Below are 56032 nucleotides of genomic sequence, written 5' to 3'. Positions count from 1 at the left end.
GAGGCCAACTCGATGCCCGGGCTCATGCAGGGCAGCGTCTTCCCGGTGATGCTCGAACGCGGCGGCTACCGGCTGACCGATCTCATCCGGTACGGCATCAGCGCGGTCACCGCCCAGCGCAACAAGGTGCTGCCGTACGACATCGAGCCACACGCGATCCCGCAGGAGGCCTCGTAATGCTCATCTTCGTCTTCCCCACTGCCCGCCAGCTCGCCGCGATCCGGCGGCACTGCGCCGGCACCAGCTATGTGGTGCTGACCCACCCGGACGTCCCGCACGGCGACGACACGGGTGCCGACCTGCGCGACGTCACCACCACCGACGTCAGCGACCTGCTGCGCGACTTGGACGCCCGGATCCTGTGCCTGCACGAACTTGGCATCTACTTCGTGCACCGCGAGCTGCCGCTGGGCGAAATCGGTTTCCCGCACTCCTGCCTCACCGCGGTCACCAAGGTCGCCATGGCCGACCTGCTGCAGGCCGGAGGGATGGCTACCGCACCGAAGCGGGCATTCCGGCTCGGCGAAGCGGCCGGGCTCGACGTGCAGTTCCCGTTCGTGGTCAAGCCGGACTTCGGGTTCGCCAGCCAGCTCGTCAACCGGATCGAGAACGCCGAGCAGTGGGCGGCGTACCAGCAGGTCGCCGCGGACCCGTCGGCGTGGCCGCTGCGCAAGCGCTACGCCGATGACTTCTACGCCGACATCCCCGAGGTGCTCGACGGCTTCGTCATTGAGCCGGACCTGTCGCCGCTGGAATTCCTGTCCGTGCCGTACGTCTACGACGGTGACATCGCCGTGTCGTTCCCGACCCGCGGGCTGCGCAGCGTGGCCACCGCCAACACCTCGTTCGCGTGGCGCGGCTTCGGCACCCCGGCCGGGCTGGGCACCGATGGGCTGGCCGAACTCGACAAGCTGCTCACCGGCCTGAGCTCGTACCTGGGGGTGCGCCCCGGCGTGTACGAGGTCGAGGCGTTGTGGGGACCCGAGGACGGGCTGACGTTCCTGGAGTTCTCCCCGCGTCCCACCGGTGGGCTCGTACCCGACCTGGTCGAGCATGCGTACGGCGTGGACATCGACGACCTGGCCATCTCCGCGTTCGTCGGCACCCCGGTTGCCGTGACCCGCACCGAGGCGAAAGCGTTTGCCGGGCTGCGCCGCGGACCGGATGACGACGCCCCGGCCGGGCGGACCGTGGTGCGCCGCGAACGCACCAGCGCCGGCCGGGTCCTGGTCGACGAGATCATCGAAGTGGCCACCTGATGTGCGGCATCGCCGGAACAGCGGGCCCGGGCGCGGGTCCCGGGCCGCTGGAAGCCGCGCTGGGCAGGCTGTTTCATCGCGGCCCCGACGACGGGCAGATCAGCAGCGGCCCGGGGTACGCCATCGGCTACCGCCGGCTGGCGATCCGGGCGGTCGGCGCCGACTTCGACGCCGGGCGCCAGCCGTTCCGCTCCGGTGACGGCCGGGTCACGCTGTACGGCGTCGGCGAGGTCTACAACTTCGACGAGCTGGCCGTCGAGACCGCCGCGTCGGTGCATCCGTGCGGCGGCGACATCGCTTCGCTGCTGGCGGTCTACCTGCGCGACGGCATCGCCGGGCTGGCCCGGGTGCGCGGCGAGTTCGCCTGTGTCATCCGCGACGAGCGCACCGGGCAGACGATCCTGGCCCGCGACACGGCCGGCATCAAGCCGCTGTTCTGGACGGTGCACGAGGGCCGGCTGCACTTCGCCTCCGAGATCAAGGGGCTGGCCGCGCTCGGGGTGCCGCTGACCGCCGACCCGCACGGCATCGCCGCCTACCTGCGGTTCAACTACCCGGTGCCACCCCGCACCTGGTACGAGGGAGTCCGCAGCGTGGCCCCCGGGACAGCGCTGGTGTGGACCGGCGGCACCGCCGCGGAGGTGCCGTTCGCCACCCTGGACATGCTGGCCCTGGACGTCAGGTCCGAGGACGAGGACATCCCCGGGTTGCTGGCCGACGCGGTGACGAGCCGGTTGGTCAGCGACGTGCCGCTCGGGTTCCACCTCAGCGGCGGTGTCGACAGCAGCCTGGTGTGCGTGCTGGCCGGGGCGGCCGGGGCACCGGCGTACACGCTGGAGTACGACCCGGATCCGGCCGGCCCGCGCGGGGACGCGTGGTGGGCCGCGCAGGTCGCCGGGGAGAACCGGCTGCGCCAGCGGCTGCTGCGGCTCACCGAGCAGCAGGCCACCCACGAGATCGACGCGTTCATCGCCACCCTGGATGCGCCGATCATGTCACCGGGCGCGCTGACGCCGTACTTCGTGGCGCGGGCGGCCCGCGAGGACAAGGTGCCGCTGCTGCTGGCCGGGCAGGGCAGCGACGAGGTGTTCCTGGGCTACAAGCGGTACGCCGAAGCCGCGGACGCCGGGCTGGGCGAGCTCGCCGGTATTGCCGCGAATGGCGAGCTGGCCGATCTGCACACGGTCGCGCCGGGGTGGCGTACCGCGTTCGAAGACGTGGACCGCGACATCGGTGCCCTGGCCGGACCGGCCGCCGAGGTGTCGTCCTTGTCGGCGTTCCAGATGCTGTACCTGCGCAGCTTCCTGCAGGAGATCCTGCGCATCGAGGACCACGCGCACACGGCTTGGTCGGTGGAGAACCGGCCGCCGTTGCTGGACACCGCGGTGATCGCGGCCGGGCTGAGCCGGGGCGCCCGGATGGGTAAGGCCGCGCTCGGCAAGCAGGTGCTGCACAAGATGTTGTCCGACCGGGGCAGCGTGGCCGCGCAGCGCCCCGGCAAGCAGCAGATGGCCATCACGATGCAACGCGCCGGCGGCTGGGCGCGCGGGGTGCTCACCGGCTCGGATGCGGTGGACGCCCTCGGGTTCTGCAATGCCGATGCGGTACGAGCCCTGGCCACCGCCGAGCAGGTGACCCGCCGTCAGCAGCGGTTGTTGTGGGCCCTGGCCAACCTGGTGCGCTGGTCGGCGCTGTCGGGAGTGAAGCTGTCATGAGCACGAGCCTCTCGCCGGTCGCCGTCGAAGAACGCGTGTGGCGCCACCGCACGGTTGCCCTGATGGGCATCGACGGCGCCGGCAAAACCACCCAGACCCGGCTGCTCGCCGGGCACCTGCGCGCCGACGGGGTCGACGCGCTGCCGCTGACCAACGACGCGGGCGGGGCGATCCGCGGTGCGCTGGACGGTTACGCGCGCTCGCAGGGCCACCCCGATCACGCCTCCCTGCTCGGCGACAAGGCCGCGTACCTGGCGTGGGCGGTCACCAAGGCCACCAGCCTGCACGCGGCGGCCCACCTGCTGGAGGACCGGCCGGACGCGGTGCTGGTGGCCGACCGGTACACGTACTGCCATTACGCCACCGACCGTTTGCAGGGCACCGACGCGGAACCGTTGCTACGGGCGCTGCACGCGGGCATCCCGGAACCCGACGTTGCCATCTTCATCGACGTGGACCCGGCGCTGGCCGCCCGGCGCACCCGCGAGCGAGGGCACGGGGTGGAAACCGTCGACACGCTGACCCGGTACCGGCGGGCCTATGTGGAGCTTGACGAGTTCAGCCGGTTCACCGTGGTCGACGGCACCGCGCAGCCGGCCGAGGTGCACCGGCGCGTCGTGCAAGTGCTGGCCACCGAGTCAGGCCGGCCGCAACTGGCCCTCCCCTGTGGGTGCGCGTAGGTGATGGATCGACTCGACGTCACCTTCGGGGGCCGGGCCGCGTGGCTGTACCGGCCGGCCGAACCGGGCCTGCACGGCATCGTTGTCATGGCGCACGGGCTCGGGCTGACCCGGCACGCCGGTCTTGAGCGGTACGCGGCCCGCTTCTGCAACGACGGCGTGGCTGTGCTCCTGTTCGACTACCGCGGGTTCGGCGACAGCGACGGCCGGCCCCGCCGCGTGGTCGATGTCGGCGCTCAACTGGCCGATTGGCGCGCGGCGGTGGCGCACGCGCGGTCGCTGCCCTGGGTGGACGAGCGCCGCGTCGCGGTGTGGGGTTCGTCGTTCTCCGGCGGGGACGCGCTGCGCCTGGCTGCCGAGGACTCGACGCTAGCCGCAGCGGTGGCCCAGTGCCCGTTCACCGACGGGCTCGCCTCGGCGCTGGCTCTGGGTGCTGGCGGCTTCCTGCGGCTGGTTCCCGCGCTGACCGCCGATCTGCTGCGCGCGGTCACCCGCCGGGCACCCGAACTCGTGGCGGCCGCCGCCGACCCGGGCACCCCGGCGCTCATGGTGGCCGGCAATGCCCGCGCGGGCTACCTGTCGCTGACCGCGCCCGACGGCAGCGCGCCGGAGAACCTGCTGGCCGCGCGCTCGGGGCTGGCGGTGCTCGGCTACCGGCCGGGCGCGTCGGCCCGGCGCATCAAGATTCCGCTGCTGGTGCACGTGTGCCTCGACGATGCGGTAGCGCCCGCCCCGGCCACCCGCAAGCACGTGGCACGGGTTCCGGGCGCCGAGGTGATCGAGGTGCCCGCCGGCCACTTCGACATCTATCACGGCGCCCTGTACGAGAACACCGTTGAGCGCCAGGCCGCGTTCCTGCGCCGCATCCTGTGGAGAAGACCGTGAGCAACCATCTCGACGTCCTGATCGTCGGTGCCGGGCTGTCCGGCATCGGCGCGGCGCACCGGCTGCAGACGCACTGCCCGGATCGCAGCTACGCCATCCTCGAGGCCCGCGATGCCAGCGGCGGTACGTGGGACTTCTTCCGCTATCCGGGGCTGCGCTCGGACTCGGACATGTTCACGCTGGGCTACCCGCTGCGCCCGTGGCTGCAGCCGAACGCGATCGCTGACGGCGCGTCGATCCTGGCGTACATCCGCGAGACCGCCACCGAGAACGGCATCGACAAGAAGATCCACTACGGCCGGCGCGTGGTGTCGGCGGCGTGGTCGAGTGAGCAGGCGCGCTCGACGCTGACCACCGCCGAGGGTACCGAGTGGACCTGCAATTTCCTCTACCTCTGCACCGGCTACTACCGCTACTCCAGCGGGCATGAGGTCGCGTTCCCCGGCATGGGCGACTACGCCGGTCACCTGGTGCACCCGCAGAACTGGCCGGCCGAGCTGGACTACGAGGGCAAGCGCGTTGTCGTCATCGGCAGCGGCGCGACCGCGGTGACCCTGGTGCCCGCGCTGGCCCAGCAAGCCGCGCACGTGACGATGGTGCAGCGCTCCCCCACGTACATGATTCCCCTGGCCAGCAAGGAGCCGCTGACCGCCAAGCTGGGCAAGCGGATGTCGCCCGAACGCGCGTCCCGGCTGATCCGCAAGCGCAACGTGGCGATGAACTTCCTGACCTTCCAGGCGTCGCGGCGCTGGCCGGAGAAGGTCGGCCAGATGCTGCGGGACCGGGTGGCCGGCGAGCTACCCGAGCACGTGAAGGTGGATCCACACTTCACGCCGCGGTACAAGCCGGGCGATCAACGGGTGTGCGGGGTGGCCGACGGCGACTTGTTCGCGGCGCTGCGTGAGGGCCGCACGTCGATCGTCACCGGCGAGGTCGAAACGTTCACCGAGAAAGGGCTGCGGCTCACCGACGGCCAGGAGCTGGAAGCCGACGTGGTTGTCACGGCTACCGGGCTGGTGATGGTGACCTTCGGCGAGGTGGCACTGTCGGTCGACGGCAAGGCGGTCAACTCGCGGCACCTGCAGGTCTACAAGCACCTGATGTTCTCCGGGCTGCCCAACCTGGCCTGGTGCGTGGGCTACACCAACGCGTCGTGGACCATGCGTGCCGACCTGAGCCACCAGTACGTGTGCCGGCTGCTCAACCACATGGCCCGGCGGCGCTACGACGTTGCCACGCCGGTGCCGAAGGACGCGGCCGGAAGCGACGAGCCACTGCTCAACCTGTCGTCGGGTTACGTGCTGCGCGCCAGCGACATCCTGCCCCGGCAAGGCACCGAGGGCCGGTGGAAGGTCCGCAACAACTATCTGCGGGACTGGCCGCGGATGAAGCTGACCCGGATCAACGACGGCGCGCTGGTGTTCAAGCGGCGGGTGAAGGCGTGAGCGAGCTGGACGAGCTGCTGACGGCCGCCGCGCCGGCCCGCCTCGAACGGGCCGGGGAGGGCGACGGGGAGCACGGGCACAGCGTTGCGGTGGTGGTCGATGAGCTGGCGCCTGCTGTGTTCGTACGCGGAGCCATCGATTTTGCTCTGGGAATTGCGCCGGAGGATGGCCGGGCCTGGCTGCGCGCCTTCACCCGGACCATTTTCCTGGCTGGGCGCCCGGCCACCGTGGCGTTGCGGTTCCCCGCCGCGAGCACCGGCGAAGGCCTGTCGTGGCACGGCCCGGCCCCGGCCGGCCAGCTGCGCAACCTGTCCCGGCTGCTGCACGCCTTCGAGGGCGCCAAGCCCGCGGGCTTCGGCTCGGAACCCGTGGTGGTGCACGTGCCGGGCCCGCCGAGCGGGACGTCCACCGAGGCCGCGGTCGCCTGCGCCGGCCTCACCATCGCCGAATACCTCGTGCACACCCACCACCTGCTCGCCGAGGCGGTGCTGCGCGGGCTGATCGGGCCCGGCGACACGCTCACCCTGCACCACCGCGACGACCTCGACGGCCCGGACGTGCTCGCCGCGCTCGCGCCCGGACGCGCCGCCGGCGTGCAGACCCGCATCACCCACGACCCGCGCGAACCCGGCCGTCTCCGGCTGTTCGCCCTGCTCACCTCGGATCGCAAGGAGCCTGCGCCATGACCGACGACGTCATCCCCGCCCGCGGCCAGTACACCGAACAGGCGCGCGAGCAACGGCTGGACTGGCTGCGGACCCGCACCGGGGTCCCGCTCGCCTCGGCCGGGGTGACCACCATCGAGGCGCAGACGCTGACCGGCAACCTGGAGAACTTCGCCGGTTCCGTGGAGGTGCCGGTCGGGCTGGCCGGGCCGCTGCTGTTCAACGGCGAGGCCGTTACCGGTTCCGTGGTGGCACCGCTGGCGACCACCGAGGGTGCGCTGATCGCGTCGGCGGCTCGGGGCAGCCGGGCGCTGACCATGGCCGGTGGGGTGAGCACCCGGGTGTTGTCGCAGCGGATGAACCGCGCGCCGGTGTTCGAGTTCGCCGACCTGGCCTCTGCCGCGCTGTTCGGCCGGTGGATCGAGGAGCACCGCGCCGAGCTGTCCGCCCAGGTGCGCCTGGTGTCCCGCTACGCGCGGCTGGCCGACGTGGACCTGTACCAGATCGGCCGGCTCGTGCACGTGCGGTTCGCGTACGAGACCGAGGACGCGGCCGGGCAGAACATGACCACCGCGGCTACCTGGCAGATCTGCCGCTGGGTGAGCGAGACGCTAGCCACTGACGACCGGCTGCGCCCGCTGCACGTGATGCTCGAAGGCAACATGAGCAGCGACAAAAAGGTCAGCGCGGTGTCCATGCTGGCCGGACGCGGCATCCGGGTCACCGCCGAGTGCGTGATCCCCGGCGCGGTGGTCGCGTCGGTGCTCAAGACCAGCACCGCGGCGATCGTCAAGGCGCACAACCTGGCTCTGCTGGGCGGTCAGCAGGGCGGCATGCTGGGCTACGGCATCAACGCCGCGAACATCATTGCCGCGCTGTTCACCGCCACCGGCCAGGACATCGCCAGCGTGCACGAATCCGGTGTGTCCATCATGTCGCTGCGCGCCGAGGGCGAGGATCTGCTGGCCAGCATCCTGTTGCCCAACCTCGTGGCCGGCACGGTCGGCGGGGGCACCGCGCTGCCGCATCAGCGTGATTGGCTCAGCTCGCTGGGCTGCGCGGGGGCCGGTGGTGTGCGCCGGTTCGCCGAGATCGTCGCCGGTTTCGCGCTGGCGCTCGACGTGTCGACGGGGGCCGCGATGGCCAGCGGCCAGTTCGCCGACGCGCACCGCCGGCTGGGCCGCTCGAAGCACGTACCGTGGTTGCGCATCGACGACTTCGACCGCTCATTCCTGCAAAAGGCCTGGAAAACCCGGGACACCATCGCCGAGGTACGTCCACACCTGCGCCTGTCCGGCGACGGCATCACCAGCGAGTTGGGCGCCCTCGGCGAACGCCGCAAGTTCACCGGTCTGCTGCCGCTGAACGTGCGCTTCCAGGACTCGGAGCTCGACGTGATTGCCAAGGTGAAGGCGCGGGCCGAGGAGGTCATCGCCGGCATCGGTCAGGTGGCGAGCCTGTGCGGGCCCGAGGTCGGCCAGGCCTGGGAACGATGGGGGGCCGGCAGCGAGTTCAGCGGTACTCACAAGCGGGAACTGGCCGTCTACCGGCGTGACGAACCGGAGCTGACCGGGCTGCTACCCCGCTGCTACGGCGTTGTCGAGGAGGATGAACGGGAGGCGTACGTCGTCTTCATGGAACGCCTGCCCGCGACGGAGGTGACCTGGGACCGCGGGCACATCGACCGCGTCCTGCAGGCCATCACCCCGGTGCACGCCGCGTGGCTGGGCCGCGGCGAGGAGCTGACTTGGCTGCACCGCGATGCCGGGGAGAACCACCTGGTCAAGGCGCGCGAGTTGTGGGAGGCGCTGGCCCGCTACAACGCGGCCGAGCTGCCCGAGCTGATGGACGCGACACGGCTGGCCGGCGTGCTGCAGATCTCGGCGGACGCGGAGTTCTGGACGCAGGAACTGGCGGCGATGCCGCACACGTTGGTGCACAACGACTTCAACCCGCGCAACGTCAGCCTCACCGAGCACCGGGTGGTGGCCTACGACTGGGAGCTGGCCGACGTCAACGTGCCGCAGCGCGACGTGGCGGAGTTCCTGGCCTTCACGCTGACCCCGTCGGCCACCATCGCCGACGTCGACCACCACCTGGCGGTGCACGCCGCGGCCCTGGGTACCCGAGCGGATTGGCGCCGGGCCTACCAGTTGGCGTTGCACGAGTTGGTGCTGACCCGGCTGCAGCTGTACCTGGCCGCGCACACCCACCGCGAGTTCACGTTCCTGCCCGGCGTCGTGCACACCGCGTTCCACCTGCTCGGCCTGGAACAGAACCGGACGGTGGGCTGAGGTGCGCATCGCGCTGGTGGGCATCGACGGCACCGGCAAGACCACTGCCGCCCGGCACCTCGCGCAAGTGCCAGGGGTCCGGGTGGTGCACGCCATCCGCGCCCACGACGACCCGGCCAGCCCGCAGGCCACCCGCTCACGGCACCTGGCAGCCGCGTCGGCGATCGCGGACCAGCTCGGTCACGCCCCGCTCAAGGTGGCCCTGCTGTACCTGCAGTTGTGCCAGTACGCGCCGGCGGAACGGCAGGCTTTCGAGCAGGGCTGCACCACGCTGATCGGCGACCGGCACCCGCTGGTCGACCCGCTGGTGTACCTGCCGATGTTCGCGCGGGTCGCCGAGGACACCGGCACGTTCGGGCACGTACACGAGTTCTGGCTGCGGCAGAGCGCCGAAGGCTCGCTGACCGTGCGTTGCTGGCTGCGGGAATGCGCCGGGGACGAGGACATCGAGGCGCTCGGTCACCGGCTGCTCAAGCTGGCGGCGTTACCCGCTGACGAGTTGTTCGACGAACTGACAGGGCTTTTCGGCGTACGGCTACCCGACCGGATCGTGTACCTGACGTTGCCGGTCGAGGAGGCGTTGCGGCGCACCCGGGCCCGCTCGGGTCACACCGAGTTGCACGAAACCGCCCGGCGCCTCGGTGCCGTGCAGGCCGCGTACGAGAAGGTCCTCGCCTTGTTCGCCGGGCGCGTAGCGGTGCAGCGCATCGACTGTTTCGGGCTTACGCCGCAGGCGCTTTCTCGGTCAATCCTAGATTGAGCAGGGCGCCGGTCAGCACGACGGCGAACGCCACCAGGAACACCACCTGAACGGACCCGGCGAAGCCGTCTCGGAAGGGTTGCGCGGCGGCCCCGGGCAGGTTGTTCAGGAACGACGTATCGGTCAGGAAGCTGCCGTCGGTCAACTGCGCCGGCGGCTGCTGACCGGCGTGCGCGTAGGCGTCGGCCACCCGGTTCGGCAGCACCGCCAGCAGCACGCCGATCAGCGCGGCGGTGCCCAGTGTCCCGCCCAATGAGCGGCACAGAATGGCGATGCTGGTGGTGACGCCGATGTCGCGGTCGGCGACGGCGTTCTGCATGGCGGTGATCATCGGTTGCATGTTGCAGCCCAGCCCCACCCCGATCAGCACGCTGACAACGGTGATCCACCACAGCGAGGTGGCGGCGCCGGCCATGGCGAGCACCAGCATGCCGGCGGCCATCGCAAACGTGCCCGCGACCGGATAGAGGCGGTAACGGCCGGTGCGCGCGATCAAATGTCCCGACGTCAGCGACCCGGCCATAATGCCCGCCACGAACGGCAGCATCCGCAAACCGGCGGCGGTGGGCGACATCCCGCGCACGATCTGCATGTACAAAGGCACGATCAACATGCCGCTGAACATCGCCATGCCGGTTACGGCACAAGAAAAAGAACCGATGGCGACCGTACGATCCCGGAACAACCGCAGCGGCAGCAACGCCTCGTCGCGCATGGTTCGTTCGGCTATCACGAATCCGGCCAGGCCCGCCGCGGTGAGCGTGTAACACAGCCAGGCCACCGGTGAGCTCCAGCCCCACATGCGGCCCTGCTCGGCGACGGTGAGCAGCGGCAGCAGGGTCACCAGGAGCAGGATCGCGCCGGCCCAGTCGATGCGTTGCGGCACCACCCGGCGCGGCAGGTGCAGCACCCGGGCCACCACGGCCAGGGCAAGCCCGCCGAGCGGCAGGTTGAGGAAGAACAACCAGCGCCAGCCGGTCACCCCGAGGATCGAGTCGGCCCCGGCGAACAGCCCGCCGACGACCGGCCCGGCCACGCTCGAGGTGGCGAACACAATCATGAAGAAGGCCTGGTAGCGGGCGCGCTGGCGGGGCGGCACGAGGTCGCCGACGATGATCAGCGCGAGCGCCATGATGCCGCCCGCGCCGAGCCCCTGCACCGCGCGGCAGGCGGCCAGCTGCGGCATGGTTGTGGCCAGCCCGCAGAGCAGCGAACCGGCGACGAACAGGGCGATCGAGAACAGGAACAGCCGGCGGCGGCCGTAGATGTCGGAGAGCTTGCCGTACAGCGGGGTGGACAGCGTCGAGGTGACCAGGAACGCGGTGGTGGCCCAGGCTTGCAGGTCGAAGCCGTGCAGGTCGTCGACGATCGTGCGGGTCGCGGTGGCCATCGTCGACTGCTCGATCGCGGCCAGGAAAACCGCGAGCATCAACGCCAGAAAAATGGTCCGGAACCGGCGGTCGGGCACGAACTCCGGGCCGGAAGCGGAACCTGCTTCATTGACGCTCGTGGAAGTCACGCGATCAATATAGGTCGATCATCACCCCTCATCGCGCAGTCCCCACAGATGGAAGAACCTTTGGACCTGTTGATGGGGTGCAACCGGCCAAGGGCGTTCCGGTTTGTGGATGTGCAGCGACACCACGCCGTGCACGGCCAGCCACAGATCCTCGGCGCAGACCTCCAGCCGGGGATCCACCGCGTCGATCAGCGTGTCGACGTGGGCGAGCAGGTCATCGGCGGCGTCGGTGCGGATGAAGTCCTTGCCGAGCTGGTCGGCGCTCTCGAAACGTAGCTGGTAGAGCCCCGGGTTGGCCAGGCCCCAGTCGATGTAGGCGTCCGCGAACACCTGCAGCCGGCGCAGCGGTGTGCGCCGCGGGTCGTCCACCCCGGCCACCGCGGTGATGAACGACGAATCAATGGTGACCAGAATCGCCCGGTTCAGGCTGCTCTGTGACGGGAAGTAGCGGTAGACGGCAGTGGGTGTGACGCCGCAGTCGCGGGCCACCGATCGCAGTGAAGGCAGCGACAGCGACAGCCGTTCGGTCGCCCGCTTGATCGCAACGTCCACGAACTGGTCGTGGCGCCTGTGCACCTGCTCTGTCCCGTTCACGTCCGGTCCCGTTCGCTCCGTCTCGTCCAGCCGCTGGCGCCCCGGTGCGCTCGAACCACCATAACCGGAACCCTCAGGTCGAACCCTCCCCCAACCGATCGAAGGGATCATGCGTTTGGCCAAGGTGATCGCCGTAACGGCGACGTTCGCGCTGCTCCTGACCGGTCCGGCCGGAGCCCGGGCGGCGACCCCGGGCACGGTTACCCACACCTACGCGGCGTCGGCAGCGACCCTGGCCAACCCCGGCCGCGGCTTCTTCACCTTCACCGAGACGTACCTGGCCGACGACCCGGCGTACACGCCGCTGGACGCCGTGGCCCTGCGGGAAGCGCGCATCAAGCAGGCCCGCACGCTGGTGTACCGGATCTTCTACCTGCCGCGCTACCGCAGCATCGACACGATCTCGGCGGCCGACCTCAAGCTGATCCGCACCGACTTCACCGCCGCGCGCACCGCCGGCGTCAAGCTGGTCGTCCGGTTCGCGTACGCCGAGGACTCCGACGCCGACGCGCCGGCCGCGCGCATCGTGCGGCACCTGGCCCAGCTCGGCCCAATCCTCAAGGACAACGCCGACGTGCTGGCCGCGGTGCAGGCTGGCCTGGTCGGGCGCTGGGGCGAGTGGTACTACACGCAGAATTTCGCCCATGACACCGACTGGTCGCAGCGCGCCACGGTGGTACAGGCCCTGCTGGCGAACACAGCCGCAACCACGCCGGTCCAGGTGCGCACCCCGGCGATCAAGCGCCGGCTGGCCAACGGGGTGGCCCGCGTCGGCGTGCACAACGACTGCTTCCTGGCGAGCGCGGATGACTTCGGCACGTTCCAAGGTGACGACCGGGCTTGGCTGGCCCAGCAGAGCAGCAGCTTCCTGGTGGGCGGCGAGACCTGCGGGGTGTCGGAGTTCTCCGGCTGGGCGAATGCCGTCGAGCAGATGGCGGCTCAGCACTGGACGTACCTCAATCCCTGCTTCGACCTCGATGTGCTGAACTCCTGGGGCAGTGCCGGGCTGAGCACGACGGCTCGCAAGCTCGGCTACCGGCTGCGGCTGGTGAAGGCGGTGCTGCCGGCGCGCCCCGGCACCACGGCGACCGCGACGATCACGCTGACCAACGACGGCTGGGCGGCTCCCGTGCAGAACCGGCCGGTACGCCTGATCGTGCAAACCGGCGCCGCCCGCAAGACGGTCACCATCCCCACCGACCTGCGCACCTGGCAGCCCGGTAGAACGGTCACGCTGACCGCGCGCTTCACCACCCCGGCGGGAACCGATTCTCCGCAGTTCTTCCTGTCCCTGCCCGACCCGGCGACGCGGCTGGCGACCAACCCGGCGTATGCCGTCCAGCTCGCCAATACCGGCGTCTGGGATGCGGCGACGGGCTGGAACAGGCTCAGCTAGGCGGCCCGCTGCGGCAGCATTGCCGGTGCTGCGCTTCGGGTGGTGAGGTTCCGCCGGCGGGCCAGCCACGCGATCACCATCCCGTAGCCGGCGAGCAGCGGCACGTCGAGCGCCACCACTTGCCATGGCAGGTCGGCCGCGGTTTCGGTGATGGTGAGTTCGCCATACGCCGCGGCGATCACTGTGCTCAGCAGGTTGTTCGCCACGTGCAGGGCGATGGCTGCTTCGAGGCCGCCGGTGCGCACGGTCAGCCAGCCGGCCACGATGCCGAACACGGTCAGGTCGGCAAAACCCCACGGCGTACCCCAGCCATGCAGCGCCGCGAACATCAGAGCCTGAACCACGATCGGAATCCACGGGTTGCGCAGCCACGCGCCGAACGTTTGCAGCAGCCAGCCCCGGCACAGGTACTCCTCGGCCGCGGCCTGCACCGGAACCACCAGCAGCAGCACGGCCATCGAGACCGCGAACGGCCCCCACCCCGCCAACTGCTCGCCGGTCTCGCTGTTGTCGCCCGGCAGGAACAGCGACCCGGCCAGCAGCACTCCCACGGTTACGCCCGCGATCGGCAGGCAGCTCAGCAACCACTGCCAGCGCAGCCGCCCGGTCACTGACGACACCGTTCCGGCCGGCCGCCGCTCAACCCAGCGCGCCGCGAGCAGCACGATCGGCAGCGCCACCGCGATGGCCAGGAAGTCCTGCGCGAGGTCGGGCAGCGGGCCGAAACTCGGCAGCCCATCGGCGTTCTCCGGGCGGCCGGCAATGGTCGCGGCAGCCAGCACGGCCATCAGACCGGCGAACATCACCACGATCCAGGCGGCGAGCAGAAACGCCGTGCCGAGCAGGGGACGCCACCAGCGGTGCACAGGCGTCAAGGCAAGCCGATGGTACGAACTCAGCGGCGGCGCAATCATCGGCATGCCCCGATTCTGATCACCGCGGGCAAACAGATGCCTTCGGGCTGGTTCACCGGGAACGCCACCCACCGAGCTACAGGAAAAGGGCCCGCGCAGGTTCGCGCGGGCCCTTGCTCATCCTGCTAGCTGATCAGAGCTTGCCCCAGATCTGGTTCGACGTGCCGGCGCAGTCCCACAGCTGCAGCTTGGCACCGTTGCTGCCGTTCCAGTCCTTGATGTCCACGCACCGGCCCGACGAGACGTTCTGCAGGGTCCGTGCGGCGGTGAGGGTGAAGCGCTGGACCGCGTTGCCGTTGCAGTCGGCCAGCTGGATCGGCGTGCCGTTGGCCAGGGCGCCACCGGCCGGGTCCATGCACTTGCCCATGGCCCGCAGGGTGCCGTCGGACTGGAACGCCCACTTCTGCGCGTCAGTGCCGTTGCAGTCCCACTGCTGCAGCACCGAACCGGCGGTCGGCACACCGTTCGGGATGTCGATGCAGCGGCCGCTGAAGTTCGACTGCAGCATCGTCGCCCCGGAGGCCGGCGGCGGGGTGGTCGGCTGGTTCGGCGGGGTGGTCGGCTGGTTCGGCGGCGTGCCCGGGTCGCAGTCGTTCGCGCTCACGACGCTGTCGGTGTGCGTGGTGCCCGAGGAGCGGTAGTTGTTGATGACCGTGGTCGCCTGCGCCGGGGTCAGCACCTGCTTCTTGGCGTGGTACAGGTAGTCGATCGACTCGAGATAGGTGCTGGTGCCGCTGCTGTGCCCGGCGAGGTCGATGAACCACTGGTTGAAGTCGATCGACATGTTCTGCCGGGGGTAGACCTTGCCCGAGTGGTCGCCGACGAGCGCGCCGTCGATGTAGTACTTGACGTGGCCGCCGGAGACGGTCGCCATCACGTCGTGCCAGCCGTTGATGCTCTTGGCCTGCTGGCTGTGCTGGTTGTCGGCGTACCACGGGTCGGCCACGTAGGTGTACCAGGTGGTCTGGTAGTTGATCGGGCCCGCTTCGCCCCAGCCGCCGTTGGGCAGGTACTCGGAGAAGTCCATCTCGGAGTAGTTGGGGTCCATCGGCGCGGCCAGCGGCGAGATCGTGTAGAAGGTCTGGTTGATGTGGTCGCCGTCGGTGCCGCTGGCCGGGGCGTCGGAGAACTTGATCCGGGCCAGGTAGGTGCCCTCGAAGAAGCGCCGGTTGCTCTGCGAGAACTCGGCGTGCGAGGTGCCGCCCGCGGTGCCGTTGGTGACCGCCTTGAGCTGGGCAACCTTCTGCCCGTCCACGGTCGGGAAGGACACGTTGTCAGCCAGCCAGCTGGCCCCGGAGACGCCCGGGCCGCCGGCCTGGCTGCGGATGCTCCAGCCGCGCTGACTCAGGGCCGCGTCCGTACGGGATGAGTAGTTGAAGTCGTCGAAGAGCACGCCGCAGCCGGTCGCGGCGCTGCTGCTGGACGCGGTGGCGATGCTGACGCCGGCAAGCGCCGCGAGGGTCGCGGCGAGAGTGGCGCCGATGGCGATCTTGCGGGTTGGCGTAAGCCCCATGGGGGGTGGGCTCCTTCGCGTGAGAGGCACCGGCGGCCTCGTGGGGGATGGCCTGCCGGAAAACTAACCACTGGTATGAGAACCGACTGCCCGAGTACCGTCGTTCATACCAGTGGTCCGCGTCAATACCCTTTGCTTAACTGGCTCTTATTTTTGTTAAAAGTCAGGCGGTACTGCGATCGGGGTCGACATGGACGCCGTCCACCCCGGACACTGTCCAAGGCGGACCAGTGGTCAATTACGGACACTGATCTTCATGACGGAACTGGTCGATGATGGGCAAAGGGTGATGCTGTGCGGCGTGCTCAGGTGCGGGAGCGACTGCGCGAGCTGATCGATGCACGCACGCCCGGAGACCCCCTGCCGTCGGAACGGTCACTGTCGGAACATCTCGGGGTCTCCCGCCCGACGGTACGAGCAGCCATCGACGATCTCGCCGGGGCCGGCCTGCTCATCCGTCAGCACGGACGCGGCACCTTCATCAGCCCGCACAAGATCTCCCAGGAGGTGCCCTCCGCCTCCGGCCAGCCCTTTCCGCCGGCCGAGGGCGACTGGGTGAGCGAGGTGCTCGAGTTCCGCACCGAGGCGGCCGGCGCCCGGCTCGGCCAGCGGCTGCAGGTCTCCCCCGGTGATGACCTGCTGTACGTGATGCGCCGCCGCATCGTCGACGGCGACCCCATGGCCCTCGAAGAGATCCGGCTGCCGGTCACCCTGGTTCCCGGCATCGCCGCCGAGGACTTCACGCGCGGGTCGCTCTACCGCCGGTTACGCGAACGGTACGACGTGGATCCGACCGAGGCCGTGCAGACCACCGAACCGACGGTCACCGATGCCAGCGAGTCGCGGCTGCTCGGCGTACCGCCCTATTCGCCGGCTCTGCTCTTCGAACGAACAACCCGCGACGGCGACGGCCGGGTGCTGGAATTCACCAGGTCGGTCTATCGCGGTGACCGCTACCGGATCACCAGCCACCTCAAGCTGGGCCCGAACTCGGGCTGACGGTGGTAGTGCCAGCTGTACCACCGGGTTGGTAGCCAGGGGGATCGATCTTGACGGCCGCCGGAAATAGCGTTTTCCCCATGGCCACAACGAAGAAGTACCGCAACCTGACCCTCGGTCTCACCACGGCCGCCGTCCTCGCCGCCGGCGTCGGAGCAGCCCACGCCGACCTCGTCACCGGGCGGACCCCGGCGTCAGCATCCGCGTCAGCCAAGCAGTCCGGCTGGGACGGCGTGACCCGCGAGCAGGTGCAGATCGACTTCGGCAAGGGCTGGGTCACCAAGGCCGAGCTCACCTACCCGAGCGCCGCCAAGGGCCGCCTGCCGCTGGTCATCTTCCTGCACGGCAGCGGGCACAACGACATGAACCAGACGCTGCCCGACGGCGCCGGCTCCACCTTCGTGCCGCTGGCCCAGGCCGCCAGCCGGGAAGGCTTTGCCACCCTGCGCTTCAACAAGCGCGGCGTGACCGACATCGGGCCCGTGGAGAGCACCGACCCGGCCCAGCTCATGCCCAAGAACCCCTATCGGCAGATCCAGCTGGATGCGGCTTCGGTCGTACGCTTCGCCGCCCGCTCGCCGAAGGTGGACCCGGGCAAGATCTTCCTGCTCGGGCACAGCGAGGGCACCAACGTGGCCGCCAACCTGGCCGCCGAGCCGAGGAAGTTCGGCATCCCCAAGCCGGCCGGCGTGGTGGAGATGGGTGTGGTCGGCAAGCCCATCAAGGACCTGCTCACCTTCCAGATCCACGGCCGCCTGCTGGTGCAGCTGCACGACGAGTTCGACGTCAACGGCGATGGTCAGCTGACCGCCACCGAGGCCACCGACGGGCTGATCGCCCAGCCCAAGGAGGTCGCCGACCAGTTCCGGGCGATCCTGCTCACCGGTCGCAAGGTGAAGGCCAGCACCGACAAGAACCACGACGGCCGCATCGCCATCGACGCCGAAGCCGGCCCGGTGCTGCGCGCCGCCACCGGCATCGATCAATACCCGAACGTGCCCGGCCTTGAGCCGTACGTGGTCAACTACGCCATCGACCTGGGCCGCTTCCCCACCGTGACGCAGGCCCTGCCCAAGTTCACCGGCCCCACCCTGCTGCTCAACGGCGAAAACGACGTCCAAACCCCGGCCCGCGCCGCCCTGGCCGCCGACGCCGCCGTAGCCGCCGCCGGCAACAAGGACCACAAGATCGTCATCTACCCGGGCATGGCGCACACCATGAACATCACCCCCAAGTTCACCCCGGCCTTCGGCGAACCCGACAAGCAGGTCATCACCGAGATCCAGAGCTGGCTCAAGTCCCACCGCTGAGCCACCCAGCCCGAAGCGGCCGCCGGAGGGGGGCGGCCGCTTCGCTCGCTACACCTGGACCGTCGAGGAGGTCGACCTGCACTCCGACCTCGCCGACCTGGCCCGGCTCTCGCAAGCCGAGCAGCACCTCGTGTCCCGGCTGGTCGCGTTCTTCGCCACCGGCGACACCATCGTGGCCAACAACCTGGTGCTCAGCCTGTATCAGCACATCAACTCGCCCGAGGGCCGGCTCTACCTCTCCCGCCAGCTGTTCGAGGAGGCCGTGCACGTCCAGTTCTACCTGAACCTGCTCGACACCTATGTGCCGGACGAGAGGGAACGCTTCGAGGCCTTCGCCGCGGTCGAGAACATCCCGTCGATCGCGCGCAAGGCGGAGTTCTGCTTCAAGTGGACCGACACGATCTTTGAGGTGCGCGAGCTTCGTACCCGGGAGCAACGACGGGCGTTCCTGCTCAACCTCATCGCGTTCGCGGCCTGCGTGGAGGGGCTGTTCTTCTACGGCGCCTTCGCCTACGTGTATTACCTGCGTTCCCGCGGCGTTCTGCAGGGCCTGGCGTCGGGCACAAACTGGGTCTTCCGCGACGAGAGCATGCACATGGCTTTCGCTTTCGACGTCGTGGACACGGTACGCGCCGAGGAGCCGGATCTCTTCGACGCCGACCTGGAGCAGCATTTCACAGCGATGATCTCCGAAGCCGTGGAGTGCGAGGTCCAGTTCGCCGAGGACCTGCTCGGCGGCGGCGTCTCCGGCATGAGCCTCGCCGACATGCGCGAATACCTGCAGCACGTCGCCGACCGCCGGCTCGCCGTGCTCGGCATGGCGCCGATCTACGGCTCGGCCAACCCGTTCGCGTTCATGGAGCTGCAGGACGTCCAGGAGCTCTCGAACTTCTTCGAGCGCCGCGTTTCTGCCTATCAGGTGGGCGTCACGGGCAGCGTCAGCTTCGACGACGACTTCTGATCCGTCAGGTGCTGCCGTCCCGCGCGCAACTGTGCCGCGGGACGGCGGTCACTGCCGGTTTGGTTACCGCGGCGGGCCAGATGTGAGAATTCCGCGGAACAGCGCGGTGCCTCACAGCTTCCTGACAATCGTTGATCAGACTTGCCACCACTCCGCCGTCGATCTCTGTGGCGACAGCTGCACCAGCGGAGCCGGAGGTGGTGGAGGGCATGACGCAACAATCTTGGTCCGGCAGCCGGCGGGTGCTGCTCACCCTGGGTGGGCTCACCCTGATCAGCGCCTGCGCCGGGCCCGGCCCCGAGCCGGCCGGACCGGCACCGGCAACGCCGCCACCCTCGCCGGTGCAGCCGTCAGTGCCGCCTCCGGTGCCGCCGCCGTCGCCCACACCGACCGGGTTGCCCACCATCCCCGTGCAGACCAAGCCGCTGTACGTCGTACCGGCCGCCTCCGTTCCCCAGGGTTCGAAGGCCGTGGCGCTCACCTTCGACGACGGGCCGCATCCGGCGTACACGCCACAGGTGCTCAAAATCCTGCGGCAGCACCACGTCAAGGCGACGTTCTTCGTGATCGGGCAGCAGGCGCACGACAACCCCGATCTACTCAGGTCCATCGTGGACCAGGGACATGTCATCGGTACGCACACGTGGGCGCACAAGGATGTCAGCAAGATGTCAGCCGGGCGCGCACGGACCGAGATCGGTCGCGCCGTGGACACCGTCGCCGCGACGATCGGGCACATACCAAGTCTTTTCCGAGCGCCGTACGGGAGTTGGTCACCCACCGCGTTCCAAGTGTGCGCGGCCCTCGGGCAGACCTCGATCGCCTGGGATGTCGACCCGCGCGACTGGGACAACCCGGGCTCGGAGCAGATCACCTCGAAGGTCCTGCATCAAGTGGGCAACCGGTCGATAGTGCTCAACCATGACGGCGGCGGCGACCGGTCTGCGACCGTACGGGCGTTGCGTCAATTTCTTCCCGTCCTTGCCGACCGCGGCTACCGTTTCGTGGGGGTGTAGCGATGGTCAAAACTCAACGTCCGCGGCGCCGGCTGCGGATCGTGCTCGCCGTGGTGCTCGCCCTGTTCGTCGTCGGATCGGCGGCCGCAGTCGCCGGCACCCGGCTGCTCTCGCGTCGCTATGAGGGGGCTGTTGAGCGCGCCGATCTGCTGCCCGCCGCACCCCCGGCATCCGCAGGCGCACCGGCCGAACCGCCCAAGGTGAGCGGGCCGATGAACCTGCTCATCGTCGGCTCGGACAGCCGCACGAAGGGCGATCCGAGCGACGGGCGCAGCGACGTCGTCATTCTCATCCACATCCCGAAGTCGACGAGCAAGGCGTACGTCATCTCGATCCCGCGCGACACGTATGTGCCGATTGCCACCGCCGGCGGCGGACGCGGATCCCGGAACAAGATCAACGCGGCGTACGCGTGGGGCGGCGTGCCCCGGCTCGTGCAGACGCTGAACCAGTACGGCAACATCAAGGTCGACTGGCCGGTGCTCGTGGACTTCGCCGGCATCCGCAAGCTCACCGACCTGGTCGGCGGCGTCGACGTCACCATCGACAGGAGGACCGTCGACTCCTACCGCTTCCTACCCGAGAACAGCCCGTACCCCTCGGCGCCGTGCACCGACCCTCAGGGCCGCTCGCGTCGCTGCGTGGTCTTCGCCGCCGGACGCCAGCACCTCGACGGTCAGCTCGCCGAGTACTACGTGCGCCAGCGCCGTGGCCTGCCCAACGATGACATCGACCGGTCCAAGCGCCACCAGCAGTACCTGCGGGCCCTGGCCGAGAAGATCGCCGCCCAGAACACGCTCACCGACCCGCGCGGTCTGGACCGGCTGGTCCGCACCGCGGCCGGCATGCTCACCGTGGACACGCACATGCCGGTGCAACGCCTTGCGTTCACCCTGCGCGGCTTGCGGGCGAACGACATGACCTTCATGACGCTGCCCATCGCGGAGAACCGGAACGTTCCCGGCGTAGGCGCGGTGATGGTGCCCGACGCCGCCCGCTCCCGCGAGCTGTTCGCCGCCCTCCGGGAGGACAACCTGGAAAAGTACGTCCGCGACAACCCACCCAACGACGTACGCCACGGTCGCTGACCCTCCTCAGCCAACCAGTCCGAGCTCGATCAAGCTGTTCGCCGTGGCAAGCACCGAGTCCGCGGCCGGGCGCGCGTGCCAGCCGAACTGCTTCCCGGCGCGCGCCGAACTCAGCCGGCCCGGCGCGGCTACGGCATGGGCAACCCGCCGCAATTCGCTCGCCCAGCTCTGGCACGACCAGGAACTTCGCATCGAGCACCACAGCCACCAAGTGCTCGACCACCCAGCGGTGGGCCGCCTGGAACTCGACTTCGAGATCCTCACGCTCCCTGACCAGGACCAGCAGCTAGTCCTCTTCACCGCCCGCAAGCCCGGACGCCCCACCGCCCGAGCGCGACCGGCCCTCCCCCCGCAACCACCGCACCGTGGGGGCTTCCGGGGGCTCGGCCCCCGGAGCAAAATGCGACAAAGGCCCCCGTCCGCGCTTTCCGCGAACAGAGGCCTCCGCCGACTCGCTCCCCCGATTGGACTCGAACCAATAACCTGCCGGTTAACAGCCGGCTGCTCTGCCAATTGAGCTACAGGGGATCAACCATCGCCCTGACCTCCGCCGAAGCGGTTGTCCTGGCGACCGAAGAAAATATACATGACCGAGCGGCGCCCGCGCCGGGCAGGGGTCCCGACACGCTCGGGTAAGGCTTAACAGGGACGAAACCGGGTCGGGGCGAATGATCCAGCGCCGGGATGGGTATGGCTGGGTCAGACGCACGTGCGTCGACGAACGGAAGGAGCCGCCATGCGCGGAAAGCTCATGTTCATCACGGGTCTCGCGGCGGGCTTCGTCCTGGGTAGCCGTGCCGGCCGGGAGAAGTACGAGGAGATCTCGGCCAACGCCCGCAAGGTGTGGGAGCACCCGACGGTCCAGGAGGCCGCCGGCGTTGCCCAGGCTCAGGCCACCAAGCTGTACTCCGAGGGTAAGGACAAGCTCAACCAGTCCAAGCTCGGCGAGAAGCTTCAGTCGGCCAGCTCTTCGTCGTCGTCTTCGACCTCGACGGGCAGCAGCAGCGACCTCTCGTCCTCGGGTCTCAGCTCGAGCTCGAACAGCACCGGCACCACGTACTGACCTACGCCGCACTTGATGGCCCGGCCCCCAGCTTCACGGGGTCCGGGCCACAAGGCTGTCAGGAAGATGACGAGAAAGCGGCGTCGAAGGCCGCTGACGGCGCGTCGAACGCCAGATTCCGGACGAACTTGAGCGCCGAGGGTGCCCCGATCAGGCGGTCCATGCCGGCGTCTTCCCACTCGATCGACAGCGGGCCGTCGTACCCGATGGCGTTCAGGGCCCGGAAGCAGTCCTCCCAGGGCACGTCGCCGTGGCCGGTGGACACGAAGTCCCAGCCGCGGCGCAGGTCGGCCCAGGGCAGGTGGGAGGCGAGCCGGCCGCGACGGCCGTCCCCGGTGCGTACCTTCGCGTCTTTGCAGTCGACGTGGTAGATCCGGTCCTTGAACTCGAGGATGAAGGTGACCGGGTCCAGGTCCTGCCAGACGAAGTGTGACGGGTCCCAGTTGAGCCCGAAGGCCGGCCGGTTGCCGATGGCCTGCAGGGTACGCCGGGTCGTCCAGTAGTCGTACGCGATCTCGCTGGGGTGGACCTCGTGTGCGAAGCGCACCCCGACCTCGTCGAACACGTCGAGGATGGGGTTCCAGCGGTTGGCGAAGTCCTCGTAGCCGCGCTCGATCATGGCCGGCGGGACCGGCGGGAACATCGCGACCGTGTGCCAGATCGAGGAGCCGGTGAACCCCACGACGGTACGAACACCCAGCTTGGCCGCGGCTCGGGCGGTGTCCTTCATCTGCTCGGCGGCCCGGGTGCGGACGCCCTCGGGTGAGCCGTCGCCCCAGATGGCGGCCGGGAGGATGTCCTGGTGCCGCTCGTCGATCGGGTGGTCGCACACGGCCTGGCCGACCAGGTGGTTGGAGATCGCGAAGACCTGCAGGTTGTGCTTGGCGAGCTGTTCGCGCTTGCGGTCGATGTAGGCGTCCTCGGCCAGCGCGCGGTCGACCTCGAAGTGATCACCCCAGCAGGCGATCTCGAGGCCGTCGTAGCCCCACTCGGAGGCGAGCCGGCAGACCTCCTCGAACGGCAGGTCGGCCCACTGGCCGGTGAAGAGCGTGATGGGTCGCGCCATGGTCTTTTATCCCCTGTTCGCACAAGGGTTCCTGGCCGGCGCGCGGGCGGCGGCGTTACGACCCGGGCCGGGTTTGCGCCTCCCGGCCGGGCCGCCGCTGCGGGCGTACCGGATGAAAGAACCTTAGCAAGGCAGACGCAGCTTGACCGGTGGTGAAAGGCCGATTGCCGCCAGTTCCGCGGTGGCCCGCGCTTCGATATCGAGGTATTCCGCGCCCGGGCGTTCGCCGTCCATCAGGTGCCGCAGCGCCGTGCGCCAGATCTCGGTGGTCGCGGTCAGCGGCGCGGGTGGCTGCGTACCCAGCGGTACGGAACACTGCACGCGCCACGGTCCCGCCGGCACATCGCGCAATGCCTCGGCTAGGTCTTCGACATACCCGTCGTCGGGGGTGGTGACCGCGTGCGGGTGCACCTCGTCGGCGTATCCCCGCAAAGCCTCGGCCGCCGCGGCGGGCTGATTGGCCTGCAGCGCCGCGGCGACCCGGACCGTGATCACCGGAATGCCGGCCCCGGCCAGGCGATCGAGGTAGGCCACCGGGTTTTCCCAGGTGCAGGCCAGGTTGGCCAGGTCCAGGCTGACACCGAGGCGCTCCTTGTCGAGCCGGGCGAACGCGGTAGCGACCGCGGCCGAGCCGTCGAGCACGTCGCCGGGGGTGGGCTGGAAGCCGACGCGCACCGCGCGCCCGTTCTGCCAGGCGACCTCGGCGAGCCCGCCGGACAGCCGGCCCAGCACCCGCGAGCACGCCTTCTGCTTGGCCTCGTCCCAGCCGGCGCGGCGGCCCAGCCCGATGGTGCTCACCGCGCCGCGCACCGCGTCATCGGGCAGCAGGTCAACCAGGATGCGGGCCAGGTCGAGGGTGTATTCCAGGCGGGCCGGGCTGCTCCAGTCGGGCATCTCGGACCCCTCGTCGCCGCCCTCGGCGTACGGCACGCCGCTCAGCGTGACGACCTCGAGCCCGCGGGCGTCGAGTTCGGCACGCAGCCGGGTGCGGGCGCGCCCGTCGATCGCGAGGGCGGCGGCGAGGGTGGGTGGGAGCCACAGGCTCACCCCCAGGGTGTCCGCGTCCAATCCGGCGCGGACCAGGTCGGCACGAACCGTCGCGGCATAGGCGTCGAGCTGCTGGACGATGTCCGGCAGCGTGCGGGTGGACCGCAGATCGGTGCCGTGACTCAGGTGGACGACCCGGCCCGAGTGGTGGCGCAGACGCATCAGAATCCCTCCTGGAGCGGGGCGTCACCGGTGCATGTGCACGTGCATCGGTTCGTGCTGCGTCCAGTATGGACCAGCCGGCCGCGGGTCACCGCAGCCGCCGTGGCGGGCCGACGGGATGCCATGACGCCTCCATCCGTGGGTTGGCTGCCCTCGGATACGAGCCTCAATCCCCGCGCGGATCAGCAATCACACTGCGCGTGCGACGTCATGACCTGCGCGGACAAGATCCAGGCGGGCAAATGACATTCATGTAGTTCCATGCCGGTAGGCCGGATGAGCTGGGCCGAAGTGGACGATCGCCACTTCGGTCTCAGATACCTGGAGAGCGTCTTATGTGCATCAAATGCACACTCGGACATGCACCGGACGCACACACGTGCACCTGACCGGCGTGCAGGTGCACGCGGCAAATGCTCGCGGGGTCATAGGGGCATCACGAAGAGTGCAGTCCGGTACCGGCCGGGAACCCGAGGGCAGCCGGCGCCGGAACGCCTCAGATCGGCCCGGGGCGCAACCGGACCGGGTAAATCAGAGGGCAGCCGCGAGTTCCGCCTCCACGGGCACCCAGGTAGCGGTCGCGGCGGAACGCTCCACCGCGTCGAGGACGATTTGGACCTGCAGCGCGTCGGCAAAGGAGGGCGTTGGGGCCTTGCGGTCGGCGATCGCGGCAACCAGATCGCGGACCTCATGGGTGAACGTGTGCTCGTAGCCGATCGGATGCCCGGCCGGCCACCACGCCGACATGTACGGGTGCTCCGGCTCGGTCGCCAAGATCCGGCTGAACCCCTGCTCGGCCGGGGGCAGCGTGCCGTCGTAGAACTCCAGCTCGTTCATCCGCTCGAAGTCGAAGGCCACCGAGCCGAGCGAGCCGTTGAGCTCCACCCGCAGCCCGTTCTTGCGTCCGGTGGCGAAGCGGGTGGCCTCGTACGTAGCCACCGCACCCCCATCCAGCCGGGCCAGGAACAGCGCCGCGTCGTCCACGGTCACCTCGCCCGAGCCGCCCCCGCTGAGCGGCCGCGAGCGTACGAACGTCTCGGTGAGCGCACTGACCCCGGTGATGAGCTGGCCCGTGACGAACTGGGTCAGGTCGACGATGTGCGCGCCGATGTCGCCCAGCGCCCCGGAACCCGCCACGTCCTTGCGCAGCCGCCAGACCAGCGGGAACTGCGGGTCGACGATCCAGTCCTGCAGGTACACCGCGCGGACGTGGCGGATCTCGCCGATGCGCCCGGCCGCCACCAGCTCACGCATCAGCGCCACGGCCGGGACGCGGCGGTAGTTGAACCCGCACATCGCCCGGATGCCGTGTGCCTCGGCCGCCGCCGCAGCAGCCGCCATCTCCCGGGCTTCGGCGACCGAGTTGGCCAGCGGTTTCTCACACAGCACGTGCTTGCCGGCGGCCAGGGCGGCGATGCCTATCTCGGCATGGGTGTCGCCCGGCGTGCAGACGTCCACCAGGTCGAGGTCGTTGCGCTCGATCACCGCCCGCCAGTCGGTGGCGTGCGACTCCCAGCCGAGCTTGACCGCGGCTGCGGCCGCCCGCTGCTCGTCGCGGCCGCACACCACCGTCATCCGTGCCGACAGCGGCAGGTCGAACGCGTGGTTGACGGTACGCCAGGCCTGTGAGTGCGCCGCGCCCATGAACGCATGACCGACCATGCCGACCCGCAGCTGTCCCATCGTGATCTCCGTTCGTAACCGGCCGGGAAGGTCAGAAGCCGAGCTTGGCGTACTGGTCGGCGTTCTCCTTGGTGATCGTCTCGGAGGCGAGCGTGATCTCCTTGGGCACCTGCAGCTCCACCAGGTCGGACATGCCCTTGCCCTGACCGATGAGCCGGGCCAGCGAGATCGCCGACGAGGCCATCGAGGGGCTGTAGGTGACGGTGGCCTTGAGCACGCTGCTGTCGGCCTTGATGGCGTCGATCGCCGCCTTGGATCCGGCCCCACCGACCATCAGGAACTCCTTGCGGTTCGACTGGTTGGCCGCGGCCAGCACGCCGATGCCCTGGTCGTCGTCGTGGTTCCAGAGCGCGTCGATCTTGGGCAGCGCCTGCATCAGTTCGGTGGCGGCGCGCTGGCCGGTGTCCGCGGTGAACTCGGCCGGGCGGCGGTTGGCGACCTTGAAGCCGTACACCGCGAGCGCCTCGTTGAAGCCGCGCGAGCGTTCCTGGGTCAGCTCCAGCGAGTCGATGCCGGGGATCTCACCGATGATCGGGTTGCTGATGCCTTTGGCCTTCATCTGCTCGCCGATGTAGGCCCCGGCGGCCAGCCCCATGCCGAAGTTGTCGCCCTTGATCTGCAGCCGGTACGCACCCCGGTCGGGGAACGCCCGGTCCAGGTTGACCACCGGGATGCCGGCGCGCATGGCCTCCAGTCCGACGGCGTTGAGCTCCTTGCCGTCGTGTGGCAGCAGCACGATCACGCTGGGTTTCTGCGCGATCAAGGTGGACAGTGCGGCGCGCTGGGCGGCCGCGTCGGCGCCGGCTTCGACGCTGCGGAACTCGACATCCTGGTACGCCTGGGCCTGCGCCTTGGCGTTGTTGGTGATCGCGGCAACCCAGCCGTGGTCCGCGGCCGGCGCCGAGAAGCCGATGATCACCTTGTCGCCGGGGGCGGCGTTGGCGTTGTTGCCGCTGTTCTGGGTGTTGATCTGGGTGTTTTCGGACGGAGTGTTGCTGGTGCAGGCGGTGAGCAGCGCGCCGGTGCCGAGCGCGGCACCGCCGAACAGAATACGCCTACGGGACAAAGCGGACATCGATCCTCCCAAGGGGTCACCCGGAGAGCGAGTCCGGGGGTGAGATCAGCGCTTGAGGAGCTGGGTGAGGGAGCGGTAACGGAACTGCTGGACCAGCACGGCGGCCACGATGATGCCGCCCTTGACCATGTTCTGAACCTCGGTGGAGAGGTTGTTGATCGCAAACAGGTTGGTGATGGTGGAGAAGACGAGCACCCCGAACAGGGCGCCGACAATGGTGCCCCGGCCGCCGCTGAGCAGCGTGCCGCCGATGATGGCGGCGGCGATCGCGTCGAGCTCGTAGAGGTTGGCCATCGCGGCCTGGGCACTGGTGGCCTGCGACGTCAGCATGATCGCCGCAATGCCGCAGCACAGTCCGGACAGCGCGTACAGCAGCACGGTGTGCAGCCGGACGTTGATACCGGCCAGCCGGGCGGCTTCGACGTTGCCGCCGATTGCCACCGTGCGGCGGCCGAAGGTGGTGCGGTTGAGCAGGACCCAGCCCGCGGCCACCACCAGGGCCAGGATGATGACCAGCATCGGCACGCCGAGGATCTTGGTGCTGGCGATGCCGTTGATGGTGCTGTCGGCCGAGACCTGGGTCTGCTTGCCCGAGATCTGCGCGGCGAGCCCGCGGGCGGCGACCATCATGGCGAGGGTGGCGATGAAGGGCACCAGTTTGCCGTACGAGATCAGCACGCCGTTGATCAAACCGACCACGACGCCGACGACGATGGCGGTGAAGATCATGCCGGCGGTGCCATAGCTCTGGGTCGCCAGCGTGGTGGACCAGACGCCGGCCACCGCGATGATCGCGCCCACCGACAGGTCGATCCCACCCCCGATGATCACGAAGGTCATGCCCACCGTGACGACACCGATCGCCGACGCCTGCTGCAGAATCGTCCAGGTGTTGCCGGTCACCCAGCTCGCGTCGCCGTACAGCTCGGGTCGCGTCACGGCCCCGATGATGATCAGAACGACGAGTACCCCGACGAGACCAAGATTTCGCCGTACGGGCTCAGCGCCGTCCCCCTTCCACCAGCGTTGCTTGGGCGCGGGACCCGGAACCTTCGTGAGAGTCTGTTGCGTCATGCTGCCTCCCCCTCCATGAGCGCGCCAGACATGACCAAGTCCAGAACGGTCGCTTCGTCGATCTCTTCGGCGGGCGCCTCATGGATCAGGTGACCCTCGCGCATGACCAGGACCCGGTCGGCCAGCCCGAGCACCTCGGGTACCTCGCTGGAGACCAGCAGCACGCCCACGCCGTTCGCCGCCAAGTTGTGGATGACCTCGTAGAGCTCGGCTCGCGCGCCCACGTCCACACCGCGGGTCGGCTCGTCGAGCAGCAGCAACCGGGTGCGGTCAAGCAGCCAGCGGCCGACCACCACCTTCTGCTGGTTGCCGCCGGACAGGGTGCGTACCGCCCGCTCCACGCTGCGCGGACGCAACTCGAGCTGGTCGGCGATGCGTTCGGCGGCGGCGCGTTCCTTGCCGGTGTCGGTGAAGCCACTGCGGGCGTACCCGGAAAATGATGACAAGGTCATGTTGCGGTAGGTCGGCTCGTCGAGCAGCAAGGCTTGGCTCTTGCGTTCCTCGGGGGCCATGCCGATGCCGTGGCGCACCGCGGATCCGATGCTGCGGATCGGGTGACCGTCCACAGTGACAGTGCCCGCGTCGGCCTTGCGCGCCCCGAAGATGGTTTCGAGCAGTTCCGAGCGCCCCGAACCGACCAGCCCGGCGATGCCCACGATCTCCCCGGCGCGCACGGTCAGCGAGGCGTCGGCGAACTCGCCCTCGCGGGTCAGCCCCTCCACGCGCAGCAGCGGCTCACCTTCGGCGCGGCCCACGCGCGGCGGGAACACGTACTCGATGCTCCGCCCGGTCATCCGGCTGACCAGTTCACGGGTCGGGGTGTCGCGGGCGGACAGGTTCGCCGCGGTTGTGCGGCCGTCCTTGAGCACTGTCACCCGGTCGCCGATCTCGCGGATCTCCTCGAGCCGGTGCGAGATGTAGATGACGGCGATGCCCTGCGCGGTCAGCTCGTGGATGATGCGGAACAGGTTCTCCACCTCATCGTGGGCGAGCACGGCGCTGGGCTCGTCCATGACGATCAGCCGGGCGTCGTGCGACAGGGCCCGCGCCATGCTGACGATCTGTTTGCCCGCGGCCGGCAGCGAGCGGACCAGCCGGCGCGGCGGGATCTGCGGATGACCCAGACGAGCCAGGATTTCCCGGGTACGACCAGAAGTGGACCGCCGCCGCAGAAAACCCGCCCGGCTCTCCTCGTGTCCCAGAAACGCGTTCTCGGCCACCGACAAGTCATCGACCAGGTCCAGTTCCTGGTAGATCGTGGCGATCCCGGCGCGCATCGCGGCCTGGGGTGTCGCCGGGGCGAACGGCTCGCCCAGCCAGCTGAGGCTGCCCTCGTCGGCGTGGTGCACCCCGGCCAGCACCTTGATCAGCGTGGACTTGCCGGCACCGTTCTGCCCGAGCAGACAGTGCACCTCGCCGCGGCGCACCTCGAGCTCCACGCCGTCCAGCGCCCGCACGCCGGGGAACGTCTTGACGACCCCGTTGAGCTGCAGCACCACCTCGGAGTCGCTCATGATGCCTGCTCGAAGGCCGTGTCGCTGGCCAGCACGGCCGCGCCGGTGACGCCGGCGCGGGCCCCGAGTTCGCTGAGCACCACGGGCAGGTTGCCGGTGGCCAGCGGCAGCGAGCGGCGGTAAACCACGCTGCGGATCTCGGCGAGCAGAATGTGGCCCAGCTGCGCGAGCCCGCCCCCGATGACGATCATCGACGGGTTCGAGAAGCTGACCAGCGTGGCGAGCACCGCCCCGACCCGGCGTCCGCCGTCACGGATCAGCCGGATGCAGGTGACGTCCCCCTCGGCCGCCCCGTCGGCCACATCCCGCGCGCCGAGCGCCGGGCTGGTGGCGAGCCGCTCGGCCAGGGCCGGTGACTCACCGCTGCGCGCCGCGGCAAGTGCGTCACGGGCCAGGGCGGCCCCGCTGAACAGCGCTTCCAGGCAGCCGGCGTTGCCGCAGGAGCAGGTCGGCCCGTGCGAGTCGACCTGGATGTGGCCGATGTCGCCGGCGCAGCCGTCCACGCCCCGGTAGACCTCCCCGGCGAGGTGGATGCCGCAGCCGATGCCCGTACCAATCTTGACGAACAGGAAGTCGTCGACCGAGTGCGCGACCCCGCCGTGACGCTCCCCGATCGCCATGATGTTGACGTCGTTGTCCACCACCGCCGGGCACCCGTGTTCGCGGGTGAGCACCTCGCGCACCGGATAGCGATCCCAGCCCGGCATGATCGGCGGCGACACCGGCACCCCGTCGCGGAAACTCACCGGACCCGGCACCCCGATGCCGACCGCGTCCAGTTTTTCGTACGCCCCGTCGGTGCGTGCCTTGGCGAGCAGCTCGCTGACCCGGTGCAGTATCGCCTTGGGTCCGGTGCGGATGTCGATGCTTTCCCGGTACGCGGCCACGGGCTCGAGCCGGCCGTTGGTGACCTCGATGTCGATGGAGCTGGCGCCCAGATCGACGGCGGCGAAGCGCAGTCGCGGCTGCAATTCGACCAAAGTGGAGCGGCGGCCACCGCGTGAGGCAGCCATTCCGGCTTCGGCGATGTAGCCGTTGGCGACCAGGCGCTCGATCTCGGCGAGCAGCCGGGGCCGGGTCAGGTCGAGGCGGTCGCCGAGTTCGGCGCGCGAGATCGGTCCCTCGTCGCGCAGCAGCCGCAACAGGCGAAGATGGGGGGCGTCAACGACATGCACGGGCAACCTCCGGCCGTTCACACCGCCGCAAGCGGACGGTGTCACGCCCGTCACACTAGGGCCGTTCCGCCGCTCCAGTCCATAGTTTTTCGTTGATCCTCAGAAACTTTTGTCGACACAGTCAAAAGTGTTTCGGGCCTTAACGCACAAAGCGGCGGGCCTGATCGGCCCGCCGCTTTGCTGGAGTGCTGAAGTCAGTTGGTACTCAATCCCTTTTCGCTGCCCTTCTTGAGCTTGCGGTCGTCGCGCAGCTGCAGGAACGGCTCGTCGTCCGGGTCGTGCCCGGCCGCGATGGCCCGGCCCCGCTCCAGCTCGGCGTCGAGCTCGGCGCCCAGCATGATCGCGATGTTGGAGATCCACAACCAGACCAGGAAGGCGATGACGCCACCCAGAGTTCCGTACGTCTTGTTGTAGTTGGCGAAGTTGGCCAGGTAGATCGCGAACGCGCCGGAGGCGAGCACCCACAGCAGGACGGCGAAGATGCCACCCGGGCTGACCCAGCGGAAGCCGCCGGTCTTGGCGTTCGGCGAGGCCCAGTACAGGATCGCGAACATCAGGCTGACCAGCAGAATGAGCACCGGCCACTTGGCGATGTTCCAGGTGGTGACCGCTGCCGAGCCGAGCCCGATGCTGTCGCCCACGGCCTGCGCCAGGTCGCCGGTGAACACCACGATGACCGCGGACAGGATGAGCATGATGCCGACGATCGCCGTCACACCCACCCGGATGGGCAGCGTCTTCCAGATCGGCCGGCCCTCGGGCACGTCATAGATGGCGTTCGAGGCCCGCATGAACGCGGCGATGTAACCCGACGCCGACCAGAACGCGGCGATCAGACCCACGATGGCGGCGAAGCTCGCCGTACCCGAATCCGAGACCTGACCCAGCACCTGGTTGACCAGGTCCTTGATCTGGTTCGGAGCCACCTGGTTCAAGGTGTCCTGCACCGTCTGCTGCCCGTTGTCGCTGAGCAGACCCAAGATGGAGACCAGCACCAGCGCGCCGGGGAAGATCGACAGCACCCCGTAGTAGGTGAGCGCGGCGGCCCAGTCGGAGATGTTGTCCTCGGAGAACTGCTTGAACGTCCGCTTGACGGCGCCCATGATGCCCTTGCCCTTGAGCTGGGCGGGGTTGTCCGGACCCTCGTCGGGGCCGGGGGCGCTCAGGTCGTTCTCGCGGTCCTCACCGGTACGCGTGGTGCTCGGGTCGTAGCCCTTGTTTTCAGCGCCCTTGCGATCAGAGTCGCCGGACCTCTCGTGCTCCGAGTCGTGGGACTTGCCATGAAGCTTCATCGTGTGGGACTCCTTCAGCGCTGCACAGCAGGGTCTGCCGGTCCGCGGCATCGCGACCTGCGAAGGTGATGCCCGCCGCGTCCCTGCTCTAACCCTCTTCGAATCAGCAGACCCCCAGCGAGCACCCAGCTCAGCGCCGTACCGGTCTTATTTGAGCAGCAGCTTGCCCATCCGCCGGCTGGCCACGGCCATGCCGGCGGCGAACAGCACGAGCAGATAGAACACGTCCAGCAGCTGCAGCCAGCCCACGCCGCCGAGGCACAACGCGCGGGTCAGGTCGACTGCGCGGTACAGCGGGGTGATCTCAACCAGCCAGCGCAGCACCGCCGGATAGGCCTGGGCCGGAACGAACGTGCCGGAGAACAGGAAGAGCGCGAACTGCACCGAGACCACGATGTCGAAGTCCTGCCAGCTGCGCATGAACGTGGACAGGGCCATGCCGAGGCTGCCGAAGGTGAACCCGATCAGGACGGTGGCGAAGAACGCGGCGACCGCCCGCCCCGGGGTCGTCAGGTCCATCGCCACCATGACGACCAGGAACGCCGCGCCGTAGATGTTGCCGCGGATCATCGCCCAGGCCAGCTCGCCGAGCGCGACCTCGATGGGCCGCAGCGGGGTGGCGAGCATGCCGTCGTACAGCTTCCAGTATTTCATCTTGCCGAAGAAGTTGAACGTGGTCTCCGACAGCGCACCGGTCATTGCCGAGGAGGCAAGCATGGCCGGGGCCACGAACGCCGCATATTCCACGACCCGGCCGCCGGGCAGCGTGAGGTCGCCGATCAGGGCCCCGACGCCCACGCCGATGGAGAACAGGTAGAGCAGCGGCTCCAGGAAACCGGAAGCCACCACGATCCAATACGCCCCGCGCAGCGAGGTGGCGTTGCGTTCGATCACCGCGCCGGAGCGACGGGCCGGGCCCTCGGACGCGATCAGCCGGGGCAGCATGAGAGTCACCATGCCAGTCCTCCCTAGACCGTCAGCCGGCGGCGGAATTGGCGCAACGCGAGCCACCAGCCCGCACCCGCCCACAGGGCCAGGTAGGCGACGTGGCCCAGCGCCGGCCAGGTGGGGGCGACGCCCAGCGTTGCGGCGCGGCTCAGATCGACCGCGTGCCACAACGGGAACCCATACGCCACCCACTGCAGCGCGGAGGGCAGCGACTGGACCGGGAAGAACACGCCGGAGAACAGCGACATCGGCAGCACCCCGAGACGGAACAGAATCGCCAGGTACGTGTCCCCGCGCACGGTGGACGAGTAGGCGAACGTCGGCGTCGCCACAGCCAGCCCGACCAGCGCCGCAATCGGCAATGTCAGCCAGGCCCACCACGAGTGCATGGTGCCGAACGCCGTCGCGATGGCCAGGAACGCGGCCGAGCTGATCAGCGTGCGCAGCACCACGAACAGCAGGTGGCCGTCGAGGATGTCGGTGACCCGCAGCGGCGCCGCACCCTGGGTGAAGTAGAGCCGCTGCCACTCGAAGTTGCCCAGCACCGGCCAGGTGGACTCGCCCACCGCTACCTGCATGGCCGTCGACGCGATCAGGCCGGGCACCATCCAGTCCAGATATGGCACGCCTTGGACGCCGCCGTTGACGTACGCCCCGACGCCCACCCCGAAGCCGAGCATCGTCAGCAGCGGCAGCACGAACGACGACAGCACGCTGGAGCGCCACACCCGGCGATAGTTGACCAGGTAATACTCGAGCACGTAAAAGGTCATCAGTCCACCAGCGTCCGGCCGGTCAGGGTCAGGAACACGTCCTCGAGGCTGCTGCGGCGCACCAGCACGTTGGCGGGGCTGAGCGGGCGGGCGGTCACCGCGGCCACGGCATCATCGCCCTGCTCGACGTAGAGCAGGATGCGGTCGGGCAGGATCTCCAGCCGCTCACCGATGCCGTCGAGCTTGTCCGCGAACGGCTCCTGTGACTCCGCGGCGAAGCGCAGTTCCACCACTTCACGCGTGGAATACCGGTCGATCAACGTGCGCGGCGAACCCTCCGCCACGATCGTGCCGCCGTCCATCACCACCAGGCGGTCGCACAGCTGCTCGGCCTCGTCCATGTAATGCGTGGTCAGCACCAGCGTGACGCCCTGTTGCTTGAGCCGGAACAACCGCTCCCACACCAGATGCCGGGCCTGCGGGTCGAGGCCGGTGGTGGGCTCGTCGAGCAGCACGATCTCTGGCTCGTTGACCAGCGCCCGGGCGATCGTCAACCGGCGCTTCATCCCCCCGGACAGCGGCTCGACCTTGCTGTCGGCCCGCTCGGTGAGCTGGACGAAATCCAGCAGCTCGGCGGCGCGGGCGCGGGCAACCTTGCGGGGAATGCCGAAGAACCGGGCGTACGTCGTCAGGTTTTCCCGCACGGTCAGCTCGGGATCCAGGTTGTCCAGCTGCGGGCAGACGCCGAGCCGCCCCCTGATCTTCACCCCGTCGCGCAGCGGATCCAGGTCGAGAATGCGCAGCACTCCCCCGCTGGGCGGCGACACACACCCGATCATGCGCATGGTGGAGCTTTTGCCGGCGCCGTTGGGTCCGAGGAACCCGAACGCCTCACCGCGCTGCACATCGACGTCGATGCCGTCCACCGCGGTGAAGTCGCCGAACCGTTTGACCAGCCCACGGGCGTGAATAAGAGCCACAACCGAGACCCTAGCCAAGGGGTACGACAAAAGCGCGCGGGTTACGCCGGTGGCGTGGTCGCCTCCTGGGCCGAGGCGACGAGCTGGTCGGTGACCTCGACGATCGGCTCGGCATCCACAGCGGTCTTGGCGTCATAACGCACCGACCAGAGCAGACCGTCGGCCCCGCTGACCCGCCGCCCCACCACCCGCACCCCGCCGTTGGGCGGCAACGGGTGATGCGAGGTGTAACCCACCGACCGGGTCACCCGGGTGCGTACCTGATCGGGCAGGTCCCCCGGCTCCAGCAGCAGGAATCCGATGATCGGCGCGTCCACCAGCACCGTGTAACCGTGGCGCTCCTGCGCCACCTCGGCCGGGGTGATCCGCAGCTCGCGGCCCGACCACACGGCCTTGTGGATGTCATGCCAGCCGAGCCGGGTGCCGCTGGGCAGCCACAGCCCCCGGTTGGTGGCCACCAGCACCGAGTTCTCATCGACTGCGGCCCAGGACAGCACCCGCTCCTCGCTCTCCAGCGGGGGCGTCTGCGCGGCGGGCAGCTTCGGACGTCGGCGGAAGAGCTTCACAGTGCACCTGCTGCCTGGTCGCGCAGCGCGCGGGCGTGCTGCTCCAGCGAGAAGAGTTCCCCGACCAGGGTGTTGAATTCGTCCTTGTGCGCGACCGGGTTGAGCCGCTGCACCTTGGATTTCAACTCCTTGATCCGGGTGGTGACCGCGCCGGCCTGCAGCCGGGCCAGGTGCACCTGGACATAACGCAAGTCGGCCTCGCCGTCGACGTGCACGGCCTCGACCGCCAACTCGGCGATCAGAGCCTTCCCGCCGAGATCTTCGCATGCGTCGCGGACCGCTTCGATCCACACCACACCACCGGTAGCGGTGCCGGCCCCACCCGCCGCGGCGACAGCCTCGCGCACCGAGCGCAGCACCGGGTCACCGTACGAGTCGGCCTCGATGGCATCGAACATGGGACCGGCGAGCACCGGATACTGCAGGGCGAGCTTCAACGTCTCCCGCTCGACCTCGCGCTGCGGGTTGACCACATTGCGCTGCTGACCCGCGGCCGGCGCGTCGGGCGTCACGGCCTGGGCCACCGCGCGCTGCACCGGCTCCAGGTCCATCCCCAGGTCACCGGCGAGCTTACGGGCGTACTCCGGACGCTTCTCCCGGTCCTTGATCTTGGCCACCAGCGGTGCAGCCCTGCGCATCGCCTCCACCCGGCCTTCGACGGTGTCCAGGTCGAAACGGGCCAGTGTCTGACGCAACGCGAAGTCAACCAGCGGCTCCCGACCGGCGATCATGTCCCGCACCGCGAGGTCACCCCGGGCCAGCCGCAGCTCACAGGGGTCCATGTTGTCCGGGCTGACCGCGATGAACGTGCGCCCGACGAACCGCTGATCCTCCTCGAAGGCCCGCAACGCCGCCTTCTGCCCCGCCGCGTCCCCGTCAAAGGTGTAAATGATCTCGCCCGTGAAGCTGTCGCTGTCCATCAGCAACCGGCGCAGCACCCCGATGTGATCCACCCCGAACGCCGTGCCACAGGTCGCCACCGCCGTCGGCTCACCGGCCTCGTGGCACGCCATGACATCGGTGTACCCCTCGACAATCACCGCGCGCCCCCGCTTGGCGATCTCCCGCTTGGCCTGGTCGATGCCATAGAGCACATGCGACTTCTTGTACAGCGGCGTCTCGGGGGTGTTCAGGTACTTGGGCCCGTCATCGTCGTCGAAAAGCTTGCGCGCTCCGAACCCGATGACATCGCCGCTCATATCCTTGATGGGCCACAGCAGCCGCCGCCGGAACCGGTCGATCAGCGAACCCGAGCGCGCCGGCTTGGCCAGACCACCCGTCGTCAGCTCGTCGCGCGTGAAGCCCTTCTGCAACAGATGCTTGGTGAGCAGGTCCCACCCGTCGGGCGCGAAACCACACCCGTACGTCTGCGCCGCATCGCGTCCGAAGCCCCGCTGAGCCAGGAACTCCCTCGCCTTGCGCGCCCCACCGCGGCCCAGCTGATCGGCATAGAACTCGGCGGCCGCAGCGTGCGCGGCGATCAACCGCTGTTTCTGCCCGGGCTGCTGGCGCTGCTGCTCCCCGCCGTTGCGGTTGAACCCCGACTCGTCATAGCGAAGCTGAATGCCCGCCTTGCCCGCCAGCCGCTCCAGCGACTCGACAAACGTCAGATGCTCGGCATCCATCAGGAACTTGATGGCGTCCCCACCAGCGCCACATCCGTGGCAGTTACCGGTGAGGATGTTGTCTTCGAGAACGAAAGCGTGGGTGCCGTCGACGACCGGGCAGAAGACCTCTTCGACTTCGCCGTGGTCTTCGATCGCCGCAACGACCCAACCGCGGCGCTCATACTTCTTCCGAGCCGAAACGAAGCGGTCGCGGTGGGCGGTGATGAGGAAGAAGTCTTCCGGAAGGTCTTCGCCCATGAGGGTCAGCCGATAGATCGGCGTGGGGTCCCCCTGCGAGCCGTCGGGCCGCTGTTGATCAGGAAAGCCAGGCCGGGTGTCCTCGCGGATGCCATAGGTGCCCACGCCAATTCGCGTGCACAGGTCACGCACGAACTCCAGATTCTCGCGGTGCGCGGAATCGAGCGAGATGCAGCCGTCGGCCGCTACGTCGCCGTCAGCCGCGAAATACCCGGCCAGCCAGCCATAGAGGTACGAGAGCGACTCGGTCAGCTGCGGTAACTCGATCTTGAAGTACGCCGGGAGGTCGGTGACCGTCATGCGGTTCTCACTGGCGTACGTCTCGTTAAGCGGGAACCACTTGAGCAGGTCCCGGTCTTTGTCCCCGTCGAGCAGCGCAACGCTGCCCTGATCGAGAAGGGTGCCGTCGCCGAAAACGATGCCTCGGGCAATCCCGAAGGGTGATGGCCTGGAGGTGTCGCCGCCGTCCCGGCTGGAGAGCGCCCGCGGGAACACGTGAGCCAGCCGGTCACCGGTCTTGAGCTCGGCGGTGGTTCGCTCGATGCGCTTTTCCACGCCACGGCTGCGGCTGCTGATGAACCAGCGGTGGTTGGCCGTGGCCCGGATCGTCTTCTGCTGGCCGTTGCGGGTCAGGTGGAGGTGAACCAGCGCCTGTTCCCCGAAGGAGAGGAACGGCGCCTCCACGAACCACCCGTGCGTCGTGATCACCCGATGGCTGCTGCCGGCCAGCTCACGGATCGGCCGTACGCCCTGGTTCGTGATGACCCGGGTCTCTCCCGCCAGGCAGAAGTACACGTTCCGCGCCGGGGAGACCGTGAAGGACGGGGTCTTTTCGTCGTGGAAGGGGCACAGGCCCTTGAGGTTGCCGCCGCCGGCCGACCGGAGCGTTACCGTCTCGCTGATGATGTCCGCGATCGAGGTCCGGTCGCGGACCAGCGCGATGTCCTCGTCCTTGACCCTGCCCGCCACCGCTACATACTGCCTCGCCTCAGCGGGCGCTTGCCACGAGGGTCCGGTGCCAGGTGACGGCGGCCGGGTCGGTCAGCGAGGCGACCTGGTCGACGACGACGCGCAGACGGGCGGCATCGTCCGAGGCCTCGTGCCACATGGCGGTGAACATGGGATCGAGGTAGCCGGGGGCGCGGCGGCAGAGTTCCTCGACAAGAGTGGTGAGGATCTCTCTTTGTTGTTCGTACCAGTGCTCGGCGGCGCGGGCTCGCATGACGTAGCGCAGGGCCATGCCCTTGAGCAGGGCGCACTGGTTGCGCACGGTGCGCGGGACGATGAGGTCGGCGGCGTAGCGGCGTACCGGCTCGCTGTTGTGGCGGCTGCTGGTGGCGCCGACCGCGGAGGCCACGAACCGGCCGGTGAGCACGCTGGTCATGCGTTTGAGGGCGACCTGCGAGCGGTACGTGCCGTCGTAGCCGGCCGTGGCGTGCACCAGGTCGTCGGCCAGCAGCAGGTCGAGCGCCTCGGCCAGCTTGGCCGGGCTCTCGTCGGAGTAGGTGCCGGCCACGTCGGCGCACAGCTCGGCGCGTTCGTCGGCGTCGTCCAGCAGCGGGCGCAATGACAGGTAGCCGCCGTGGATGCCGTCCTCGACGTCGTGCACCGAGTACGCGACGTCGTCGGCCCAGTCCATGACCTGGGCTTCGAGGCAGCGATGGTCGCCGGGCGGCGCGGTTTGGCGTACCCAATCGAACACCGGCCGGTCGTCGGGATAGACCCCGAACTTGCGGGTCTTGGGCCGCCTGGGCCAGGGGTATTTGCAGGCGGCGTCGAGCGAGGCGCGGGTCAGGTTGAGTCCGGCGCCCTCGACCTTGGCCTCCAGGCGGGTCAGCACCCGCAGCGTCTGGGCGTTGCCCTCGAATCCTCCGCAGGGCTGAGCGATCACGTCGAGCGCTGCCTCGCCGTTGTGCCCGAACGGCGGGTGGCCGATGTCGTGGGCCAGCCCGGCCACGTCCACCACGTCCGGGTCACAGCCCAGCCGCGCGCCCATCTCCCGGGAGATCTGCGCGACTTCCAGCGAATGGGTCAGCCGGGTTCGCAGGAAGTCGTCGACGCCGGCCGTGTGCACCTGGGTCTTGGCGGCCAGCCGCCGGAAACCGGCCGAGTGCAGCACCCGGGCGCGGTCGCGTTCGAAGGGGGTACGGCCATAGCCGCTGTCCTTGCCGGGTTCGCTCACCCAGCGTTCGGCGTCGCGCGGCACAGATCAACAGTACTCATTTTTTCGAGCTGAGCACGCAGAACTCGTTGCCCTCGGGGTCGGCGAGCACCACCCAGCTGACCTCGTGCTGGCCGATGTCGACGGGGCGGGCCCCCATGTCGACCAGGCGTTCGACCTCGGATTCCTGGTCGTCGGGGCGCAGGTCGATGTGCAGGCGGTTCTTTGCCGTCTTGGCGTCCGGGACGGTGGTGAACAGCAGGCCCGGCAGTTGGTCGGGGGCGCGGCGGATCTCCACCTCGTCCGGGCCCTCGTGCACGATCCGGTAGCCGAGCGCCTCGGCCCACCAGCGAGCGAGCCGGGCCGGATCTTCCGCGTCAACGACGACCTGTTCCCAGCTGCTGGGCATAGAGCACGACCTCCACGAGATCCCATCGAAAGTGACGATCATGTTACGCGCAACCGTCCGGTTCGCGCCGCACAGACGACGCACCGGTCGTGCGACCTCCGCCGCCGGCACCTCCGACACTGGCCTCAAGGAGGACGTCGTGCATGCGAATCGTCAGCACCTGATCGATCTGGCCCGGGCCGGTCGCACCGGCGCACTGCACATCGGCGGCGCGCCGGGCGGCACCGTCTATCTGGTGGCGGGACGCATCTCGTACGCGGAGTCTCCCGCATCACGGGGGCTCGGCGAGCGGCTCGTCGGATCGGGGCGCCTGCCCGCGGCGGTGTGGCAGCATGCGTACCAGACCGGCCGCCGCACCTCGCTGCTGCGCGATGGCTGGCTCGGCCCCGGTGAGCTGCACGAACGCCTGGCCGCCACAATCGCCGACGCCACCCATGAAGCGCTGCGCGGCGACGGCCCGGCGTGGTTCGTCAACGATGAGCGTCACTGGCTGGCCGGCCTTGCGTCGGTTCGGAGCCGGGTATCGAAAAACATGACGCACATCTGGTGCGACCCGAGATCGCAGCGTGCCCGCAAGATGGCCCATTGTGACGGCGGGGTGGCGAAGATCCCCCCGAAGGTATGAACCCCTATCACGGCAGAGGAGTGACGTGCCCGGGGTCGAGGAATGTCTGCGGGAGGCCATGACGATTCCCGGCGCGCTCGGGGCCAGCATCGTCGACTACACCACCGGGTTCCCGGTCGCGATGACCGGAGCCGCACCCAACGAGGACCACGAGGCCGCGGCGGCCGGTACGGCGGAGGTCGTACAAGCGGCGCAGAGCCGCTCGCTGTTCGTCTCGGCGGTCCCCCACGACCTGCTTGAGGATCTGATCATCACGACGGCCGGCGGTTACCACCTGCTGCGCCTGGTGCACACCGGCTTCGACAGCCGGCTGGTGCTCTACCTATGGCTGGACCGGCTGCGCGGCAACCTCGCCGTGGCCCGCCTGCGGATGCAGACCCTCGCCGAACAACTGACCACAGTCACTCAACCGCAATGAGGAGCTCAAGGTGACGGCCGCCCTGCTTTCCCAAGCCGCTCAGTTCGCGCAGGCCGCTGACGACCGGCGGACCGGTGCGCTGGTCTTCGCCGGGGGCACGGTTCACCTGGTGGACGGTCAGGTGACCTACGCGGAGTCGGCGGCGGCGCCGGGGGTCGGGGAGCTGCTCACCGCGTCGGGGCGGCTGGCTGCGCGCACCTGGCAGGCTGCGGTGGACGCGGGTTGCGGGCGGGTGCCGGCCGGGCGGCTGCTGGTCGAGCACGGTCACCTCACCCAGGGTGAGCTGGAACTGTGTGTGCTGGGGGCGACCTACGACGCGGCGTACTTCATCTTCGGCGCGACCGAGGCGCCGGTGGACTTTCTCGACGGGGCCCGGCACTGGCTCGGTGACGTGGTGCGCATCGACGCGACGTCGTTGGAGCGCGAGGCCCGGCGCCGCGCGCGGTTGCTGGACGAGATCCTGCCCAACCCGGCGATCGACGCGGCCCCGGTCATCCCGGTCGCCCGTCCGCCCCGCGCACGGATCACCGTGACCGCCGCGCAGTGGGAGCTGCTGGTGCATGCCGACGGCCAGCGCACCCCTGGGGATCTGGCTCTGCTGCTCGGTCGCGCGGGTTTTGCGACGGTCCAGGAGCTGCGCAAACTTGCGGCCGCGGGGCTGATAGAACAACCCCAGGATGCGCCGGTACGTCCACAGCTCACCCTGTGCGCCCCGGGGCCCTCGTCTGGCCCTCCGACGGCCCCACCGCCGGCCCCACCGTCTTCTCCGCCGCCGCTTGATCGGCGGAAACCCGGCGCCCGCTTGCCCCGCGACTTGGCTGAGGCGCCCCCGCCGCCGCGGCATGGCGCCGACGAAGCCCTGCTCAAACGCCTCTGCGCGGCCTTGCGAGCGCTGCGATGACCCGTGCCCCGCCTCAGCTTTTCAGAAGGGAGTCCCCGACGATGACCGTGGACACGGCGGTTCTGACCGAACTCGGCAACCTGCGCAAGCGGCTGCCCGAGCTGTCCGGCAGTGTCCTGGCCACCACGGACGGCATGGTGGTCGCGCATGACGCGCACGGCATCGAACCTGACAGCATTGCCGCCCTGGCCGCCGCCCACCTGGCCCTGGCCCGGCGCTTCGCGCACGCCGTCAACCACGGTGAGCTGCGCGAATCGGTAGTCGAATGCGACGGTGGCTACATCACCTCGTACACCGCGGGCCCGAACGCCCTGCTCACGCTGGTCACCACGCGCAACGCGAACCTGGCGATGGTGCACCTGGAAGCGCGCCGCGCCGTACGCCGGCTGGTCGAGGTCCTGGTTCTGCAGCCCCCAGCCCCGCCGCTGCCGGAGATCCCGGCGCAGTCGGCTCCTCTCGCCCGGCGCACGCCGATGGCCACTCTGCAGAACGCCATACGAGGCCGCTGAGCCCATTTGTTTGGTACGCACATCACTACGGAGGAACAAGATCCATGGCTGACATGGAAACCGCACTCAAGGAAATTATGGACATCGACGGCGCCATCGGCGTAGCGCTGGTCGATCACACCAGCGGCATGGCCCTGGGCACGGCCGGCGGCGGCAAGGAACTCGACCTGACGGTGGCAGCGGCCGGCAACACCGACGTGGTCCGAGCCAAACTCCGCGCCATGGAGATGCTCAACATCTCCGAAAAAATCGAGGACATCCTGATCACCCTCGACATGCAGTACCACATGATCCGCCCCCTCACCAGCCGCTCCGGTAAGGGCCTCTTCCTCTATGTGGCCCTGCGCCGGGACCGCTCCAACCTGGCCATGGCCCGCCACCACCTCCGCCGCATCGAAAACGACATCGACGTCTGAGCGTCATCGTGGGATCGGGGGCGGGACGGGCACCTGGCGCTCGCCCCGCCCCCGCCCATTCAGCCGCCAAGAGCATCCAGGCCCCAACAGATCTTTCGGTCCGCATCCGCCTCACTCAATCCGACGGGTCATCCGCCGGAGTTTTCCATCTCCGCGCCCTCGGGGACAGACTCGTCGTCGCGGCTGTCGAGCCAGCCGTAGGGCAGGGAGACCTTGCCCGGGGCGTTGATGCGGCCGCGGGGCTGGCCCAGGGACTCGCGCGGGAAGGGCTGGTCGGCCTCGAGCTTGCCCAGCAGGTCGTCGAGCTGGGCCAGCGAGGTGACCATGGCCAGCCCGCGGCGGAGTTCGCCGCCGACCGGGAAGCCCTTGAGATACCAGGCGACGTGCTTGCGGAAGTCAGCGCAGCCGTGGCGTTCGTCGCCCAGCGCGTCGACGAGCAGGTGGGCGTGGCGGGACATGATTGCCGCTACCTCGCCGAGGGTGGGCAGTTCCTGGGACTCGATGCCGGCGAAGGCGGCCTGCAGGTCCTTGAACAGCCACGGCCGGCCCAGGCAGCCGCGGCCCACGACCACACCGTCCACGCCGGTGTGCGCGACCATGCGCATCGCGTCGGCGGCTTCCCAGATGTCACCGTTGCCGAGCACCGGGACGGCGAGCGCCTGCTTGAGGGTGGCGATGGCGTCCCAGTCGGCGGTGCCGGAGTAACGCTGCTCGGCCGTGCGAGCGTGCAGTGCGACAGCCGCCACGCCAGCTTCCTGCGCGATCAGGCCGGCTTCGACGTACGTCAAATGCTCCTCGTCGATGCCCTTGCGCATCTTGATGGTGACCGGGACCCCGTAGGGCTCGGCGGCCTGCACGGCTTGCTTGACGATGCGGCCGAACAGCTTGCGGCGCCAGGGCAGGGCGCTGCCGCCGCCGCGCCTGGTGACCTTGGGGACCGGGCAGCCGAAGTTGAGGTCGATGTGGTCGGCGAGGTTACCCTCGGCAACCATCCGTACGGCCGCGGCAGTCACGTCCGGGTCCACCCCGTAGAGCTGCAGGCTCCGGAAATCCTCATCGGGACCGAACTCAATCATCTTGAGGGTCTTGGGGATCCGCTCGACCAGCGCCCGCGTCGTGATCATCTCGCACACGTAGACCCCGCCGCCCTGCTCGCGGCACAGCGAGCGGAACGCCACGTTGGTGATGCCGGCCATCGGGGCGAGCACGACGGGCGGCCAGGCCTGGTGCTTACCCAGGGTGAGTGGCTTCATGGTGAGCGGGAGTGCTGATGTCACTCATCGAGCATGGCACACCCGGTTCTGGCAGAGTCGGGGTGTGCAAGCCGAGCAGAGCCCGCGCCACCTCATCGCCGTGTTCGCTTCCCCGGTGGCGGACGCGCTGATCCGCTTCGCCATGGACCTCGGGTTCACCTGCACGCTTGTGGAGCCGGATCCGACCCGGTTGCAGGGTTCGCCGCGGCCGCACGGGGACATGCTCGTCAGCGACCTGACGGCCGCCGGGGTGAATGAGCACGCGGACATCGTGCTGACCGATCACCACCGGGCAGAGATCGGCACGGTTCTGAAAGATGCTCTGGGTACGTCCGCGCGTTGGATCGGCATCATCGGCAACCCGAACCGCGAGGCGCCGCACGTGCCTGCTCTGCAAGCTTTGGACGTACCGGATGATGCTATTGCCCAGATCCACCGCCCGATCGGACTGAACATCGGCAGCAAGACCCCCGCGGAGATCGCTGTTGCCACGCTCGCGGGTCTGATCGCCGACCGGAACGAGCGGCCGGGCGGGTTCGCGTTCTAAACTTGTCTCATTAACGCACGACTATAGTCACTTGACTAGATGGCTGCCGCCGTGATCTCCTCTTGGTCGTAACACCGAGGGCATCACCACATAACCCCTTTATCCGGAGGTTCCGGCGGTGGAAGACGACGCACATCTACCCCGAAGAGTCGCTCTCTTGGAGAGACGCATGGATGAACAGGAAAGGCTACGCGCGCAGCTGGACCGCGATCAGGCCGACTTCAGCGAAAAACTGAACGCCCAGACGTCGCTGATCCAGAAAGTCCATCTGACACAGGTGGAGCAGGGCCTGAAGCTGGACGAACACACGGCCAGGCTGGACCGCCTCGACGGCAGAATGGACCAGCTCGATCGAAAGGTGGACCGGCTCGACGGCAAGGTCGACCGGCTCACCGGCAGGGTGGACCAGCTCGATCGAAAGGTGGGCCAGCTCGACGGCAAGGTCGACCAGCTCACCGGCAGAGTGGACCAGCTCGATCGAAAGGTGGGCCAGCTCGACGGCAAGGTCGACCAGCTCACCGGCAGAGTGGACCAGCTCGATCGAAAGGTGGACCGGCTCGACGGCAAGGTCGACCGGCTGGACGCGAGAGTCGATGAGTTCGGAAAGCGCCTCGGCAGCATCGAAGGCATGCTCAAGACGCTGATCGAGCGACCCGCGAGCCAGGAGTGATCCGGCGCCGCCCAGCCCTTTCGCAGAGGGGCTGGGCGGCGTCAGCCGTTGGCAGGTCTCAGCAGCCCGGCAGGCGCTTGATCAGGTAGTCCTCGATCTGGTCCAGGCCGACCCGCTCCTGCTTCATCGTGTCGCGGTCGCGGACCGTTACCGCGTCGTCGGTGAGGGTGTCGAAGTCGACCGTTACGCAAAACGGGGTGCCGATTTCGTCCTGGCGGCGGTAGCGGCGGCCGATGGCCTGGGAGTCGTCGAATTCGACCATCCAGCGCTTGCGCAGCGTCTCGGCCAGGCCCCTGGCCTTCGGGGAGAGCTCCGGATTGCGCGACAGCGGGAGGACCGCGACCTTGATCGGGGCCAGCCGGGGGTCGAAGCGCATGACCGTGCGCTTGTCGACGCCGCCCTTGGTGTTAGGGGCCTCGTCCTCGTCGTAGGCCTCCAGCAGGAACGCCAGCACCGCCCGGGTCAGACCCGCGGCCGGTTCGATTACGTACGGCACCCAGCGTTCCTGCTTCTCCTGGTCGAAGTACGACAGGTCGACGCCGGAGTGCTTGGAGTGGGTGCTCAGGTCGAAGTCGGTGCGGTTGGCGATGCCCTCGAGCTCGGCGAACTCGGTGCCGCCGAACTGGAAGCGGTATTCGATGTCGACCGTGCGCTTGGAGTAGTGCGAGAGCTTCTCCTTGGGGTGCTCGAAGAAGCGCAGGTTGGCCTCGCTCAGGCCAAGCTCCCGGTACCAGTTCCAGCGCTGCTCGAGCCAGTACTCGTGCCACTGCTCGTCCGAGCCGGGCTCGACGAAGAACTCCATCTCCATCTGCTCGAACTCGCGGGTGCGGAAGATGAAGTTGCCGGGGGTGATCTCGTTGCGGAACGACTTGCCGACCTGGGCGATGCCGAAGGGCGGCTTCTTGCGGGCCGCGGTGGCCACGTTGTTGTAGTTGACGAAGATGCCCTGGGCGGTCTCGGGGCGCAGGTAGTGCAGCCCTTCCGCGCTCTCGGTGGGGCCGAGGTAGGTCTTCATCAGGCCGTTGAACATCTTGGGCTCGGTGAACGTGCCCTTGTTGCCGCAGTTGGGGCAGTTGAGCTCGCTCAGCGAGGCCGGCGCGCTGCCGTGCTTGGCCTCCCACGCCTCCTCGAGGTGGTCGGCGCGGAACCGCTTGTGGCATGACTGGCACTCGGTCAGCGGGTCGACGAACGCGTCGATGTGACCCGAGGCGGTCCAGACGTCGCGGGCCAGGATCACCGCGGAGTCCAGGCCGACGATGTCGTCGCGCTGCTGGACCATGGTGCGCCACCACTGCTGGCGGACGTTTTCCTTGAGGGCCACGCCCAGCGGACCGTAGTCCCACGCCGAGCGGGTGCCTCCGTAGATCTCGCTGGAGGGGAAGACAAAGCCACGGCGCTTGGCCAGGCTGACGACGGCGTCGATACGGTCGGCGGGCATGATCCTCCTACGCCGGCTGGAGGTCGGCGGGGACATGAGAGGTGGACAGTGGGTCTGGCACCAGAGGGTCTGGCAAAATCAGGAGATTACTCCTCGAGACTGCACACCTCGAAGGCGCCCGTCGACCGGTTTTGCTCCAGGTACGCCCGCAGTTGCCCGCTGGATCCGTCGGCGTAGCGCACCTCGACCGGGACGCTGAGCCGGACCAGGTCCAGCTCGCCCACGTCGTAGCGGGCGATCGGCTGGTCGCCGGAGACGCTCTGGGTGAACTGTTCCTCGCTCTGCCGCGCCCGCGCCGAGGCGCACAGCATGTCGTAGGCGTCGTCATAGCGCCGCTCGCCCACCGCGTCCAGGTAGTGACTGACGGCCACGTCGGCGCGCTCGTCGAGGGCCTTGCCGCCGACGGTGAAGACGCCGATCAACGCGGCCAGCCCGCCGCCGGCCACGAGCAGGAACGTGCCGATCCCGACCCAGATGCCGATGGCCCGGCGCCGGCCGCGCCCCTCGACCGGCGGCGCCGGAAAGGGCGGCTGCACCCCGGGACCCTGCGGAGGCGGCGGCGCAAAAGGCGCCGCAGCAGGCGGGTACCCCGGCGTGGCCGAAGGAAAGGTCATGAACCCAGCGTACGGGTCAGCGCCACGGTTCGGCGGCCCGGTCGCTGGCCGCCACGTGCACCGCCTCCCCCGGCCCGGCCGAGGCGAGTGTTTCGAAGGCGGACGGCTCGTCGAGCGATTCCGACAGCAGCGGGGTGGCGTGCACCTTGACGTCGAAGCCGCCCAGCGCGCGCCGGTAGGCTCCGACGGATTCCCACTCTGTGACCAGGGTCCAGTAGGCGGGGTCGTCCAGCGCACGGGTGAGCCGGCCGGATCGATATCCGGTGCTCGCGGCGAGGGCGGCCAGGGCGGCGTGCGCCCGTTCGGCGAACGAGTCCTGGGTTTCGGTCGGGACGACGAAGCGGTTGAGCACCAGCATGACGTGAGCCTACGCACACTCCAGGAGAGCCGACGTGACCCCGTCCCCGCCCGCAAACCTGCTGCGCCGTCTGGCGAGCGTGAACCCGACGACGGCCTTTGTGATCGCGCTGGTGGTGTTCCTGGGTGGGTTGTTCCTGCCCGGGATCGTGGGCGCCGCCCTGTTGTTCGTGCTCGGTGCGGCGTTGGCGGCGCTGACGTTCACCACCTGGCCGGTGCAGCCGGGGTCCGTACGGGCGATCCGGTTGATCCTGTTGGTCCTGCTCTTTGCCGTGGTGATCGCCAAGGCGCTGTGACACATGCGCTTTTGACAATCATTACCATTTCCGGTCATGGTGGTGAGATGCCGTCGCCGAGCAAGGTCCTCGCCTCGGCTCTCGCTGTGCTCGTGCTGGCCGGCTGCGCCCAGCGCGCGAGCGGCTTCACCGACGGCCGGCTCGACGTGGTGACCGCGTTCTACCCGCTGCAATACCTGGCCGAGCGGATCGGCGGGCCGCAGGCCGACGTCGTCAACCTCACCAAGCCGGGAGCCGAGCCGCACGACGTCGAGCTGAACCCGCGCCAGGTGGGCCAGGTCGCCGACGCCGGGCTGGCGATCTACCTCACCGGTTTCCAGCCCGCCGTGGATCAGGCCATCGACCTGGAGGCCGCGGATCGCGCCCTGGATGTCAGCGGTGTGGTGCAGATGCTGAGCGCCGAGGGCCACGAGCACGAGCCCGGCGGCGAGGAAGAAGAGCACGAGCACGGCGCGCTCGATCCGCACGTGTGGCTCGATCCGGTGCGCTACGCGACGATCGGGGACGCTCTGGCCGATCGGCTCGCCACCATCGACCCGGCGCACGCCTCGGACTATGCGAGCCGCGCGGAAGCCGTGCACGCCGAGCTGGACGCCCTGGACATGGAATACGCCGCCACACTGAAAACGTGTGAGCGCCGCGAGATCGTCACCAGCCACGAGGCTTTTCACTACCTGGCCGACCGGTACGCGCTGACCGAGGTCGGCATCACCGGGATCTCCCCCGAGGCGGAGCCGTCGCCGCAGCGCCTCGCCCATGTCGCCGAGGAGGCGAGAGCCACGGCCACCACGACCATCTTCTTCGAAACCCTGGTCAGCCCGAAGGTCGCCGAGACCATTGCGCGGGAGGTGGGTGCGCGCACAGCCGTACTCGATCCGCTCGAAGGTGTGAGTGAGCCGGGAGCGGACTACTTTTCGGTGATGCGAGCCAACCTGACCGCCCTGACCACGGCATTGGGGTGCACCTCATGACGGCTGTATCGGTGCGCCACGGCGTGGTCGCCTACGGTGGGCGCTCGGTGCTGCGCGACGTCTCGATGCAGGTCGAGAGCGGGCAGGTCGTCGCGATCCTCGGGGCCAATGGTTCGGGCAAGAGCACGCTGGTGCGCACGATCCTGGGTCTGGTTCCGCTGGCCGGTGGAGAGATCGACTTGTTCGGTACGCCGCAGCGCCGCTTCCGCCACTGGGCGCGCATCGGCTACGTACCGCAACGCCTCGGAGCCGGCAGCGGGGTGCCCGCCACGGTCGGTGAGGTCGTGGCGTCCGGCCGGCTCGCCCGCCGCGGGATCTTCCGGTTCCCCGGAGCCGAAGACCGGGCCGCCGTACGGGCCGCACTGGAGGACGTCGGGCTGCTGGATCGGGTGAACGACCCGGTGACCACGCTCTCCGGCGGTCAGCAGCAGCGTACGTTGATCGCCCGGGCGCTGGCTGGGCGCCCCGACCTGCTGGTGCTTGACGAGCCGACGGCCGGGGTGGACGCGGCCAGCCAGGAGGCGTTCGCCGGGGTGCTCACCCGCTTCGCCCAGCGCGGCGGCACAATCCTGCTGGTCGCGCACGAGCTGGGCCCGCTGGAGCCGCTGATCGGCAAGGCGGTGGTGGTGCACGACGGGCGCATCGCGTACGAGGGCAAGGTCCCCGAACCCGCAGGGCACCACGCCGGACCCGGCCACGACCACCTCCACCCGCACGCGGAACCCGAACGCCCGGTGATCTGCGTAGCCCCCACCGACCGGATGCCAGCGAGCCAACAGTGAGCCTTTTCCAGTACGACTTCATGCTGCGAGCCCTGGCCGGCGCGCTGATCATCGGGCTGGCCGCGCCGGCGCTGGGGATCTACCTGGTGCAGCGCCGGTTGTCGCTGATCGGTGACGGCATCGGGCACGTGGCGCTGACCGGTGTCGGGGTTGGCCTGCTGGTGCAGCAGTCCCCGGTGCTGACCGCGGTGATCGTCTCGGTGGTGGGGGCGATCGGCGTGGAGCTGGTACGAGAACGTGGACGTACCTCCGGCGATCTTGCCCTGGCCTTGCTCTTCTACGGCGGCATCGCGGGCGGCGTCGTGCTGGTCGGGTTGTCGGACAGCACGAGCGGCAACCTGGTGCAATACCTGTTCGGCTCGCTGATCACCACCACGCGCGGCGATTTGATCGTGATCCTGGTGCTCGGGGTGGCGGTGCTGGTGGCGATGCTGGCGCTGCGGCCGGCGTTGTTCGCGGTCTGCAACGACGAGGAGTACGCAAAGGTTTCCGGGCTGCCTGTGCGTACCCTCAATCTGCTCCTGGCGGTGATGACCGCGGTGACCGTGACGATCGCCATGCGCACCGTCGGTCTGCTGCTGGTCAGCGCGCTGATGGTGGTGCCGGTGGCCGCCGCTCAGCAGGTCACGCGCGGCTTCCGGACCACGATGGCCGCGGCCATGCTCATCGGCGTGGTGGCCGCCGCGGCCGGGGTGACGGTCTCCGGCGAGGTCGACACGCCGCCGGGCGCGACCATCGTGATCCTGGCCATCGCCGCCTTCCTGGCCATCTCGGTCGGCTCGGCCCTGTGGCGCACGCTGCGCAGACACATCCCGGCGGCGCAGCATGCCGAGCCGCCGGACGTGGTGATCGAGGCGGGGGCCCGATGAGCGCGCAACCGGTGCCGGGCCGCACCACCGGGTATGAGGCGTACGAGGCAGCCGGCGAGTTGCTGCGCGCGTTGTCGGCTCCGATCCGGGTGGCGATCGTCGCGGAGCTCGGCGGCGGCGAACGCTGCGTGCACGAGCTGGTGGAGAAACTGGGCGCCCCGCAACCGCTGGTCTCCCAGCATCTGCGGGTGCTGCGCGGGGCGGGCGTCGTGCGGGGTGCCAGACGCGGTCGTGAGATCGCATACTCACTGGTGGACGAACACGTCGCGCACATCGTGGCGGACGCGGTGAGTCACGCGAGGGAGGCTCAGTGATGACGGATCAGCATGCGGTCGTCCGCAACACCAAGCAACGCAGCGCCGTACGGGACCTGCTCGCCGACTGCGAAGGCTTCCACAGTGCTCAGGACCTGCACGCGATCCTGCGTGACCGCGGCGAGCGGGTCGGGCTGACCACCGTGTACCGCACGCTGCAGGGCCTCGCGGACGCCGGCGAGATCGACGTGATGCGCCCGCCCGGTGGCGAGCACCTCTACCGCCGGTGCAGCAGCGGGCACCATCATCACCTGGTGTGCCGGTCCTGTGGCCGCACCGTCGAGGTCGAGGGACCGGCCGTGGAGACCTGGGCCGACAAGGTCGCCGGGCGCCACGGTTTCGTCAATGTCTCGCACACTATGGAGATCTTCGGCACCTGTCCGGGCTGCGCGGCGGGACAAAAGACGGAATCCTGACGGCGTGAAAATGTACGCCGACCGGCTGCCCACCGCCGTCCGCCAGCTCCTGACCGATCTGCTCGTGGTGATCTGGGTGTATGCCTGGATCCGGGCCGGGTTGTGGATCAACGACACCGTCGAGAAACTCGCCGTGCCCGGCCAGAAGTTGCAGGAGGCCGGGGCCGGGATCGCCGGCAACCTCACCGACATCGGCGGCAAGGTCGGCCGGGTGCCGCTGGTCGGCGACCAGCTGACCTCGCCGTTCAACAGCGCGGCGGGGGCGGCCGGCAACCTCGCCGAGGCCGGGCGCCAGCAGCAGGAAGTCGTCAACGACATTGCCACGTGGCTGGCCGTGCTGATCATCGCCGTGCCGCTGGCGCTGGTGCTGTTCGCCTGGCTGCCGCTGCGGCTGCGCTGGATGCGCCGCGCCGGGGTGGCCGCCCGGGTCCGCAACGACCCGGCCGGCAAGGACCTGCTGGCGTTGCGGGCGCTGGTCAGCCGGCCGCTCAGCGAGCTGACAAGGCTCGGCCCGGACATCGCGCAGTCGTGGCGCAACGGCGATGCCCAGGCGGTCGATGCGCTGGCCGCCCTGGAGCTGCGCGAGCTGGGCCTCAAACCCGCCCGCCAGGTGTAGCGGCTAGGAGCGGTCGGGCTCGGCGGCGTCCTCGGCGAAATTCTCGTCCTCCTCTTCCTCGTCCTCGTCCATCCAGTTACGCCGGGTGAACGGGATCGCGGCCCAGAAGGCGAGGAACCAGGCGCCGGTGATGCCGGTGAAGATCATGGCGGCCCAGATGTTGAGCAGGTAGTCGGTGATCAGCAGGACGCTGCTGACCATGGAGACCAGCATGAACGCGAGGCCGCCGGTGGCCATGCGGTGCGCGTACCGGACCAGCTCGGGTTTGCGGCCCTGGCGGAACAGCGCGCGGTGGAACGCCACCGGCGAGATGATCATCGCGGTGGCGAAGGCGGCAGTGATCAGCGCGACGATGTAGGTGTCGCGCTGGAGGTCGGTGGTCTTGGTGAAGCCGTTGCTGAACGGCAGGGTCAGCAGGAAAGCGAACAGGATCTGCACACCGGTCTGCGCGACGCGGAGTTCCTGCAACAGGTCCGCGAAGTTGCGGTCCCAGCGCTGCTTCTCCGACTCGTTCTTCATCCGGCGCTTCTCGGCGGCCATCTGGTCGTCTCCTTGGTGTCACTTTCCAGAGGCGCCACATTTCCCCGCGCATCCGGGCCATCAAACGCCGATGCGAGCGAGGGTCACCTCCGCCAGCGCCTTCGGGGCCTCTTCGGGCACCCAGTGACCGATCCCGCGCAGCGCGACGAACCGGTAGTCGGCTTCCACCCAGGTGCGCGTGGACAGGGCGGCCGGGCGGCCCACCACCGGATCACCATCGCTCCACACGTACGTGGTGGGCACGGTGATCTTGCCAACACTGCGCAGCTGCCCGGCGGACAGCGCCCGGTACCAGTTCAGCGCGCCGGTCAGCCGGCCCGGCTCGGCCATCGCGCTGGCATACATCGCGGCCCGCGGGCCGATCGGGCGCATGAGTTGTCGCAGCGCGGCACCGTCACGGGCCAGCAGCAGCCGCTCGGCGACCCGGGACTGGAACACCTTCATGTAGGCGAACCGCAGCTTCTGCGACGGCTGGTTGCGCAGCGCGATGCCGAGCCCGCGCGGGTGCGGCACCGAGATCGCGGTCAGCGTGCGTACCCGATCGGGATGCTTGTCCGCCAGCAGCCAGGCCACCTGTGCACCCCAGTCATGCCCCACGACGTGCACTTTCTGCAACCCGAGCGCGTCCAGCACGGCCACCGCGTCGGCCGTCGGCTCGCTCAGCGCGTAGCCGGCCACCGCCTCGGGCCGCGCGCCCGGCGAGTAGCCGCGCTGGTCCAGCGCGTACGTGCGCAGCCCGGCCGAGTGCAGCCGCGGCAGGATCAGATCGAACTCGCGGTGGTCCTGCGGGAACCCGTGCAGCAGCAACACCGGGTCGCCGTCCTCGGGCCCTGCGGCGTGCACATCGAACGCGAGCCCTCTGGCCTTGATCTCCATGTGACGCCTCCTACGCTGTTCCGTACGGTCGTACGGTGTTAGCGTCATCGAAACACACGCAACAACCCTCAGTTCCATCCGACAGGGGAGCGCGCAGCGCTGAGAGTGCGGGTAACACCGCAGACCCTCGAACCTGATCTGGGTAATGCCAGCGCAGGGAGCTCGGTCTTCTCCAGCCGCGCCATGCTCCGGGGCTCACCCGGGGCTTGGCGTGCGTCTCCTCCCACCCCTGGGAGGTCACCATGAAAAGCACCACACAGCAGTACCGATGGCGCACGATCGACATCGTGATCGCGTCCGTCATCGCTGTCGCATTTGGCGTCATCTTCTGGGCCTGGAACGCCCTGTGGGTCGTGACGGAGAGCGCGTTCGCGTTCTTCCCGCCGGCGCAGACGCTGATCTATGGCGTCTGGCTGATGCCCGCCGTGCTGGCCGGTCTGATCATCCGCAAGCCCGGCGCCTCGCTGTACACCGAGACCGTGGCGGCTCTCATCTCCGCGCTGCTCGGCGCGAAGTGGGGGGCCACGGTCATCCCGCAGGGGCTGGTGCAGGGCCTCGGTGCGGAGCTGGCGTTCGCGCTGCTGGCGTACCGGTCGTACAAGCTGCCGGCCGCGCTGCTGGCCGGGGCGCTGACCGGTCTGAGCGCTGCGGTGTTCGACTTCTTCGCCTGGAACGCCAAGACGGAGCTGTGGGACTACCGGATCCCGTACGCGCTGATCACCATCGTCAGCGGCACGATCATCGCGGGCGCCGGCAGCTGGGCGCTGACCCGGGCGCTGACCCCCACCGGGGTGCTGGACCGCTTCGCCGCCGGCCGGGACCGGGCGCTGGTCTGAGCCATGCCGGAGGTCGTGCTGCGGGGGTTCGGATGGCGTCACGCCGGGCGTAAGGCGTGGGCTGTACGCGGCGTCGACCTGAACATTCAGCACGGCGAGCGGGTGCTGCTGCTGGGCCCGTCCGGTGCGGGCAAGAGCACCCTGCTCGCCGCGCTGGCCGGGCTGCTGCCCGAGGACTCCGGCGAGGGCGAAGGAAGCGTCACGATCGACGGGCGGGATCCGCGCGTACGGGAAACCTCGGGGTTGCTGTTCCAGGATCCGCAGACCCAGCTCGTGATGGCCCGCAGTGGCGACGACGTGGCGTTCGGGCTGGAGAACCGGGGGGTGCCGGAGAACGACATCTGGCCCCGGGTGAGCGATGCCTTGGACCGGGTGGGCTTCCCGTATCCGATCACCCGGCCGGCCAATGCGCTGTCCGGCGGCGAGCAGCAACGCCTGGCGCTGGCCGGGGTGCTGGCGCTGCGACCGGGCCTGCTGCTGCTCGACGAACCGACCGCGAACCTCGACCCGCAGGGCGCCGAGCTGGTCCGCGAGGCCATCGCCCGGTCGCTCGATCAGGACACCACGTTGATCCTCATCGAGCACCGGGTGGCCGAGGCGCTGCCGCTGGTCGACCGGGCGATCGTGCTCGAACCGGGTGGCGGGGTGCTGGCCGACGGCGCGCCCGAGGTCGTGTTCGCCGGTCACGGTCCGTCGCTGGCCGGGCAGGGGATCTGGGTGCCGGGCTATCAACTGCCCCAGCACCGGGCCGTTTCCCGTCCCGGCGATTCGCTGGTACGCGCAGAGTCCGTCACCGTCCGCGATCGGCTCGACGAGATCAGCTTGGCTGTCCACGCCGGCGAGGTGCTGGCGATGACCGGCCCCAACGGGGTCGGCAAGTCGACGCTGGCGCTGGTCATGGGCGGGCTGCTGGCACCGGGCCCGGGTCGCGTGCACGCGTTCGAGGACCCGAAGCCACCGCATCGCTGGCGGGCGGCCCAGCTCACCCAGCGCATCGGCTCGGTGTTCCAGAACCCCGAGCACCAGTTCGTCACCGCCAAGGTGGCCGACGAGCTGGCGCTGGGTCCGCGCCGGTTGGGCCGCTCCCCCGCCGAGGTGACGGCGACCGTGGACGAGCTGCTGGAGCGGTTGCGGCTGACCCGGCTGGCGGGGGCCAATCCGTACACGCTGTCCGGCGGCGAGGCCCGGCGCCTGAGTGTGGCAACGGCCCTGGCGACCGCGCCGCGCGTGCTGATCCTGGACGAGCCAACTTTCGGGCAGGACCGTCGTACCTGGATAGATCTGGTTGCTCTGCTCGCCCGCCTGCGCGACGAGGGGCATGGAATTCTCGCGGTCACCCACGACGACGCCTTCGTGGCTTCGCTGGCCGACCGGGTGCACGACCTGACCCCGGCGCCTCCGCTGCCCCGCCGCTACTCGGCCTTTCCGTCGAGGGACTGGCCGTCATGACGCTCGCGCAGCCCCTGGCGGCCTCTTCCACTGCCCCGCTGGCCCGCCGCAACCCGGTCGCCAAACTCGGTGCGGCGCTGCTGTTCTCGATGCCGCTGATCGCCACCGTCGACCCGCTCACCCCCGCGATCGCGCTCGCCATCGAACTCGCGGTGCTGCCGTTCTTCGGCGTTCGCCTCGGCCTGCTGGTCCGCCGTGCCTGGCCCCTCGCGCTGAGCGCCGTGGGCATCCTGGTCACGATGACGCTGTTCGCGGCCGATCGAAGTGGGGATGTGCTGCTGACGCTCGGCCCGTTCGCCATCACCACCGCAGTGGTGTCCACCGCCGTTGGCCTGGTGCTGCGCGTCTTCGCGGTGGCCCTGCCCGGCATCATCGTGTTCGCCACCACCGACCCCACCGACCTGGCCGACGCGCTGGTCCAGAACGCCAAGGCCCCGGCCCGCTTCGCCATCGGTGCGCTGGCCGCTTTCCGGATGATCCCGCTGCTGACCTCGGAATGGCAGATGCTGACCC

At 69.2% G+C, this 56032-nt stretch carries 57 protein-coding genes, 1 tRNA gene, 4 pseudogenes and 1 riboswitch (1 of these 63 running past the window's edge); of the genes and pseudogenes, 34 read left to right on the top strand and 28 right to left on the bottom strand.

All coding sequences use genetic code 11. From position 1 onward, the window contains the following. The 9 genes in view from TFC3_RS07735 to TFC3_RS07695 are tightly spaced (at most 3 nt apart) and all read left to right on the top strand, a layout consistent with a single transcriptional unit that may run on beyond the window. Positions 1-177, top strand: partial view of a hypothetical protein gene (locus TFC3_RS07735; protein WP_067497397.1) — the 3' end only. The gene continues 909 nt to the left of window position 1, outside the view; the window shows 177 of its 1086 coding nt (coding positions 910-1086); the start codon falls outside the window, past its left edge; its stop codon occupies positions 175-177. After that, entirely contained in the window at positions 177-1259 is a 1083-nt protein-coding gene (locus TFC3_RS07730; RefSeq protein WP_067497394.1) for an ATP-grasp domain-containing protein, read from the top strand. Before TFC3_RS07735 ends, TFC3_RS07730 begins: the two co-directional genes overlap by 1 nt. Then, a complete protein-coding gene (locus tag TFC3_RS07725; protein WP_067497391.1) occupies positions 1259-2974 on the top strand; it encodes an asparagine synthetase B in 1716 nt (571 codons plus the stop codon). The genes TFC3_RS07730 and TFC3_RS07725 overlap by 1 nt, the downstream gene beginning before the upstream one ends. Beyond that, the gene (locus tag TFC3_RS07720; RefSeq protein WP_067497388.1) at positions 2971-3654 is read left to right on the top strand and encodes a hypothetical protein; all 684 of its coding nucleotides are present in this window, start codon (positions 2971-2973) and stop codon (positions 3652-3654) included. Before TFC3_RS07725 ends, TFC3_RS07720 begins: the two co-directional genes overlap by 4 nt. A 3-nt stretch (positions 3655-3657) precedes the next feature. Further along, complete coding sequence (locus tag TFC3_RS07715) at positions 3658-4539, top strand: alpha/beta hydrolase (RefSeq protein ID WP_067506190.1); 882 nt, start codon at positions 3658-3660, stop codon at positions 4537-4539. Continuing rightward, a complete protein-coding gene (locus TFC3_RS07710) occupies positions 4536-5984 on the top strand; it encodes an NAD(P)/FAD-dependent oxidoreductase (protein ID WP_067506193.1) in 1449 nt (482 codons plus the stop codon). The genes TFC3_RS07715 and TFC3_RS07710 overlap by 4 nt, the downstream gene beginning before the upstream one ends. Continuing rightward, a complete protein-coding gene (locus tag TFC3_RS07705; protein WP_067497385.1) occupies positions 5981-6670 on the top strand; it encodes a DUF6182 family protein in 690 nt (229 codons plus the stop codon). Before TFC3_RS07710 ends, TFC3_RS07705 begins: the two co-directional genes overlap by 4 nt. Further along, positions 6667-8943 carry a phosphotransferase gene (locus tag TFC3_RS07700; protein WP_067497382.1) on the top strand — a complete coding sequence of 759 codons (2277 nt, stop codon included), beginning with the start codon at positions 6667-6669 and terminating at the stop codon, positions 8941-8943. The genes TFC3_RS07705 and TFC3_RS07700 overlap by 4 nt, the downstream gene beginning before the upstream one ends. 1 nt (position 8944) lies before the next feature. After that, positions 8945-9703 (top strand): hypothetical protein, encoded by a 759-nt coding sequence (locus tag TFC3_RS07695; RefSeq protein ID WP_067497379.1) that lies wholly within the window; start codon positions 8945-8947, stop codon positions 9701-9703. On the opposite strand, the gene TFC3_RS07690 is transcribed toward TFC3_RS07695, so the two are convergent. Both TFC3_RS07690 and TFC3_RS07685 read right to left on the bottom strand, forming a co-directional pair. Next, complete coding sequence (locus TFC3_RS07690; RefSeq protein WP_067497376.1) at positions 9666-11222, bottom strand: MDR family MFS transporter; 1557 nt, start codon at positions 11220-11222, stop codon at positions 9666-9668. The two genes, TFC3_RS07695 and TFC3_RS07690, sit on opposite strands and share 38 nt — an antisense overlap. Before the next feature lie 21 nt (positions 11223-11243). After that, on the bottom strand, positions 11244-11816 hold the full coding sequence (locus TFC3_RS07685) for a TetR/AcrR family transcriptional regulator (protein ID WP_161952549.1): 573 nt from the start codon (positions 11814-11816) through the stop codon (positions 11244-11246). Positions 11817-11925: 109 nt separating this feature from the next. Here TFC3_RS07685 and TFC3_RS07680 point away from each other — a divergent pair, with 109 nt between their 5' ends. Beyond that, the gene (locus tag TFC3_RS07680; protein ID WP_067497369.1) at positions 11926-13212 is read left to right on the top strand and encodes a DUF4832 domain-containing protein; all 1287 of its coding nucleotides are present in this window, start codon (positions 11926-11928) and stop codon (positions 13210-13212) included. Here TFC3_RS07680 and TFC3_RS07675 read toward each other — a convergent pair. After that, positions 13209-14078 (bottom strand): CPBP family intramembrane glutamic endopeptidase, encoded by an 870-nt coding sequence (locus TFC3_RS07675; protein ID WP_236718371.1) that lies wholly within the window; start codon positions 14076-14078, stop codon positions 13209-13211. The two genes, TFC3_RS07680 and TFC3_RS07675, sit on opposite strands and share 4 nt — an antisense overlap. 181 nt (positions 14079-14259) lie before the next feature. After that, positions 14260-15639, bottom strand: coding sequence for a glycoside hydrolase family 16 protein (locus TFC3_RS07670; RefSeq protein ID WP_067497366.1), 1380 nt, complete (start codon positions 15637-15639; stop codon positions 14260-14262). Between the two features lie 294 nt (positions 15640-15933). Here TFC3_RS07670 and TFC3_RS39960 point away from each other — a divergent pair, with 294 nt between their 5' ends. The 6 genes and pseudogenes from TFC3_RS39960 to TFC3_RS40400 all read left to right on the top strand — a co-directional run. Next, positions 15934-16638: a GntR family transcriptional regulator gene (locus TFC3_RS39960; RefSeq protein WP_067497363.1), complete on the top strand. Its 705-nt coding sequence runs from the start codon at positions 15934-15936 to the stop codon at positions 16636-16638. An 80-nt stretch (positions 16639-16718) separates the two neighbouring features. Then, positions 16719-17948 carry an alpha/beta fold hydrolase gene (locus tag TFC3_RS07660; protein ID WP_067497360.1) on the top strand — a complete coding sequence of 410 codons (1230 nt, stop codon included), beginning with the start codon at positions 16719-16721 and terminating at the stop codon, positions 17946-17948. 49 nt (positions 17949-17997) lie between these two features. Next, a pseudogene (locus TFC3_RS07655) lies at positions 17998-18909 on the top strand (ribonucleotide-diphosphate reductase subunit beta); the annotation flags it as partial. Positions 18910-19118: 209 nt separating this feature from the next. Further along, a complete protein-coding gene (locus TFC3_RS07650) occupies positions 19119-19925 on the top strand; it encodes a polysaccharide deacetylase family protein (protein WP_067506184.1) in 807 nt (268 codons plus the stop codon). A 2-nt stretch (positions 19926-19927) separates the two neighbouring features. Beyond that, a complete protein-coding gene (locus TFC3_RS07645) occupies positions 19928-21013 on the top strand; it encodes an LCP family protein (RefSeq protein WP_067497357.1) in 1086 nt (361 codons plus the stop codon). 43 nt (positions 21014-21056) lie between these two features. Beyond that, positions 21057-21335, top strand: a pseudogene (locus TFC3_RS40400) (hypothetical protein); the annotation flags it as partial. Between the two features lie 133 nt (positions 21336-21468). Here the strand turns inward: TFC3_RS40400 and TFC3_RS07640 are convergent. Then, positions 21469-21541, bottom strand: a tRNA-Asn gene (locus TFC3_RS07640). 208 nt (positions 21542-21749) lie between these two features. Here TFC3_RS07640 and TFC3_RS07635 point away from each other — a divergent pair. Beyond that, positions 21750-22076: a hypothetical protein gene (locus TFC3_RS07635; RefSeq protein ID WP_067497354.1), complete on the top strand. Its 327-nt coding sequence runs from the start codon at positions 21750-21752 to the stop codon at positions 22074-22076. A 58-nt stretch (positions 22077-22134) separates the two neighbouring features. On the opposite strand, the gene TFC3_RS07630 is transcribed toward TFC3_RS07635, so the two are convergent. The 17 genes and pseudogenes from TFC3_RS07630 to TFC3_RS07560 form a co-directional block, all read right to left on the bottom strand. Continuing rightward, positions 22135-23142, bottom strand: a complete 1008-nt coding sequence (locus TFC3_RS07630) for a sugar phosphate isomerase/epimerase (protein ID WP_067497351.1) — start codon at positions 23140-23142, stop codon at positions 22135-22137. 123 nt (positions 23143-23265) lie between these two features. After that, positions 23266-24351 (bottom strand): hypothetical protein, encoded by a 1086-nt coding sequence (locus TFC3_RS07625; protein WP_067497348.1) that lies wholly within the window; start codon positions 24349-24351, stop codon positions 23266-23268. A 531-nt stretch (positions 24352-24882) separates the two neighbouring features. Continuing rightward, a complete protein-coding gene (locus TFC3_RS07620; RefSeq protein WP_067497345.1) occupies positions 24883-26034 on the bottom strand; it encodes a Gfo/Idh/MocA family protein in 1152 nt (383 codons plus the stop codon). 31 nt (positions 26035-26065) lie between these two features. After that, on the bottom strand, positions 26066-27109 hold the full coding sequence (locus tag TFC3_RS07615) for a substrate-binding domain-containing protein (protein WP_067497342.1): 1044 nt from the start codon (positions 27107-27109) through the stop codon (positions 26066-26068). Positions 27110-27154: 45 nt separating this feature from the next. Beyond that, positions 27155-28183, bottom strand: a complete 1029-nt coding sequence (locus tag TFC3_RS07610; protein WP_067497339.1) for an ABC transporter permease — start codon at positions 28181-28183, stop codon at positions 27155-27157. Then, positions 28180-29697 carry a sugar ABC transporter ATP-binding protein gene (locus TFC3_RS07605; RefSeq protein WP_067497336.1) on the bottom strand — a complete coding sequence of 506 codons (1518 nt, stop codon included), beginning with the start codon at positions 29695-29697 and terminating at the stop codon, positions 28180-28182. The genes TFC3_RS07610 and TFC3_RS07605 overlap by 4 nt, the downstream gene beginning before the upstream one ends. After that, the gene (locus tag TFC3_RS07600; protein WP_067497333.1) at positions 29694-30872 is read right to left on the bottom strand and encodes an ROK family protein; all 1179 of its coding nucleotides are present in this window, start codon (positions 30870-30872) and stop codon (positions 29694-29696) included. The genes TFC3_RS07605 and TFC3_RS07600 overlap by 4 nt, the downstream gene beginning before the upstream one ends. A 194-nt stretch (positions 30873-31066) precedes the next feature. Further along, positions 31067-32164 (bottom strand): YihY/virulence factor BrkB family protein, encoded by a 1098-nt coding sequence (locus tag TFC3_RS07595; protein WP_067497330.1) that lies wholly within the window; start codon positions 32162-32164, stop codon positions 31067-31069. Positions 32165-32311: 147 nt separating this feature from the next. Then, positions 32312-33121, bottom strand: a complete 810-nt coding sequence (locus tag TFC3_RS07590) for an ABC transporter permease (RefSeq protein ID WP_067497328.1) — start codon at positions 33119-33121, stop codon at positions 32312-32314. 11 nt (positions 33122-33132) lie between these two features. Then, the gene (locus TFC3_RS07585; RefSeq protein WP_067497326.1) at positions 33133-33885 is read right to left on the bottom strand and encodes an ABC transporter permease; all 753 of its coding nucleotides are present in this window, start codon (positions 33883-33885) and stop codon (positions 33133-33135) included. Further along, positions 33885-34805, bottom strand: coding sequence for an ABC transporter ATP-binding protein (locus TFC3_RS07580; protein ID WP_067506181.1), 921 nt, complete (start codon positions 34803-34805; stop codon positions 33885-33887). The genes TFC3_RS07585 and TFC3_RS07580 overlap by 1 nt, the downstream gene beginning before the upstream one ends. A gap of 41 nt (positions 34806-34846) precedes the next feature. After that, entirely contained in the window at positions 34847-35371 is a 525-nt protein-coding gene (locus TFC3_RS07575) for a hypothetical protein (RefSeq protein ID WP_067497323.1), read from the bottom strand. Further along, positions 35368-37236: a DNA primase gene (gene dnaG / locus TFC3_RS39135; RefSeq protein ID WP_369819668.1), complete on the bottom strand. Its 1869-nt coding sequence runs from the start codon at positions 37234-37236 to the stop codon at positions 35368-35370. Before dnaG ends, TFC3_RS07575 begins: the two co-directional genes overlap by 4 nt. Before the next feature lie 96 nt (positions 37237-37332). Further along, positions 37333-37920 (bottom strand): annotated as a pseudogene (locus TFC3_RS40395) (LAGLIDADG family homing endonuclease); the annotation flags it as partial. 99 nt (positions 37921-38019) lie between these two features. Then, positions 38020-38205: pseudogene (locus TFC3_RS40390) on the bottom strand (CHC2 zinc finger domain-containing protein); the annotation flags it as partial. Between the two features lie 19 nt (positions 38206-38224). Beyond that, positions 38225-39442 (bottom strand): deoxyguanosinetriphosphate triphosphohydrolase, encoded by a 1218-nt coding sequence (locus TFC3_RS07565; protein WP_067497317.1) that lies wholly within the window; start codon positions 39440-39442, stop codon positions 38225-38227. A gap of 13 nt (positions 39443-39455) precedes the next feature. Beyond that, positions 39456-39806: a VOC family protein gene (locus TFC3_RS07560; RefSeq protein ID WP_067497314.1), complete on the bottom strand. Its 351-nt coding sequence runs from the start codon at positions 39804-39806 to the stop codon at positions 39456-39458. Positions 39807-39945: 139 nt separating this feature from the next. Here TFC3_RS07560 and TFC3_RS07555 point away from each other — a divergent pair, with 139 nt between their 5' ends. Genes TFC3_RS07555 through TFC3_RS07535 form a run of 5 tightly spaced genes read left to right on the top strand, consistent with a single transcriptional unit; the run spans position 39946 to position 42675 of the window. Continuing rightward, entirely contained in the window at positions 39946-40431 is a 486-nt protein-coding gene (locus tag TFC3_RS07555; protein WP_153040130.1) for a DUF4388 domain-containing protein, read from the top strand. Positions 40432-40456: 25 nt separating this feature from the next. Further along, positions 40457-40849 carry a hypothetical protein gene (locus tag TFC3_RS07550; RefSeq protein WP_067497309.1) on the top strand — a complete coding sequence of 131 codons (393 nt, stop codon included), beginning with the start codon at positions 40457-40459 and terminating at the stop codon, positions 40847-40849. Between the two features lie 10 nt (positions 40850-40859). Then, complete coding sequence (locus tag TFC3_RS07545; protein WP_067497307.1) at positions 40860-41750, top strand: DUF4388 domain-containing protein; 891 nt, start codon at positions 40860-40862, stop codon at positions 41748-41750. Positions 41751-41791: 41 nt separating this feature from the next. After that, positions 41792-42259, top strand: coding sequence for a roadblock/LC7 domain-containing protein (locus TFC3_RS07540; protein ID WP_067497305.1), 468 nt, complete (start codon positions 41792-41794; stop codon positions 42257-42259). A gap of 44 nt (positions 42260-42303) precedes the next feature. Next, positions 42304-42675 (top strand): hypothetical protein, encoded by a 372-nt coding sequence (locus tag TFC3_RS07535; RefSeq protein ID WP_067497303.1) that lies wholly within the window; start codon positions 42304-42306, stop codon positions 42673-42675. A gap of 128 nt (positions 42676-42803) precedes the next feature. On the opposite strand, the gene dusB is transcribed toward TFC3_RS07535, so the two are convergent. Then, the gene (gene dusB / locus TFC3_RS07530) at positions 42804-43928 is read right to left on the bottom strand and encodes a tRNA dihydrouridine synthase DusB (protein ID WP_067497302.1); all 1125 of its coding nucleotides are present in this window, start codon (positions 43926-43928) and stop codon (positions 42804-42806) included. A 64-nt stretch (positions 43929-43992) separates the two neighbouring features. On the opposite strand from dusB, the gene TFC3_RS07525 reads away from it, so the two are divergent. Both TFC3_RS07525 and TFC3_RS36850 read left to right on the top strand, forming a co-directional pair. Beyond that, positions 43993-44475, top strand: coding sequence for an XdhC family protein (locus TFC3_RS07525; protein WP_067497301.1), 483 nt, complete (start codon positions 43993-43995; stop codon positions 44473-44475). Positions 44476-44644: 169 nt separating this feature from the next. Continuing rightward, the gene (locus TFC3_RS36850) at positions 44645-45145 is read left to right on the top strand and encodes a tropomyosin (RefSeq protein WP_067497300.1); all 501 of its coding nucleotides are present in this window, start codon (positions 44645-44647) and stop codon (positions 45143-45145) included. A 58-nt stretch (positions 45146-45203) separates the two neighbouring features. Here the strand turns inward: TFC3_RS36850 and TFC3_RS07515 are convergent, their stop codons facing one another. From TFC3_RS07515 to TFC3_RS07505, 3 genes are all read right to left on the bottom strand, one after another. Further along, the gene (locus tag TFC3_RS07515; protein ID WP_067497298.1) at positions 45204-46583 is read right to left on the bottom strand and encodes a glycine--tRNA ligase; all 1380 of its coding nucleotides are present in this window, start codon (positions 46581-46583) and stop codon (positions 45204-45206) included. 86 nt (positions 46584-46669) lie between these two features. Beyond that, complete coding sequence (locus tag TFC3_RS07510; RefSeq protein ID WP_067497296.1) at positions 46670-47197, bottom strand: hypothetical protein; 528 nt, start codon at positions 47195-47197, stop codon at positions 46670-46672. Between the two features lie 16 nt (positions 47198-47213). Next, positions 47214-47555 carry an antibiotic biosynthesis monooxygenase gene (locus TFC3_RS07505; RefSeq protein WP_067497293.1) on the bottom strand — a complete coding sequence of 114 codons (342 nt, stop codon included), beginning with the start codon at positions 47553-47555 and terminating at the stop codon, positions 47214-47216. 34 nt (positions 47556-47589) lie between these two features. On the opposite strand from TFC3_RS07505, the gene TFC3_RS07500 reads away from it, so the two are divergent. Genes TFC3_RS07500 through TFC3_RS07470 form a run of 7 tightly spaced genes read left to right on the top strand, consistent with a single transcriptional unit; the run spans position 47590 to position 51818 of the window. Beyond that, complete coding sequence (locus TFC3_RS07500) at positions 47590-47850, top strand: DUF6703 family protein (protein ID WP_067497292.1); 261 nt, start codon at positions 47590-47592, stop codon at positions 47848-47850. A 47-nt stretch (positions 47851-47897) separates the two neighbouring features. Then, positions 47898-48821, top strand: coding sequence for a metal ABC transporter substrate-binding protein (locus tag TFC3_RS07495; protein WP_067497290.1), 924 nt, complete (start codon positions 47898-47900; stop codon positions 48819-48821). Beyond that, on the top strand, positions 48818-49603 hold the full coding sequence (locus TFC3_RS07490; RefSeq protein WP_067497288.1) for a metal ABC transporter ATP-binding protein: 786 nt from the start codon (positions 48818-48820) through the stop codon (positions 49601-49603). The genes TFC3_RS07495 and TFC3_RS07490 overlap by 4 nt, the downstream gene beginning before the upstream one ends. Then, positions 49600-50472, top strand: a complete 873-nt coding sequence (locus TFC3_RS07485) for a metal ABC transporter permease (RefSeq protein ID WP_067497286.1) — start codon at positions 49600-49602, stop codon at positions 50470-50472. The genes TFC3_RS07490 and TFC3_RS07485 overlap by 4 nt, the downstream gene beginning before the upstream one ends. Beyond that, positions 50469-50786, top strand: a complete 318-nt coding sequence (locus TFC3_RS07480; protein ID WP_067497284.1) for a metalloregulator ArsR/SmtB family transcription factor — start codon at positions 50469-50471, stop codon at positions 50784-50786. The genes TFC3_RS07485 and TFC3_RS07480 overlap by 4 nt, the downstream gene beginning before the upstream one ends. Beyond that, on the top strand, positions 50786-51202 hold the full coding sequence (locus TFC3_RS07475; RefSeq protein WP_067497282.1) for a Fur family transcriptional regulator: 417 nt from the start codon (positions 50786-50788) through the stop codon (positions 51200-51202). The genes TFC3_RS07480 and TFC3_RS07475 overlap by 1 nt, the downstream gene beginning before the upstream one ends. Before the next feature lie 10 nt (positions 51203-51212). Beyond that, positions 51213-51818, top strand: a complete 606-nt coding sequence (locus tag TFC3_RS07470) for a hypothetical protein (RefSeq protein ID WP_236718369.1) — start codon at positions 51213-51215, stop codon at positions 51816-51818. 3 nt (positions 51819-51821) lie between these two features. Here TFC3_RS07470 and TFC3_RS07465 read toward each other — a convergent pair whose 3' ends face one another. Both TFC3_RS07465 and TFC3_RS07460 read right to left on the bottom strand, forming a co-directional pair. Then, a complete protein-coding gene (locus tag TFC3_RS07465) occupies positions 51822-52358 on the bottom strand; it encodes a DUF6328 family protein (RefSeq protein WP_236718025.1) in 537 nt (178 codons plus the stop codon). Positions 52359-52418: 60 nt separating this feature from the next. Further along, positions 52419-53234 carry an alpha/beta fold hydrolase gene (locus tag TFC3_RS07460; protein ID WP_067497278.1) on the bottom strand — a complete coding sequence of 272 codons (816 nt, stop codon included), beginning with the start codon at positions 53232-53234 and terminating at the stop codon, positions 52419-52421. A 73-nt stretch (positions 53235-53307) separates the two neighbouring features. Continuing rightward, positions 53308-53412, top strand: a riboswitch (TPP riboswitch). Positions 53413-53476: 64 nt separating this feature from the next. Here TFC3_RS07460 and TFC3_RS07455 point away from each other — a divergent pair. The 3 genes from TFC3_RS07455 to TFC3_RS07445 all read left to right on the top strand — a co-directional run. Next, complete coding sequence (locus TFC3_RS07455; protein ID WP_067497275.1) at positions 53477-54070, top strand: ECF transporter S component; 594 nt, start codon at positions 53477-53479, stop codon at positions 54068-54070. A gap of 3 nt (positions 54071-54073) precedes the next feature. Next, positions 54074-55519, top strand: a complete 1446-nt coding sequence (locus TFC3_RS07450; RefSeq protein WP_067497273.1) for an ABC transporter ATP-binding protein — start codon at positions 54074-54076, stop codon at positions 55517-55519. Further along, positions 55516-56032, top strand: a 517-nt coding sequence (locus tag TFC3_RS07445; protein ID WP_236718024.1) for an energy-coupling factor transporter transmembrane protein EcfT, incomplete at its 3' end; no start/stop codon positions are given. The genes TFC3_RS07450 and TFC3_RS07445, both read left to right, overlap by 4 nt.

The sequence above is a fragment of the Actinoplanes sp. TFC3 genome (assembly GCF_001553785.1).
Taxonomy (GTDB): Bacteria; Actinomycetota; Actinomycetes; order Mycobacteriales; family Micromonosporaceae; genus Actinoplanes.
The sequence above is the reverse complement of the archived record's forward strand: the minus strand, read 5'-3'. Positions and strand labels throughout refer to the sequence as shown.

Coding starts and splice junctions, on each gene's coding strand:
- TFC3_RS07730 (WP_067497394.1), top strand. CDS start 177: ATGCTCATCTTCGTCTTCCCCACTGCCCGCCAGCTCGCCGCGATCCGG.
- TFC3_RS07725 (WP_067497391.1), top strand. CDS start 1,259: ATGTGCGGCATCGCCGGAACAGCGGGCCCGGGCGCGGGTCCCGGGCCG.
- TFC3_RS07720 (WP_067497388.1), top strand. CDS start 2,971: ATGAGCACGAGCCTCTCGCCGGTCGCCGTCGAAGAACGCGTGTGGCGC.
- TFC3_RS07715 (WP_067506190.1), top strand. CDS start 3,658: ATGGATCGACTCGACGTCACCTTCGGGGGCCGGGCCGCGTGGCTGTAC.
- TFC3_RS07700 (WP_067497382.1), top strand. CDS start 6,667: ATGACCGACGACGTCATCCCCGCCCGCGGCCAGTACACCGAACAGGCG.
- TFC3_RS07680 (WP_067497369.1), top strand. CDS start 11,926: ATGCGTTTGGCCAAGGTGATCGCCGTAACGGCGACGTTCGCGCTGCTC.
- TFC3_RS07670 (WP_067497366.1), bottom strand. CDS start 15,639: ATGGGGCTTACGCCAACCCGCAAGATCGCCATCGGCGCCACTCTCGCC.
- TFC3_RS07660 (WP_067497360.1), top strand. CDS start 16,719: ATGGCCACAACGAAGAAGTACCGCAACCTGACCCTCGGTCTCACCACG.
- TFC3_RS07650 (WP_067506184.1), top strand. CDS start 19,119: ATGACGCAACAATCTTGGTCCGGCAGCCGGCGGGTGCTGCTCACCCTG.
- TFC3_RS07645 (WP_067497357.1), top strand. CDS start 19,928: ATGGTCAAAACTCAACGTCCGCGGCGCCGGCTGCGGATCGTGCTCGCC.
- TFC3_RS07635 (WP_067497354.1), top strand. CDS start 21,750: ATGCGCGGAAAGCTCATGTTCATCACGGGTCTCGCGGCGGGCTTCGTC.
- TFC3_RS07630 (WP_067497351.1), bottom strand. CDS start 23,142: ATGGCGCGACCCATCACGCTCTTCACCGGCCAGTGGGCCGACCTGCCG.
- TFC3_RS07625 (WP_067497348.1), bottom strand. CDS start 24,351: ATGCGTCTGCGCCACCACTCGGGCCGGGTCGTCCACCTGAGTCACGGC.
- TFC3_RS07620 (WP_067497345.1), bottom strand. CDS start 26,034: ATGGGACAGCTGCGGGTCGGCATGGTCGGTCATGCGTTCATGGGCGCG.
- TFC3_RS07615 (WP_067497342.1), bottom strand. CDS start 27,109: ATGTCCGCTTTGTCCCGTAGGCGTATTCTGTTCGGCGGTGCCGCGCTC.
- TFC3_RS07610 (WP_067497339.1), bottom strand. CDS start 28,183: ATGACGCAACAGACTCTCACGAAGGTTCCGGGTCCCGCGCCCAAGCAA.
- TFC3_RS07605 (WP_067497336.1), bottom strand. CDS start 29,697: ATGAGCGACTCCGAGGTGGTGCTGCAGCTCAACGGGGTCGTCAAGACG.
- TFC3_RS07595 (WP_067497330.1), bottom strand. CDS start 32,164: ATGAAGCTTCATGGCAAGTCCCACGACTCGGAGCACGAGAGGTCCGGC.
- TFC3_RS07590 (WP_067497328.1), bottom strand. CDS start 33,121: ATGGTGACTCTCATGCTGCCCCGGCTGATCGCGTCCGAGGGCCCGGCC.
- TFC3_RS07585 (WP_067497326.1), bottom strand. CDS start 33,885: ATGACCTTTTACGTGCTCGAGTATTACCTGGTCAACTATCGCCGGGTG.
- dnaG (WP_369819668.1), bottom strand. CDS start 37,236: ATGGGCGAAGACCTTCCGGAAGACTTCTTCCTCATCACCGCCCACCGC.
- TFC3_RS07560 (WP_067497314.1), bottom strand. CDS start 39,806: ATGCCCAGCAGCTGGGAACAGGTCGTCGTTGACGCGGAAGATCCGGCC.
- TFC3_RS07540 (WP_067497305.1), top strand. CDS start 41,792: ATGACCGTGGACACGGCGGTTCTGACCGAACTCGGCAACCTGCGCAAG.
- TFC3_RS07535 (WP_067497303.1), top strand. CDS start 42,304: ATGGCTGACATGGAAACCGCACTCAAGGAAATTATGGACATCGACGGC.
- dusB (WP_067497302.1), bottom strand. CDS start 43,928: ATGAAGCCACTCACCCTGGGTAAGCACCAGGCCTGGCCGCCCGTCGTG.
- TFC3_RS36850 (WP_067497300.1), top strand. CDS start 44,645: ATGGATGAACAGGAAAGGCTACGCGCGCAGCTGGACCGCGATCAGGCC.
- TFC3_RS07515 (WP_067497298.1), bottom strand. CDS start 46,583: ATGCCCGCCGACCGTATCGACGCCGTCGTCAGCCTGGCCAAGCGCCGT.
- TFC3_RS07510 (WP_067497296.1), bottom strand. CDS start 47,197: ATGACCTTTCCTTCGGCCACGCCGGGGTACCCGCCTGCTGCGGCGCCT.
- TFC3_RS07505 (WP_067497293.1), bottom strand. CDS start 47,555: ATGCTGGTGCTCAACCGCTTCGTCGTCCCGACCGAAACCCAGGACTCG.
- TFC3_RS07495 (WP_067497290.1), top strand. CDS start 47,898: ATGCCGTCGCCGAGCAAGGTCCTCGCCTCGGCTCTCGCTGTGCTCGTG.
- TFC3_RS07490 (WP_067497288.1), top strand. CDS start 48,818: ATGACGGCTGTATCGGTGCGCCACGGCGTGGTCGCCTACGGTGGGCGC.
- TFC3_RS07480 (WP_067497284.1), top strand. CDS start 50,469: ATGAGCGCGCAACCGGTGCCGGGCCGCACCACCGGGTATGAGGCGTAC.
- TFC3_RS07475 (WP_067497282.1), top strand. CDS start 50,786: ATGACGGATCAGCATGCGGTCGTCCGCAACACCAAGCAACGCAGCGCC.
- TFC3_RS07470 (WP_236718369.1), top strand. CDS start 51,213: ATGTACGCCGACCGGCTGCCCACCGCCGTCCGCCAGCTCCTGACCGAT.
- TFC3_RS07465 (WP_236718025.1), bottom strand. CDS start 52,358: ATGGCCGCCGAGAAGCGCCGGATGAAGAACGAGTCGGAGAAGCAGCGC.
- TFC3_RS07460 (WP_067497278.1), bottom strand. CDS start 53,234: ATGGAGATCAAGGCCAGAGGGCTCGCGTTCGATGTGCACGCCGCAGGG.
- TFC3_RS07455 (WP_067497275.1), top strand. CDS start 53,477: ATGAAAAGCACCACACAGCAGTACCGATGGCGCACGATCGACATCGTG.
- TFC3_RS07450 (WP_067497273.1), top strand. CDS start 54,074: ATGCCGGAGGTCGTGCTGCGGGGGTTCGGATGGCGTCACGCCGGGCGT.